The sequence below is a fragment of the Desulfobulbaceae bacterium genome (genome assembly GCA_013792005.1).
Classification (GTDB): Bacteria; Desulfobacterota; Desulfobulbia; order Desulfobulbales; family VMSU01; genus VMSU01.
Genome location: VMSU01000168.1, coordinates 1 through 40656 on the forward strand (window position 1 = coordinate 1; position 40656 = coordinate 40656).

The window sequence follows — 40656 nt, forward strand, 5'->3', positions numbered from 1 at the left end:
ATATCGCCCCCCATCAAAATGGCGAGCCGCGCTGAGATCGAAAGTCCAAGACCTGTGCCGCCATATTTCCTGCTAACGGAACCATCCGCCTGGGTAAACGATTCAAAAATGACCTTGATCTGTTCTGGCGGGATGCCGATACCGGTATCATGGACTGTAAAGTGGATTAAAAGCTGATCTTTTTTCATCGGTACCGGAAGTTCAATATCCTTGTCGCTCACAGATGTCCGGATCACCACCTCGCCTTGTTCGGTGAATTTGATCGCGTTCCCGATCAGGTTGACTAAGATCTGCCGGAGTCTGCCCGGATCACCGCAAGCCATCCTTGGTACTTCCGGAGCGATGTCCAGCACCAGCTCAAGGTTTTTTTCATGGGCCTTGACCGCCAACATTTTCATGGTGGTCTGGACCAGATTTTCCAGGTCAAAGGGGATGGTTTCCAGCTCGATTTTCTGTGCTTCTATTTTGGAAAAATCCAGGATATCGTTGATGAGTTCCATCAGTCGATTAGCGGAGTTCTGCACCAGCGCCAGGTAGTCATGCCGTTGGGCATGGTTATCATTTTTGAGCAGGATCTCGGTGAAGCCGATAATGGCATTCATCGGGGTGCGGATTTCATGGCTCATATTGGCCAGGAATTCGCTTTTTGCTCTATTGGCCGCTTCTGCTGCAGACTTGGCCTCCTCAAGCTTTGCCTCTGTCTGCTCTCGCTCAATGATTTCCTGTTGCAGGGTCTGATTGGCGCTGACCAGGTCGGTGGTTCGCCGGGCTACGATGTGCTCCAGGTTGTCATTGAGATTACGCAGCTTAACGATGGTGTGTTTGGAGAGATTTATGACCAGGAAAACAAAGAAAGCTCCACCCATGAAGACCGCGCCCACCAGAAGTTCTACCGGGAAGGGGATGTTGGTATGCTGAATGATGATGAAGCCGAGGTAGCCGATGAGAAAAAAACACATCAGGCCAGTCAAGGTCAGCCATTTGGCGTGTAAGCCTTTGGGGACCATGCTATAGACGCCTTTGCTGATCAGGATCGATACCAGCAGGAAGCCTGCCCCAAATCCAACCATGATTGATGACAACAGCGTGCTATCGATCATCTCTGCTCGCCTTGGTCATAATCAGTGTGTGATCCGTTTGTGTTGGAGTCATGAGGAGGAGTTATCCTTCATCGACCGAACTGTTGGTGGTCGATCTTCAGGCAACGATTCATGACCACGATTAGTCCCGCCGCTCTCGCTTTGGCTGCCGCTTCTTCATGGATTATTCCAAGTTGCATCCACACCGCCTTGGCCTTGATGGCGATGGCGGCCTCGACAAGGGCAGGGACCTCTTTCGCATTTCTGAAGATGTCGACGATGTCAACTGGGACCGGGATTGAGGCGAGGTCTGGGTACGTCTGGAGGCCAAGGATCTGAGTATGTCCCGGATTGACAGGGATAACGTGATAGCCTGCGGCCAGTAGGTACGCTGCGACCTGATTGCTGGGACGCTCATGCTTGGGGGAGAGACCGACGACCGCGATGGTATTTGCTTCGCGAAGTATTCGTACAAGATCTGTATCTTGACCCGATACAATTGGGATCATATGTTTTCCCCCTGAGATTTATTGTGGATAAGTGGCGGTTTCCCGTTAAGGTATTATTTAAGGAGTGGGTATTGTCTTTACCGGGAAGATGATAAACTCTGTACAATATTTAACTGGATATATACTAACAGTAGCGTTAACCGGTAACGGCTGTCAACTTTTTGTAAAGTTGATGTAATAATGGAGCCAACAAGGTAAAAGGCAAAGAGTATCCGCTGAGGTGACTTTGCGTTTTACCTGGAAGAAGATTTCTAACAATAATCAATAATAAGAATAACTGCTCAGGTTGTCGGTTTACGGTTGACAGTTGACGGTGATTGGGTCCTGCCAATGGCTGAGGACACACTGACATTGAGTATCATGCGATGATTTATGTCTAACCATGATTCTTTTAACCGTAAACCGATAACTGATTACCGTTAACCTGTGTAGTTAATAATATAAGGGATATTGCGCAATACAAACATGAGGAGAAAGCCATGTGTCAGATGAGTGTAATTTTGAAAACCAATGGAACTCAGGAGAAAATTATGGATGCGGTTGCCCGACTTGAGGTGTCGGCGGAAGGGGTTAGTATCAATGCTCTTTTTGATGCTCCGCGGCTGGTCCCAGGAGTGATGGTCAAGGAAATTGATTTTCTTGAGGGTGTGGTGGTGTTGACCAGTTGCTAATCACTCTTTGCGGGCAGTGTGGCGAGGGTGACGCTGATAATTAGCGAGAGACCCGGGATCAAAAAATCGGCAGAGCGGTGATTTCCATAAAGCTGTTGACGTGATAATCGGCTGCCAGTTCTGGATTCTTGAAGGCGATCATTCGCATTCCTACGGCTTGGGTGTGTTCCAGATCGACCTGCGAATCACCAATATAGATTGCATCATCGGGACGAAGGTTGAAGTGGGCAAAAATCTGGTGCAATGCCTCAGGATGGGGTTTAGAGTGGGTGACATCAAGGGCTGTTACCACCTTGTCAAAGTAGCTGTTCAAGCCAAAGATCTTAAGGACTGAGGCCATGGTGGTGGAACGGTTGGTGCTGATTGCCGTGTGGCGGGTAGGACGAAGAAAGGTGAGGAACTCCGGAAGGTCTGGTTCCATGCGCATGAACTTGAGATAGGGGGAGTAGTCGAGTGTCAGACGGTGGGCATCTGCCGCCGCATAGTCTGCCGGGTGGTTGCGAAAAATGTAGCGAATCGAATCCGCGACATGGCGGACATGGACGTAGCGAAGCTCGTCTTCATCCATGGGTGGGTGGCCAAAGTGGGCCAGGATGTCATTATAGTAGGCTTCGTTGGCGGCGATGGAGTCGAACATCACCCCGTCGCAGTCAAAGATTACCAGGTGTAAACGTGACATAGTCGGTTCCTTTATCGTAGTTTCAGTGGGAACTTGTCCTCAGACTCACTGTGGTCGTGAATGGAATCACCGTGATTGGTCATTAATGATCCAAAAACCAGAAAACACAAACAAAAAAATGACGACGAAGGAATTTGTTTCCGACTTTTTGATCATTGGCAGTGGCATTGCCGGGTTGTCTTTTGCCCTGAAGGCCGCGACTTTGGGGTCGGTGACTCTCGTTACCAAAAAGTCGCGGATCGACACCGCCACAAATCTGGCCCAAGGAGGTATCGCCGCCGTTCTCTCAGATGATGACAGTTTTGCCAGTCATGTCCAGGACACCCTTAAGGCAGGGGCTGGGATATGTAGTGAAGAGATTGTGCGGATGGTGGTTGAAAACGGGCCGGAGCGGATCAGGGAACTTATTGATCTTGGGGTGTCGTTTAATCGCAATGATCATGGTTCCCATCTTGATCTGACCCGTGAAGGCGGACATTCGGCCCGTCGGATTGCCCATGCGTACGATCTTACCGGGCATGAAATCGAGCGCTGTCTTCTGGCCTCTGCTGCCGGTTCTGCCAATATCACTATTCTTGAAAACCACTGCGCTGTTGATCTGCTCCTTGCCTCAAAGGCAGGTCTGATGAGTGAGTACGGCGGCGAACAGTGTTTGGGCGCCTACGTACTTGACAATATGAGTGGTGAGATCCATACCTTTCAGGCCAAGACAACGGTTCTGTGTACCGGTGGCTGCGGTAAGGTTTATCTGTACACCACCAATCCGGACATCGCGACCGGTGACGGAGTGGCTATGGCCTATCGGGCCGGAGCCAAGGTTGCGAACCTGGAATTTGTTCAGTTTCATCCAACCTGTCTCTTCGATCCCAAAGCCAAGAATTTCCTGATTTCCGAGGCGGTACGGGGAGAGGGCGGGCGACTGATCGACAAGGCAGGCATAACCTTCATGGACAAATACGACCCTCGTGGCGACCTTGCTACCAGAGATACCGTGGCTCGTGCCATTGATAGTGAGTTGAAGGCCAGTGGCGATGATTCGGTTTTTCTCGACATCACCCATCAGTCGGCTGATTTTGTCCGCACCCGATTTCCTAATATTTACCAGACGTGCCTCTCCTTCGGTATCGATATAACCAAGCAACCGATTCCGGTCGTGCCAGCGGCTCATTATATGTGCGGCGGCGTCCTGACCGATGCCCATGCCCGGACTTCAATTCCCGGTCTGTTTGCCTTTGGTGAAACCGCCTGCACCGGGCTGCATGGTGGGAACCGGTTGGCCAGTAATTCGTTGCTTGAGGCGGTGGTTTTCGCTCATCAGGCCTTTTGCCAATGTCAGATTGACTGGCCCGAGGTCGGAGGTCGTCGTTTTCAATCTCTGCCTGCCTGGTCTTCCGGCCGTGCGGCCCGAATCAAGGAGTGTGTCCTGATTACTCACAACTGGGATCAGATCCGACGTCTGATGTGGAATTACGTCGGGATTGTCCGCAGCGATAAACGTCTTAACTTGGTCCAAGCGCGACTGGCTCCTATTCTGGCGGAGGTTGATCAGCACTATCAAGATTATCTCCTGACGCCGGATCTGATCGAGTTGCGAAACATTGCCACCATGGCCCAGCTTATTGTCACTTCTGCCCGAATACGTAAGGAGTCGCGAGGGCTTCATTATAATGTGGACCACCCTTTTGCTAATGACCGGGAGTGGAGGAAATATACAGTTCTTTGCCAGCATCAGACGACGGAGTTTTTTCCGATTGGGCCATGAAATTAAGACGTAGCCAAGAGAAGAAGAAAAAATGAGTCTCCCTTCATTTTTCCGGTGATAGGATCTTGACAAATGGTTGGGGCTATAGTATCAAACAACATCTTACAAAATGGGAATTTTTGTAGCATGGAACTTTTATTAACATAAAGAGAGGAGGAGTAACATGGCCACAATAGAGCATAACGGCAAGTCCTACAACGTGGACGAAGATGGATTCTTGACCAAGGGTATGGAAGAGTGGGACCAGGGTTGGGTTGAGTACGTAAAGAGTGTTGAAGGTATTTCCGAGTTGACCGACGAGCACAACAAAGTCATCAACACCCTTCAGGACTACTACAAGAAGAACGGTATCGCTCCGATGGTACGTATCCTGTCCAAGACCACTGGATTCCCTTTGAAGAGAATCTACGAGTTGTTCCCGTCAGGACCTGGTAAGGGAGCTTGTAAGATGGCTGGCCTTCCGAAGCCGACTGGTTGCGTTTGATTTATCGCTTTATTCAGTAAAAAAAAGGGGTGGCCTTGTCGGTCACCCCTTTTTTTTACTCATTTTTTCACAGTTTCTTCAGATCTAAAAAATCCTACCATCCCAAGCCCTCCCGTATTATCTCGGCAACCTGTGGATCGGGGTCGTGTTGGAAGCGGGCCAAGGCATCCATTGCCTCCGAGCTTCTGATCGTCATCAGGAGATATGCGGCATCTCCGCGGACATAGGCGGCGGGATGCTCCATCGCTTTCAGTAGCGACGGGACTGCCAACGACATAACTTCTTTCGGCAGGGCGGTGGCCAGATCCTCGAACAACACGGCCATTCCCATCCTCACCTTGAAACGCTCATCTTGAATTAAGGCTCCGGTCAAGGTCAAACAGGTATGATCCTGTTTGAACATGGCGATAATATTGTCTACATGACCAATTTCCAGGAAATCGGTAATAACCATTGTAAGTTGTTCGGTGTTGCTTTTATCCATGTGCAATCCCTTTTAGGTGGTACGTTGTAAACTTCCAAGTCTTTAACGGGTTAGAAGCTTCAAAAAGGCTTCCTCTTCCAATGGGCGGTGAAAATAATAGCCTTGGATATAGTGGCAGCCGAGAGGTTGAAGGAATGCAACCTGATCTGCGGTCTCCACCCCTTCAACTACCACTTCAATTTCTAGTTTGTCGGCCATGGCGAAGATTGCCTCAACAATGGCTTGGTCTGTGGTGTTAGTGATGAGCTCTCTGATAAACGAGCGATCTATCTTGAGCCGGTCGATGGGAAAACGGGACAGGTAACTTAAGGAAGAATAGCCGGTACCGAAGTCATCAATGGCGAGAGAGAGTCCCTTGGCCTTGAATTGATCAAGGGTTTCGGTTACCAGATGCGGATCGTTCATCAAAGAGCTTTCCGTCAGCTCAAGCTCGAGAAAGTGGGTGTCAATGTTTGTCGAGTCGATAACTGAAATCAGGAAATCAAGGAAATTGTGTTGGGAAAATTGTCGGGCTGAAACGTTGATCGAGATTTTAACCGGCGGCAGATCCGCCTCTGACCAGGTCTTCAGGGCGTGACAGGCTTCCTTGATCACCCATTCGCCAATCGCGATGATCAGACCGCTCTCTTCCGCCAAGGGGATGAAATCACCTGGCATGATCAGTTTGCCGGAGGTGTCACGCCAGCGGATCAGGCATTCGGCGCTTGTCATCGTGTTGGTGGTAATGTTCATAACCGGCTGAAACACTAAAAAGAACTCATCATGAGTCAGGGCGTAGCGCATCTTGGCGTCCATTTCCATCCGTACATGGGCCTTGCTGTTCATTTCGGCAGTGAAAAAACAGTAGCTGCTGCGGCCCATTTCTTTGGCGGCATACATGGCGAGGTCAGCATTTTTAAGGAGCGTTTCACTGTCGCAGCCGTCAGAAGGGAAGGTGGCAATACCGATGCTGGTCCCTGAAAAGACCTTATGGTCTGCAATGATGAACGGCTTAGCAATTGCGTTGATCAGCTTTTTGGCCAGGTGAGTGATTCCTGCCCCTTCATCCGAGAAGGAGATGAGGACCACGAATTCGTCCCCACCTAATCGGGCGATGGAGTCTGATTTACGGAGTCCTTTCGAAAGTCGTTTTGCCACAGCAATGAGCAGTTGATCTCCAAGGGCATGCCCTAAGGTGTCATTGATGTGCTTGAAGCGGTCCAGATCAAGAAAGAGAAGAGCCACACCCTTGTTGTCACGCCGGCATTGGGCAAGGAGCTGTTCCAGCCGGTCTATCAGCAGAAAACGGTTGGGTAACTCAGTTAATTGGTCGTAGTAGGCAAGCGTATGGATCTGTTTTTCTGAAATTTTTCTGTCGGTTATGTCTTCGATGAGGATCGCAAAGGTTGTGGATGTAGGGGCAAAGAGATTGACATCGTAATACTTTTTTGCATCCTGGTCGGTCGCTTCAATGTGAAGTGTCGTGGCGTGGTTCATGGCAGAGGCGATATCGGTACAATAATTGAGCAGCGCCCCGTTTAGAAGGTGAGCGCCGCTGGTCCCGACGAGGGCATTTTTTTCTGCGCCGAGGATATGTTCAAGGGCAGGATTGACATCGAGAAAAAGAAAATCCTTTATTGTCTTATCCGCGCCATAGACAGGTTCGAAGAGGCCAAGTCCTTCCCGCATGGAATTATATAGGGAGCGGTAGCGGAGTTCGTTCTGCGAGAGCTGCCCATAGGCCCGCCTGACCGCTCGCATGGGAATAATGCGCAGGATAATAAATACGAGGAGCCCGAGGGTCAGAGATACTGCCGCGATGATCAAGGTCCGGATGGCAATTGGCTGTAGGGAGCGGATAAGCTCAATCCGAGCCACGACGGTACCTGCATCGTAGATGTCATGGGAATCGCTGATAGTCGGCCACGGTACGTCGCCGATGGATTCGGCTACCACTAAGCCCTTGGAGTCCAGGACTTGGCGACTTTCAAAGGTGTTTGGTCGGGCTCGGCGGGCTAAGATCTCTGAAATTCTGAGATCCTGGAAGGGCCAGGTTTTTGGGTTGGCAGTAACTATCCCGGTGATGGCGTTTGCTGTTAGTTCGTTGTCCGTCTTTATATTGCTTAGGACAGAGTTCCGGGAAACATAAAAATACCCAATGGGGGCCAGGAGGGTGATGGCGGTTGCAATAACCCCGGCAATCAGGGACGTGACCCGTGATACGGCTGAGAATTGAGCATTCACCAGGGTGATTTCTCCCCGGCGGTAACTTCTACCCCTGCGGCTTCGGCAATCGTTCTTCCTTTAGGCGAGTAGACAAAGGTCAAAAATTGTTTGGCAGCTTCAGACAGGGTGTGCAATGTAACAATATCCAGGGGTTTGCTTAAGGGAAAGCTGTGTGTGGTCAGAGCGTTCGGGGTAGGTTCCACTCCGTTCAGACGGATCACGTTTACAGGGAGCTGCTCGACGATAACTCCGGTCAGGCCGGAAGTTCCAATAGCCCCCGGCGTTTTGGCAATGGCGGCAATGGACTCTGGGTCAGTCACGGCGATGGTCATACCTGGTCGTAATTGCGCACTGATCATAGCGGTATTCATCTCGGGGGAGAGTTGGCTCAGAATTTTGGTGTCGGAGTCCTCTTGTGGGCGAAGGATGATTCGGATGGGATTGCCATCGGGCCAGTTCAGGGTCTTTCCAGCGTAGATATTCACCAGTTCCTGGGTGGTGAGTTCTGTTACAGTGACATCTTTGTGGGTAACAAGGGCCAGTGGTGTTTGACCATAGGGTGACACTCTGGCGCCAGCTTGAGCCTCTTTGGGTTTCAGCGGCCTGCTTGACACCGCAATATCCAGGACGTTGGCCAGCAGGGCCTTGATCGAGCCTGAGGAACCCAGCGCCTTATCCATCTCGAAGTGAGCCTCTGGGTGGGTCTTGTTGTAGGCCTCGAGCAGAGGTTTCATCATGTGGAGGCCGCTTCCTGTGCCATTGATACGGATCGGAGTGGTGGCACAAGCAGGGAGGGGCAGCATGAGATTTGCTATGAGGATAGCTCCGAGCACGAATCCTTTTGTTACACTGCGCAACATGGTGTCTACCTCCTGCGATGGAACGGGAATTAAACCGGATGAGACTCATTTTCGTAATGTTAGTGGATGAGCAATTGTACCTATATCCATGTCTTGTATAGACTATCGAATAGAGGGGTTGCCGTCAATCAAAGGATTGCTGATTTCTCAAAAAATAGTGCAACCGCATTTATACAGAAATATTTTACTGGTAGGGGCTCAAGGAATTTTTTAGGAGTGGCTGGTACTGTGGCATGGACCCGGAAACCACCGCAAATGTAGTTTTTGCCTTGACGGCCTTCATTTGCTCATGGTACCAAAGCGGCAGGGTCTCTGCCCTGCCCACTTGCTTTTTTTATCATACCGCGTTGAGGACAACCATGGCACGATTGAACGATAATTATCTGAAGCTTAAAGCTGGCTACCTGTTTCCGGAGATCGGCCGGCGGGTTAAGGCCTTTACCGATGCCAACCCGGAGGCCAAGGTTATTCGCCTTGGTATCGGTGACGTTACCCGTCCCCTTGCCCCAGCCGTACTCAACGCCTTTCATCAGGGAATTGACGATCTGGGTCGTGCCGAGACCTTCCACGGCTATGGCCCGGAGCAGGGATACGACTGGCTGATCAATACTATCATTGATAAGTCTTACCGCCCGTTGGGGGTTGAGCTTAAGGCCAGTGAGGTCTTTATTTCCGACGGCTCGAAATGCGATACCGCCAATATTCTTGATATCTTTGATCTGAGCAATCGGGTGGCGATCTGCGATCCGGTTTATCCGGTCTACAACGATACCAATGTGATGATCGGCAGAAGCGGCGAGGCCGATGAAAAAGGGTATTACCGTGGATTAGTCTATATGCCCTGTACAGCAGAAAATGATTTCGCTCCGGCCTTTCCTGCTGAAAAAGTCGATATCATCTACCTTTGCTATCCTAACAATCCTACCGGTGCCGTGGCCACCAAGGCGCAACTTCAGGCCTGGGTTGATTACGCGAAAGAGAATCAGGCGATTATCCTTTTTGATGCCGCTTACGAAGCGTTTATCACTGAGCCCGGTATTCCTCACTCGATTTATGAGTTGGATGGGGCCAAAGAGTGTGCCATCGAATTCCGTTCTTTTTCCAAGACCGCGGGGTTTACCGGGGTGCGCTGCGGCTTGACTGTGGTTCCAGAGGCCCTGATGGCCACCACTGCCGAGGGCGAAAAGATTGCTATCAACCGCTTGTGGAACCGTCGTCAATGCACCAAGTTTAACGGCGTTTCCTATCCGGTGCAGAAAGCGGCAGCAGCCGTCTACTCTGATGAGGGGTGGGCTGAGGTCAAGGAGACGGTTGATTTCTATATGGAGAATGCCCGCCTCATCCGCCAGGGACTGGAAGAGGCAGGAATCACTTGTTATGGCGGGGTCAACGCCCCCTATATCTGGCTTAAGACCCCAGATGGAATCAAGAGTTGGGATTTTTTCGACAAACTGCTCTTTGAGTGTCATGTGGTCGGTACCCCCGGCAGTGGATTTGGTCCCAGCGGCGAGGGGTATTTCCGGCTTTCAGCCTTTGGCGGAAGGGCGAACGTGATTGAGGCTATCAGCCGTATTCGGGTCAAGTGGGGAAAGTAGGAGTTATCAATAAGAAATTACGAGTTACGAATTGATCGGGAACTTTCACGCATTCGTAATTCGTAATTTAAAATACTCCATGGTCATGCAGTATCCGGATGCCGATGGCGATCAGCACCAGGCCTCCGGCAACCTCCACCTTGGCGCCTAGCCGGGAGGCTGAGCCTACCACTTGCCCGAGGTGCAGACCTGCGGCGGTCAGCACGCTGGCCACGATGCCAATCACCAGGGCTGGGAACCATACCGAAATCTTGAGCACGGCGAAGCTTAAGCCCACTGCCAGGGAATCAATGCTGGTGGCCAGGGAGAGAATGACCAGGGTTCGTCCTCTGGTCGGGTCCCTGCGGTCCTTCTCATCTTCTTTTTCAAGTTGCAGCGTCTCGATTATCATTCGCCCCCCGACAAAGGCCAGAAGCCCAAAGGCCAGCCAGTGATCGTAACGTTCGATGTAGGTCCGTATCGTCAACCCTGCCCCCCAGCCGATAATGTTCATCCCTGCCTGAAACAGTCCGAAGTGCCAGGCCAGCCGGAAGGTGTGGCGACGCCCAACCCACGGCAAAGAGATCCCGGCGGCAAGGGCCACGGCAAAGGCATCAACGGCCAGCGCTATCGCGATAACAAAGATGGTTGTCAGGTCCATAACAGTGAATGAGTGATGATGAAAATCAGGATAAGATGTGTCGTCTGACGCCCCGCGCCTTGACAATTGGGGTTTGATGATTAGTTTTCGCCCCAAATTGATATACGTTGTACCAGTACAATCATGCGTAGGATGGGCATCGCCCACCAAACCAACCGCGTGGTTACGATTCCCCCTTTAACAGAAATACAATGAGGTAGCAAATGACAACTGCAAGTACCGAAACCCTTGAGTTTCAATCCGAGACCAAAAAACTGCTCGATATCGTCATCCATTCCCTCTACACGGAGAAGGATATCTTCCTGCGGGAGTTGGTGTCGAACGCCGCCGATGCTTTGGAAAAGATGCGCCACTTCAATCTTACCGATCAGGAGATCTTTGATAAGGACGTACCCCTGGAGATCAACATTGCCGTCGATGAAAAGGAGAACACCATCACTCTGATCGACACCGGTATCGGCATGACCCGTGATGAACTGATCGCCAATCTCGGCACCATCGCCCATTCTGGTTCCAAGACCTTTCTTACCAGCCTGAGTGAGGGCGCTCAGAAGGACGTTAATATTATCGGTCAGTTCGGGGTCGGTTTCTATGCGGCCTTCATGGTCGCCAAGCAGGTTCGGGTACAGTCCCGCTCCTATCAGATCGGTGATCCTGGCCATGAATGGAGTTCCGACGGCACCGGCAGCTATACCGTCAGCCCGTGTCCTGGCCTTCATCGCGGCACGAAGCTGATCATTGAGTTGACCGAGGCAGCGAAGGATTACGCGAAAGATGAGACGATCAAACGGATTATCAAGCAGTACTCAAGTTTTGTGCCCTTCCCGATCAAGGTGGCCGGCGAGACGGTGAATACGGTCCAGGCCCTGTGGACCAAAGGGGCTTCCGAGATCAAGGACGAGGAGTATTCCGATTTTTATAAATTCGTCGGCAACGCCTATGATGAACCTCTTATGCGTCTCCACTTCTCGGCTGATGCGCCATTGGCCATCCATGCCTTACTCTTTGTGCCCAAGGAGAATTTTGAGAAGATGGGTTTTGGCCGGATGGACCCAGGTGTCAATCTGTACTGCCAGAAGGTCTTGATCGAACAGCACAGCGATAAGATCCTGCCGGAGTGGTTGCGATTCCTGCGCGGGGTTATCGACTCCGAAGACCTGCCCTTGAATATTTCCCGCCAAGCCTTGCAGGACAATACCTTGGTTCTTAAGATCAACAAGGTGGTGACCAAGAAGTTTTTGAAGTTTTTAGAGGAGCAGGCCAAAAACTCCCCCGAGACCTATCTCGAGTTTTGGAAGACCTTCGGCTTTTTTCTCAAGGAGGGTGCCACCACCGATTTTACTCACCGGGAATCAATCGCCAAGCTTCTGCGTTTTGAGTCGTCGACTTCGGAACCCGGAACCCTGACCTCCCTTGCCGATTACGTGGGGCGGATGAAGGAGGGCCAGCAGGAGATTTACTACATTAACGGGCCGAGCCGTTCGGCCATCGAGTCCGGTCCGTATCTGGATGCCTTTAAGAAGCAGCACATTGAGATCATCTACACTATGGAGCCGATTGATGACTTCGTGTTCAGCCACGTGGGCGAGTTTGACGGTAAGAAGCTGGTCTCCGCTGATCGTGCCGATTTAAAACTTCCTGAAGATAAAGAGGCGGCAGCAGAAGAGGCCAAGAACCACTTGGATACAGCTATCGCCACCTCACTCACCAAATGGATGAAGGAGGTTTTGGGCGAACGGGTGAAAGAGGTCAGTGAATCCAAGCGGCTGGTAGACAGCCCGGCCATCATCGTCAATCCCGACGGCTTCATGACCGCTTCCATGGAGCGGATCATGCGGGCATCGAGTCCGGACGGTCCCCGAGATTTCGGGGCCAAGAATCTTGAGATCAACACCGGTCACCAGTTGATCAAGGATCTCGCCGACCTGCGGGTTAAGGATGAGACCCTGGCCCGTCTGATCGTCGAACAGATCCACGATAATGCCATGGTGCAGGCCGGTTTGATGGTTGAACCGAGGACCATGGTGGATCGCAATTATCAGATCTTGGCCCGGGCGGTGAAAGGGTAGGGATGAATGACCGGGGGGGATCGCGTAACCCCCCCGGTCATTTAGGATCTCGCCGGCTTATACTTTTCTGAGGGGTGAGCCGGCGGGACTTTACAAAACAAGCCATGAACTTTCCGGTCTCCCATTTGACAATAAACTATCGGTTTGTCGTCGTTTGGAGTGGTTGACTTACAGTAATAAGATCAACTATTGAGGATTTCTGGAATATTTATGGTGGTGAGATGACATCTTTCATCTCTTCAGGAAAAAAGCCGATGACTAGGACTTGCTCTCCCTGCCATCGGCTTTGTCGTTTACCGACTACGAGTTAGTCAGTTTATGGTTTGAAACCTTGGATCATGTATGGCATTGAGTACAGTTTAGCTAGCTATCATGGGTTGGATTGCTACCGCTGCCACTGCTGTTTCAAGACATGTTGGTCCTTGTCGGGCAATCTGGTAGATGCCGGTTTTGTGCTGTCGGTTTGGCAGCAAGTTGCTGTTTTTCTTACCCCATTGTCATGACATGTATGTTGGCCTTAAGCAGGATGACAGGAGAGACAAAGCTTCTCGCGCTCCATCCTCAAAAATTTGCCAACCGTATTCTTCCCATGTGGCTCATGGCAAGTAATACATATAATTCTTTTCTGACTGTCAAGGGGAAGACTTTCAGGTGCTGTATTAGAGACAATGTCAAGTTTGTGATCTGTTATATTAGCCGCATGACAGCCAAGGCACAGGGAATTGACAGTCTCCCTGATATTCTCATCTGCTCCTCTTAGTTCATGACATGAGACACACTTTTTGTGCTCTGTTAAACAGTAGCCGCTACCTGCTGAAAAAAGGGTAATGAGTGTGATTATTATGGGTAAGGCTATTACCTTGATTGATCTCATTGTTCTCTTCCTCAAGTGTTATTCATTGGCCGGAGTAAACCAATTATACGTCTTGCCCTGAATGCTATGACAATTATATAAGCAATTTGTAGGACTGTTTCTGAGGCTGGAATAATTAGGTATATCCATGGTGCCATACTGGTCCTCTCCGACTGTATAACGATTGTATTGCATCTCGTCATAGACCCATCCTGATTGTGTATTCGAGCCATGCACGTTGTGACAAGCAATGCAGGTTATTCCTGAATTTTGAATCGAATCTCTGTATGCCCAAGTCCCAGCTTGTGCATGGAAGTAATGGAGATTAGAATATCCGGTCCAGAAGCCTCCATCATCGTAATTCTTTGCGCTTCCGTCATACCTATCTCTGAAATTCGTTTTAATATCTGTGATGTTATAAGGGGGTTGGCCATCGCCCCATGTATCGTAATGCCCACCACTCCTGTACCCCAAAACGGCCTCCTTGGTTATCCTCGGGTAGTTTTGATGGCAACTAAAGCACATCTCATAATGGCCTTCGTCCGTCAACGGATTGTAATAGGTACCTGGAGCGGGAAGAGTCAGGTTCTTACTTAGGAGCCCCACATTGTCAGAGCCATGGCCGTTTGAGTGGCAACCTGTAGTCGGATTTCCGTTCCCAAGACAGGTAAGACCCTGCTGCTTATGCCCGTAAGTCTTTTGCCAACTGGCCTTTACATCTTTGCTAGCCCTATAGGGAATAACACCGATTGTTGACCCGTCTGCAAAAGGACTCATATTGCCGTTTGCACCATTTGTATCATGACAGCTGAGGCAAAAATTCTCAGCGGTTGTCGGGTTGGCGGGATCATAGGCATATATTGCACCTGTGTCCGCATCCTTTAGCCTCACTGTACCCCCCATGTGCTGCAAGGTATCGTGACAGACCAGACAGGCGGTATTAGTGATCGGAGCGGTGCTGGAATTATACGTTACCCTGACCTGTATCCAATCCAAATGATTCGTGGTAGCCGGGGTAGAGGTAAAGTAATTCCGCACTCTCACCTTGAAGTTTGAGTTGCTCAATTTCGCGTTTTTCCATGTCGTACTCCATGTGAAATCTTTGAATTGGGTGGTTGCGGTATTTATTGGAAGATTAACAACCCCCTCGCCACTCCACGTTGTTCCCCCATCCCATGAAATCTGAATGATAAATTGCGAGGTTCTCGTTGTAGCAGCGGTATAAAATCCTGTAACGCCAATCTCTACTTTAGTTATAATCTGTGCATCACCAAGCAACGTAACGCCAAAGTTTTCATACAACTGGGTATTGCCATCACTAGTGCAAGTTGCATAAATGCTATCGAGAGCATAGGCATTGGCCGGGTCGGTAAAACCACCTGTACCGGCTGTAGTCGCCGTCGGGTTCTTCACCGTGACCTGTCCTGCAACAGGTGTTGTAATATGGTGGGTTGTCTTTTTGAAATCTCCTCCCGTGCCAGTCCCGTTTCCATTGCTGTCAACGATCTGTCTCCTGCTGTCCATGACACCCTTATGACAGGAAAGACATTCGTTATAGGCAATATGGGTAGGTGTCGGGCCTCCCCAGGTTGCATCATCGTGGCAGGCAATATTGCTACATGATCCACCGCCGGAGTTATAAGTGTAACTCAGAGTGCCAGCACTATTACCGATATCATACAGCTTATTTGCATGTTTCGTGGAATCCTTTATGGTATTGCCGGTCTCGGTCAAGGGCCAATGACACGCATTGCATTTAATATAAGAGTGAGCAGAGGCATTATGACTGTTGGCCTTTGGTGTGCCGTTTGGATATGATGGCCGTCCGGATGCATCTCCTCCGCCATGGCAACTGCCGCATGATGTAGCGCTTCCCCAGGCTGGTGAGGTGTTGGCAGCAATGCTTCTTGTCTCGCCAGTGTTTGTTGTGCCCCCTGTCCCATTGCTGTGACAATATACATTTGAGCAGCTACCATAAATATTGAGCATAATCGTGTCGCCGCTGTATACAGCATCGCTAAGCCAAGGATATGTCCCGGTGTCGAAGGTGAAATCAGCTTGGTTGTTTACATGGAGAGGCTCGTAACCGTAATGGCAGAATGTGCATGAAAGGGCCAGCCCTCCGTTGGCAGAGCCCGCATGCTTTAGGTGGCTGCCTAAAGTCGGAGGGTTATCCGCTGTCGTCCCATGGCATGTGCCGCAGGCAGCAGTAGAAGGATTGTCCCACACAGGAGTTGTATTGCTGCCTCCGTCAGGCGCCATGGTTGAACCATGGCAGTAGGCACTACATGTCTTAGTGCCTACTGTCGTTATCACTGTGCCACCACTACTGTCATAGGCCACACTGGACTGACCGTCATAACTTCCCCCACTGTATGCTCCATTGAAAATGGAAAATCCTAGTGTGATGTTACCGTTATTATGGGTCGCTCCACTGCCAGCGCTGTTCTGGTGACAGGTACTACAGCTATACTTGACCGCATGCAGTTCATGGGCCCCTGCTGTCAAAGAGCCGGTTATCTTGCCGTTTAGCCAGACTAGACCATCAGGCTGGGCAGCCGTGTTGTTTACAGGCGGAAAACCGTGACAGGCATCACATGTGACCTTAAACCCCTCTTTAGATAGGTGACATTGCGTGCAGCACGCCCCACTGTTGTGCGAAGCGCCGGTGCCGTCATTTTTATAGTATTTGGTCTCGGTGTGACACACCTGACAGATACCAGCCACAGCCATAGTGTCGTCTGTAAAGCCATTAGGATCAAAAAACTTCACCTCTCGGTCACCTTGAGATGTGGTAATCTTTTTCTTGATCAACTGACCATAGATAAGGCCAAAGGACTTGCCGGCATCAGTCGAATTGATGATACCCTTGACGGTGATAACGCTATCGTTGGCGCTGATAACCTGGTAGGTGTTTTCGGCCCTACCGGTATTGACCACTAAGATCAGACCTCGCTCAAAATCGGAGTTGGCATTTTTATTACCCCAACGGCTGCGGTCGGTCCAGTCGCCGGTCTGGTTGTCAGGCGGGACGTTGCTGTAGGCGATATTTGTGGTGTCGGTGAGAGTGCCAGCGGTGATCGTGCCAATAGTGCCGTTGACTAGATAGAGCTCGGCCGGATAGGTTTGCGTGCTAGGGTCAATCCATGCCAATTGGCCTTGATAATGGGGATCGTGACAATCAATACAATTGGATTCCCAAACGCCATGCAGCGATGAGCCGATAACCGTGCTGGAGTGGGTGCGCTGCAAGGGTATTTCTGCCCTCGAGCCGTCATGACAGTTACTACAGACATTGTTGGCTATGGTGTCTTTGCTCGGGTTTAGGCTCTGGTTGATTGGCGAATACCGCCACCACAGGGAATAACTATGACAGGAACTACAATGCACATCGCTGATGCTATTATGAGGGGCATCAAGGACAGAGGCTGCCGAAGCCATTGATGCAAAAAAGATCAGGGCCATGGATACGATAATACTTTTCTTAAACATTGTATTTCCCCTATCGTTGATGGTCTCACAAAAAGTCACGGGATGGCTAAGCAAAAGTGCGCTGCAACGCAGTAGGTCGGCCTTTTTGCGACGCCATCATCGTTAGTTCAATGCAACAATATCATATTTATATTTTCCTGTGGTGGACCAATCCATTACAGAAAGGCAACAGCCTAAGACCATACAATTTATGAATATAGTTGTGTGTGTGATGCGCAAGTGGGTATTGCGGGGTATTTTCTTTTGCTACCCATTTAGACCTCATATTAAGCAGCAATTATTGTTCCAATAAATTCCTTATTGTCATTATTTTTAATCCTATTTTCAACATCCTGATATTAAGGTGTTTTATTAGTGAAGGCGAAATAATTGACAGCATAATATTAACTACGTTTCTATTTACCGGGGCATTTTGCCATTGACCAAGAAGCCAAATAACCCAAAAAAATGAATTATCCCTCATTTCGGCACAAACGCAGACACAAACGGGATGCATAACAAGATTATTTTACTCACGGAGCGAGTGGACCGCTTCCCCTATTTAACCTTATCCACGGCAAATAGTGAGGAGCCAAACGATCCATCCCTATTATTACCACTTCCGCTTCTCCCCCCACAGTATCGCGCAAAGAGATTGACTTCCATAACGGCTCAGGCTACTTTTTCCCTTATTGAGTAAGGGGTGTGCTTGCTCCGATCGAATTGGATGGTGGCAGTGAATTCGTTGAAAAAGAGGTCTTGAAAAGTCTCCGTCTGCTGACCCAGAAGCTCTATCTGCGCAATCCGCAGGAATTCCGCAAGCAGGGACTGGAGACACCTCATGTAGCGACTGCGAAATTATTCAATCAGCTCGAGCACTGGTCGGATTCACCGATGAAAGATCTTGACTGGCAGGAAAATTTCAAGCTCAGTTTTGTCGAGGACTATCCGGGAGACCGTGTCCACACCTACATGAGCGCTCTCTTGACCATGATCATGGCCTCTTATGAGCATAAACAGACCTTTTTTTTCTGCGACGCCCTTGATGCACAGAAGCTCTACAACAGCGCTCGCAACATTGAGACGGCGGTGTGGAAGTTGTCCAATGCCAAGTTCCCGACTGGACAACAATATTTGCTTACCAACACCATGGATGATTTGGTAGATAACCTTAGCTTCGAGCGAGAGTTCGGTAAATTGATCGCCGATCAGGACCTGATGGCCTTAATTATTGAAGGTAAGAACAATCGGGTTATTAGCCGCATAGTTACCAGTGCGGCCAGTTTTATCTTCCTGCCGATTTAACCGTTCCTCAGTCTGACGTTTTCAGGAGACAGGCGTCAGGTCCGGCGAATGTCTTTGCTGTCCGTTCCGTCATCTTTATCACCTCGGCGATAACTCTTGGTAACGAAAAACCTAAAGCAGAACGGCATTGTTCATGACATCAGACTCAGAGCAGCAGAGAGGGGTTGCCGAATATATCCGGGCCTTGAAGGGTTCTTCCCGTTTTGGCCCTCAGGTGGTCCATCATGAGGAGCTTCCAGAGACGCCGGCCGTTTTCTCTGAGTTAGCCCGGCCGCTTCCCGCTGCCTTGGCTGAAGCCTTCGGGCAGGCAGGATACCGGAGTATTTTCAGCCACCAACAACAGGCGATTGACCTGATCCGGGATGGTCGGGACGTGATTGTCGCCACCCCCACGGCGAGCGGCAAGAGTCTCATCTATAACATCCCTGTGATGGAGCGGCTGCTCACCGATCCCAAGGCCCATGCCCTCTATCTCTTCCCGCTCAAGGCCCTGGCGCAAGACCAGCTGCGCTGGATCGACGAATTTGCCCACCGCTTGCCATCATTAGGGGAGCACCCGGCTTTGATCTGTGATGGTGATACCTCAAGTTACCGGCGTCGTAAGATCCGCCAACAGCCTCCCCGTATCCTGATCACCAATCCCGACATGCTCCATCTCTCCATGCTGGGGTATCATGAGAACTGGGCTGCTCTGTGGCAAGGTCTGACCCATATCATCATCGACGAGGTCCACACTTATCGGGGGGTCTTTGGCAGCCACATGGCTTGGGTGATGAGGCGGCTCTCCCGTATCTGCGATAGATTCGGAGCTCAGCCCCAATTCGTTCTCTCATCGGCCACCGTGGGCAACCCCGGCCAATTGGCCTATGACCTGTTGAGCCGGGAGGTCGAAGTGGTCAGCGAAAGCGGTGCGCCCCGAGGGACCCGGCACTTCATCTTTTTCAATCCGCTTGACTCTGCGGCCTTTGCCGCCAGCCAGCTCCTTGAGGCGGCGCTGAAGCGGGGGCTACGCACTATCGTTTATACTCAAGCCCGTAAGATGACCGAACTAATCTTCATCTGGACCCATGAGCGGCTGGGATACCTGAAGGAGAAGCTCACCTCGTATCGAGCCGGCTTTCTGCCCGAGGAACGGAGGGAGATCGAGGCCCGGTTGACCTCCGGTGATCTTTTGGGAGTGGTCTCCACCAGCGCCCTGGAACTCGGCATCGATATCGGCAGTCTCGACATTTGCATCTTGGTCGGCTATCCGGGGACGATCATGGCCACTTGGCAGCGCGGGGGCCGGGTGGGGCGGCGGCAACGGGACTCTTTGGTCGTGATGGTGGGGCAGGAAGACGCTTTGGATCAATACTTTATGCGTAACCCCCGCGATTTTTTTGACCGGGGGGTGGAGTCTGCGGTGTTGAACCCCGGAAACGTGGCGATTGCACGGCGGCATCTGCTCTGTGCCGCGGCCGAGATGCCGCTTAAGGCGGATGAGCCTATTTTAGCCGAGGCAGCGGCCCGGGAGGCGAGAGCGGAACTGGTGGTTGATGCCGAATTGTTGACGGGATCAGACGGCCGCACCTGGTACACTGGACGCAAGTACCCGCACCGCCATGTCGACATCAGGGGCAGCGGTCACTCCTTTGTTATTCGGCAGGCAGGTGGTGACGGTCGAGAACTGGGTCGCATTGATGGCCCCCGTTGTCTTAAGGAGTGTCACCCTGGCGCCATTTATCTGCACCGGGGCGAGACCTGGCTGATTACTAATCTCGATCTTGATGGGCATGAGGTGACGGCGCAACGCAAAAGTGTCAATTACTTCACTCGCACCATGGGCAGTAAGGAGACCGAGATCTTGAAAGTTACTGCGGTGGCGGAGCGGCAGTCGGTGGAGCCTGGCTTCGCCTGCCGGGTATCGCTTGGTCGGGTGAAAGTCACTGATCGGGTCAGCGGTTATCAGCGTCGTCTGGTCAGCGGCCACCAGGTGATTGCCACTGTTCCTCTTGACCTGCCGCCCACAGTCTTTGAGACCGAAGGTCTGTGGATTGAGATCCCTGAGGGGCTGCAACGGCGAGTCGAAGATGAGCGCTTCCACTTCATGGGCGGTATCCACGCCCTGGAGCACGCCGCCATTGGGATCTTTCCACTCTTGGTCCTTTGTGACCGTAACGACGTGGGCGGTATCGCCTATCCTTTTCATCCCCAGCTCGGCAAGCCCGCTGTCTTCATTTACGACGGTCATCCCGGTGGGGTGGGACTTTGTCGTGAGGCCTTTGGCAAAATCGGCGAACTGCTTGAGAAGACGCGGATGGTAATCACCTCCTGTCCTTGCGAAACCGGTTGTCCCTCCTGCGTCCATTCGCCCAAGTGCGGCTCGGGCAATCGGCCCATCGACAAGGCGTCAGCCCGGTGTCTGCTCGAAGGACTGCTTTCTGGTGGTCGGGAGTCAGATTTTTCCAAGATGAGAGTGGAGGTCGACGAACAGGATAAGAGTCTACCGTCGGTCCCTGAACCAGGGTCTGAAGGAGCACAGGATGAAGAGGCAAAGGCTTTGAGGATTACGGCGCATTACGGAGTCTTCGATCTCGAGACCCAGAAATCGGCTGCCGAGGTCGGGGGCTGGCACCTGGCCGAGCTGATGCTGGTGAGCGTGGCCGTGGTTTATGATTCCGGGCTTGATGATTATCTGGTCTTTCGAGAGGGGGAGGTGGAGAGGCTGATTGCCCATCTACGGACCTTCGATCTGGTGGTGGGCTTCAACAACAAGCGTTTTGACAATCAGGTGTTGTCCGGCTATGGCTGTAACGATCTGGCCAGTCTCCCCACTGTAGACATTTTGGAGCAGGTACAACGACGGCTTGGCTATCGGATCAGTCTGAACAGCCTGGCCGAACATCCCCTGGGAGTGAAAAAATCGGCCGACGGGCTCATGGCCCTGAAATGGTATAAGGAGGGTCGGATTGATAAGATCATCGATTATTGCCGCCAGGACGTCCAAGTGACTCGTGACCTCTTCCTCTTTGGTCTCAAGAATGGCTACCTGCTCTTCAAAAATAAGGCGGGCAGCACTGTTCGTTGCCCAGTGGATTTCTCCCTGAATCCGGGACGGAAGTGATGTATTGACGCCTTGGGAATAGATCACCCCAGCCCTCTGTCCTGGTGGTCTCCACCATCGTTCTCCCCCTGTCCCCTTAATTGATATTTTCTCATGGGACGCAGTTCTTACCGTAATTATGAATCCTAGCTAAATTTTTTTACATGGGTATTTTGACAGGAATGTGGGGGATATCTCGTCTCTGTGGGTTATATCGCCTCACCATCTTGCCAAGCAACTACAGTGAGTCCTCTACACCGTGTACCTGCCCTTCTCTGACCAGATAAAGCGGCTAACTATTAAAAACCTCTTATAGATATCTAGTAATTATACCTATGGTCCGCTGATTGCAATAGGTTGCTGGAAACAATCATGCCAAACCCGTTGTAAAATGGGGACGGAAAGCCACGGGTCCATCGGGATAGCCGGGTTGCCTACCAGAGAGATAGGAGCCCGGCTTTTTTTTATTAGCTTGTTCCCACAACGGTCTCTTTTAGTCTCGTATCCTTTTGTCTGCGGGAATTAGTCGAACAATGGATGCGCCCCCAAATGTGAAAAAAACCACTAAATGAATGCCAAGGAAATTGAATATGACTTAGCACGATAACCAAACCCAGAGAGTTGCCATGAAAAATTTTAGCCTTTGCCTGGTCTTTGTCTTGCTAGCGCGGATTGCCACAGCGGCAGTGGTTGATGCCCCTCACAACGATACGAATAATATGGGCTGTACGGGATGCCATAATTATTCACTGTGGTGGCAGTATTCTCCGATGGAAAATGATCCTGCCCTGAGGGCGGGACAGATAAACACCATCTGCCTTAACTGTCATGGGACCAATGGCCCAGAGATCGCCGGGGTCGCTCACTCCAGTCTGGCTATGGGTAGTTTGCATCGAGATTCTCTTGGCGACTGGTCCCGGTTATGCACCGACTGTCATGACCCTCATTTTCAAGCACAACTCGATTGGCTGGGCACCGTCCCGGACTCCCAGCTCTATCTTGTCTCCGGTGATCTGACACCCTCATCTCTTGCTGTTCTTGGCGATGGCACTCCCGCCTCTCCGTATTCCACCACCTTTCAATTCTCCAATCTCTTGGCCAAGGCCAATTGGGACAATGCCACGACACCCTGGGCTTCCAAAAACGGCACCACTGGTCGTGGATTGATTATGGTCATACCCTCGACCAACCCTGTGGCAAGCTTTGAAGTTACCGGCGTCAACAAGGCCAACAACTCAATCACTGTGAATGGCAAGGTCCCGAGCGCTTTTAATAGTGGAGGTCACTTCGGGATGATCTATGGTCAGTTGATCCGTAGCGAAATCGTTGGCCCCGCCGGCACTCATACGGTAAAATTCTTCGATCCCAACGGGGGGTTTGTCGGCACGGCGTCAAATGACGGCCTCTGCCAAGTCTGCCACACCGAGACCAATCACTACCGCTATGACGCCGTTGATGGGGCGACTGATCATCTTGATAAAATGGATGACAGGGGGGCCACAGGGGCTGCAAGCCGCTGCACCTATTGTCATAAACATGGACGAGGTTTTGCTCCGGGGAGTGATTCCGGCAAGCACCCCGATCATCTGGCCATGGGTGTTGCCTGCACGGTATGTCATATCCCAGGCGGCGGGGTCATGGATCCCCTTACAGCCGTCGGATGCAATACCTGTCACCACGATGGCCGAGGCGGTCCGCCCAACGATACTACCTACCGCCTGCATTGGAACGACCTCGATCCAACCTACTCACTTAACTGCAACTCCTGTCACAGCGGACGGCTCGTCCTTGCCGACGCGGCAAATACCTTAAACTACACCCATCAAGCTGCCGACACCACGTGTGACACCTGCCATGACGGACGGGTGACGATTCAAGATGTGGTCAATACCGTTAATTACACCCACCAGCCGGGGGATACTCTTTGCGGTCAGTGTCATGATGGGTCCGGCCCTGGTTCGCAGACCGACTTCCGGGTAGGACCGGTAGGCATGCAGACCAACGGCCACACTCGATTGGCCAGTTCCAAGTGGATTCGTCAGTACACCTGTTCCTACTGCCACTATGACACCGTCGATGCTGCCGGTAACTCAAAGGCCGCCCATCTCAATTATGCCATCGATGTCAAAATCGATCCCAATCAGTGGGCTATTGTCGGCATGCCTGCGCCCCAGTATGTCACCGCAACCAAGGTCTGTCGCAATGTCTATTGCCACAGCGACGGGACCACGGTCAATCCCGAAATGCGGGATTATGCCTGGACTGGCGGGCATCAGGAGTGTAACGCCTGTCATGGACATCAGCCTTCGTCTGGGGGGTGTAATGCCTCTGGCTGTCACAGTGACGGCCGGGACGGCACTTACTGGAACAAGTTCCCGGAGAAGCGCTGGCTTTCCGCTATGCCCATGTATCCTAACACCGGACCGCTCACTGACAAGGCCAATTCCCATTACCGACACCTCTTTACCGGGTTTTCCTGCGACGATTGTCATGTCGGCACCATCAGCGGTGGTAGCTGTTTGAACTGTCATGACTCCATTATCCCCTCCATTAATATGACCGAGGATCAGCACATCAACCCGGCCCGACACGTCAATCGGGTCAAGAATGTCAACTTCAAGGACGGCGGCACCTATGACGCCGCCACCAAGACCTGTAGCAACACGGTCTGTCATACCGGCTCTAACCCGCAGTGGGGCGGTTCGGTCCATGACGCGGTGGTCTGTCGAGATTGCCATGGCGCCACCAATGCCGATGTCGATGACTTTGGCAAGTTCAACAGCACCCGCGCTAAGATCAATCTTACCCAATGGGCTACTGCCGGTCATGGTCGACCGGGGGTGATTGATCCGGCTACCGGCAAGCCGGAACTCCAGACCAACCGCTATCCGTCCGGGAACCCCCCGGCTAACTTCCCAAGTAACGGGTGCTGGTACTGCCATGACTCTCAGGTTCTCCATCAGGATGAGGATCGCCCGTTCCGTCTGGTGGAGCACCAGCATTTCAAGCAGCGTTTCGAAAAGGAGTGTGTCTTCTGTCATATGCAGGGTCAGGACAGCGAGTGTCTGGGCTGCCATGACGCCGCAGAATCCCTGGCCCCGCAGCTCGGCGCCATCACCGGTTTGCCCGGAGTGGTCAATCCTCCCTATGTCATTGCTCGGCCGGATCATAGCAGCTTCAGCGGCGGGTGCTCAGCCTCAGACTGCCATGTCGATGATGCGGCGACCCACAAGACCGATGCCGGAGTCTGGACCGAGGAGAAGAAGGAGGATGTCAGAAACTCCTACCTGCAGATGGGGGTTTGTTTGATCTGTCATGACGACGACAACAGCGGCGAGTGTGCCGCTTGCCATGTCGGACCGCAGTATGCCTTGGGGTATGATCCAGCAAACAATGACTCCGGCCTGGTGGGCAAGACCGTTGGCAGGATCTCGGCTCAAAGGGCCAAGGCCTCGTCCTTCCATTTCGGTTACAAACACTATCAGGACTACGAAGAGAGTCTGGCCGATCTGTTAGAGAGCGGCACAGTGACTCAGTCCTCCGCTTCTACCCGGGAGGTTATCGACACCAGCAAGGACTGGGCAGCGGATGCCTTTACCGGGCGGCGGGTGATGATGACCGGCGGGGTCAATGCCGGCCTCTCCCGGCCGATTGTCAGAAATAGCGCCACTACCCTCATTGTGGCCCCGGCCTTTCCTGACGGCCAGCAACTGCACAGTGGAGACAGCTATCAGATCATGGATGTGGTGTGGAAGGGTGGCAAGTTTTGTTGGGACTGCCACGACCCTCATGGCGACAATAACATCTATATGATTCAAAACGAGGTGGCGACCCGAACCGATGGGGTTGTCGGCAAACCTATCGATCGTAAGCAGGTCTCTTTCATCCGCAAGAGCACGGGCCTCGATTACGTTCGGATCACCCCCAATCCGGCTACCGGTAAGTATGACGGGGTGTGCAATGTCTGCCATACCAATGCCGAGATGCACTACACTTCGACCAAAGGGGATAATCACAACTCGGGTCGGGTATGCACCGAGTGCCATGAACATCGCTTCACCGACAGTCATGCCTCTGGTCAGCCTTGTAACACCTGCCACTCCAACCGGCCGGTGCCCCGTCATACCGGCTTCAGTCAGGCCCGAGACTGTACCAAGTGTCATAAGGACGCCATCGGCGCCCGGATGAACATCATGAAGCAGTTTTCCGCCAAATCCCATCATGTGCAAGGCGATAAGGTCACTAACCGTCATTGTTATGCCTGCCACTGGGAGGCGACCCCGGAGGGGTTGATCGATCTGGAGCACCATGCCGGCTATAATTACAAAACTTATGGCTCGGAGAAGAATCAAGCGGTCGAACTGGTTATTTGGCAGGCAGGGGTGCGGCCTACGACCTTTGACAATGACGGGGTGAACAACGACGATACCGCCGTCTCCTTCATGGCGGCCAATGTCGATATCACCAAACCCGGCAAGACCATGGCGGGACAACGGATTGAGGTCAGCAAGGTTACTCCCCACTGTATTGGCTGTCATTCGGACCAGAACAACGAGACCAGGCCATTCAATGTGGTGGACCCGGAACACGGGGATTGTAAGACCCCCCGTCAATACGCCTGGGACCGTTCCAGCATCGAGTCCCGTTATTCCGACCCCGGGACCGCCACCCTGGGCAAATACAACACCCCTAACGCCGCCAAGAAGCTGGTCACCAAGGCCTTCTCGGCCCATGGCAATGCGGTGGCCAATCAGGGCGGTCAAGATCCGGTCACCGGTGTTGATGGTACCACTCCCAATAGCCGGGGAGGTCTCTATAATGTCCAGTGTTTTGACTGTCATGCCTCCCACGGCTCGATGGTAGGCGGGATTACCTCAAGCTACACGACCTTCAATGGCACCAAAAATGGTGGCAATCTTAAGGAGACCCAGGCCGGTAAGGGCGGTTACCCCATGAGCTACATGGCCACCGCCAATCCCAACCCTACCACGGTTAACCCGTATCAGGCCGGTGCCGGACAGTGCTTTGACTGTCATGAGACTGCGGTAAGCAACACGCAGCTCAGCCCGGTATCCAAGTCCCCCTGGGGTTACACGGAGACCTTCGGCGCCACCGCCCCGATTAAGGAGTATCGGGATAACCCCCGCTTTTCGGGCTCCTATTCCGGGGCGAGTCAGTTCTCCTCTTATCGGGCAGGAAAGCGCACCCTAGGTGGCCACTTCAAGGCCTCTCATAAGAACCCTGAGTCTCCTAATTACGATACCAGCGGGGCCTCGGAGGTGACCGTGATGGGCACTATCGACGGACTGTGCACTCCCTGTCACGACCCGCATGGGGTCAGCCCGGCCTTGGGTAACAAAAAGCCCTATGCTCTGCCGATTCTCAAAGGGACCTGGCTCTCCTCGCCCTATAAGGAGGATGGTCCGCCGCTGGCAACCCCTACTTCGTTTGGTGATTACGATGACGGCTGGTCGTCAGGGGGCAGGCCCTATCCACAAAAACCTAATCCGCAACCGGCCGGGGTGTGGCGCACCGACCGCAACACCTTTAATCTGGCTGATCTCAGTGTGGCGGGCAATTATCCGGTGGCTTACAGTCGAGTGAGCGAAGAGGCCGAGACCTTTGCCGGACTCTGCCTCAGCTGTCATGCCAAGGATACCCTGACCACTGAGGCCAGCGAGGTATCGACGGCCTCCATCCCTTGGGCGACTTCATCCCGCATTCATCGTTCAGTGAAGGGTTGGGGCTGGAACGATGGCGAGACCCCTCGTGAACACTCTTATACCTGTTCCAAGTGCCATAAACCCCACGCCTCGGGTTTGCCCCGCTTGATGCAGACCAACTGCCTAAATAGCACACACCGAGGGAAAGTGGTCTCGGGGGGGACCCCAGGGCGTGGCGACGCTGGTGAGTTTCCTCTTGGCTTTTATTATCCCAACTCCAATAACTGTCATGCTGCCCCCACGGCCAATGGTGCGGCTGGTTGGCCTAACAACCAGCGCTGGAACCTGGTTACTCCCTGGACAGGAGGGCAATGAGATGAGAGAGAACGCCCGTAACGGTCAAGGTGAGATATTGACAAGGAAGAGGAGAGAGGGGGCTGTTATGCGAATGGGAAGGCAACGAAATATCCTGGTCATGCTTTTTGGCCTGGCTCTGGTCTTGGTGGGCAGTGTCTCGTTCTCCCAGGCGGCAGGAGATCTCTTTATCTGGCAGTTCTCGCACAGTCAGCCCGGAATTCAGGAGGCTAAGGCCAGTGCAGTCGACTCGTTAGGTAATCTGGTTATCACCGGCTATACCAATAGTGGTGGTGATGACGATTGGTATACTATCAAGCTCAGCAGTGACGGCCAGAGCGTTTTGTGGACGGCTCGTTATGCTAACCCGCAGGGTGATGATCTTGCCGTTGCGGTGGCGGTTGATGGCAACGACGATGTGATTGTCACCGGGTACGTTTTTAACGGGGTCAATAAGGATATCGCGGTCATTAAGTATGATGGGGCTAACGGTAACCAGCAGGGGGAGCCGTTTATTATGAATGGCGTGGCCAATGGCGACGACCTGGCCCAGGCCCTGGCGGTTGATGCCTTAAATAATATCTATGTGGCCGGCTACTCCCATACCGGGACCAGCGCGGGGGATAACGCCCTCATCTTCCGGCTCGGCCCTGGTGGCCCCAATCCGGACGGCACGCCCATCTGGCAGGTCAATTATAACGGAGCTGCCAATGGCGATGACCGTTTTACCACGGTCATCGCCGGGGTGAGCGGCATTGCCGTGGCAGGTCACAGCAGAGTCATGCATAGTGGCGGTCGTGAGGACTTTGATTATCTGACTATGAAGATCGATGCTACCGGTACGACGCTATGGCAAAAGAATTATGATCACGGTTCTGAGAACGATCTGGCTTATTATGTCGGCATGGATCAGTTCGGCAACGTCATTGTCACCGGTGAGGTCCTGGCCGGGGGACAGCATGACATGCGAACGATCAAATACGCTGGGGGCGATGGCCAGCAGCTGTGGGCCAGGTCGTACAGCGGCGGCAGTCCCAATATCCCTCGGGGGTTGGTGGTCGATAGTGACGGCGAGGTCTATCTTGCCGGCAACACCTTTACCAACAACGGCAAGGATGACTTCTATACGGCGCGGTATGCCGGGGCCAGCGGGGTGGTGGTCTGGGAGAAGGTCTTTGATTCCGGGGCCAATAACTCCGATATCCCTCAGGCCTTAGCCGTGGATCAAACCGGCGGCCTCTATGTCACCGGCTATACCCACAAGGCGGTGGACGGGGACGATGATTTTCAGACCCTGAAGTACAATAAGGAAAATGGCAACCTGATCTGGCAGCAGGCTCAGGATGGACCGCCGGCTGGTGGCAATCAGCAGCCGGTGGGGGTGGCGGTGGCTCTTTCGATCACTGCCGACGGTAACGTTTACGTGGCCGGATGGTCCCAGATTGCGACCGAGGATCTGGATTACTATGCGGTCAAGTATAGTGCCGACCTCCTGAATTCGCCTACCGGCCTGATCTCAACCGTGGTGAGTCAAACCAGGGTAGATCTCGTTTGGCAGGATAACTCTAACCCGCCCAACAATGAAGACACCTTCTGCGTTGAGCGCTGCCAGGGATTTGGCTGCGGTGATTTTGTCGAGATCACCTGTAGTGTCCCTCAGGACCAGACGACCTACAGCGATACCAGTGTCATCCGTGATATTTGGTATACATATCGACTAAAAGGCAAGAGCGTGGCTTTGGGCTACTCGCTGCCTACTGCTCCCTCCTCAGTCCTGACCACGGTGATCGACTATCCGGCCCCGGAGTGGCTCTATACCCATGATGGTGAAGGTCTTGACGATATGGCCAACGCCATTGCCGTGGGCAGCGACGATAACCCGGTGGCTACCGGCATGAGCGCCTCCGCCTATTCTCAGTACGATTACTATACCGTCAAGCTCGACCGGACCAACGCCGCTATCCCCCTGTGGATTGACGATTACGATGGGCCGGACGGTCAGGGCGACATGGGGATCTGCCTGGCAGTGGACAGCCATGACGATGTGGTTGTTTCCGGATTTTCGTCGATTGATGCTGGCCAAGGTGTCAACACCAACGATATCTTCACTATCAAGTACGCTAAGACCGGGCCCGACCCCTACACCGGTTACCCGGTGTGGACCTCCCAGTACAATGGCCCCGGCAACGACGATGATCGTTCCACGGCAGTGGCGTCTGCGGCCGATAACACCGATTTTACCGTGGTTACCGGTTACGGTAAGAACACTGACGGCAATGACGATATTTATTTGATCAAGTATAAACCCAATTATGATACAGCGGGTCAGGAGGTGTGGTCGATTGCCCCCTTCGATGGCGGCTTTAATGATTACCCCTCTGCCACGGCCTTTACCTTGGCAGGAAATGTGGTGGTGGTGGGTACGACGTATAACGCGGCCGGCGACAGTGATATCTTTATTAGTCAGTACCGAGGCAGTGATGGCACCCTGATGCCTGGTTGGCCCTATGTCCACGACTTCGGTAACGGGGTCGACGGCATCAACGCCCTGGCGGTGGCGGAGGACGGGTCGATCTATGTGGCCGGCTACGCTAGAAATAGCGCCGGTAACGTCGATATTTACGTGAACAAGTTTGATCAGGGCGGCAGCCCGCAATGGGGGGGGGGGCAGATCATCGATGGCGCAGGCCACGGCTTTGACGAGGCCAGGGGGGTGATGATCGATCCCAATGATGGTGAGATTGTGGTTGGGGCAACCGTCACCTCGGCTTCTGGGAGTCTGGACTTCCTGGTGTTGCGCTTTACTGCGGACGGGACCCTTCGCTGGAGCAGAACGCTCGATTTGGTGGAGCATGATGAGATTTTGCAGGGGATGACCATGTCGCCTTCGGGGGAGGTCTGTCTGGTGGGTGAGACGGATGATGATGTCGATACCGATGTCCTGGCGGTGAAGTACGACCATCTCGGCAACCTGATCGGTTCAACCCGGTTTGATCATGGGTATGATGATTTTGCTACCGCCATCACCGTTAACCGGCGGGGAGAGTTTTATGTCGCTGGGTATTCGGCTACCGGCCCCTTGGCCCACGATGATTATGACTTTGTGGTCTTTCGTTTCAACGGACAGGAGTTGCAAGCGCCATCCCCCCTGACCACTCACGTCCAGCATACGACGGTTGATTTGCTCTGGACGGAGAATGATCCCACGGTCAGCGGTTATAAGGTGTACCGGATCAACGGAACCTGCGCGGTGGGTGGTTCAAGCTTCAGCCCGGCGGACCTGATCCAGACTACGACCATGGTGACGACGGCGATCCATGATAGCGGGCTCAACATCAACGCCACTTACTGCTATGGGGTGGAGTCGTACCGTAGCAGCACCGGCGAGGTGTCTCGAATGATTGAACGCCAGGTCACCACTACCGTGCCGGTCCCTCCGGATACTCTGGTGGCAACGATCAAGAATACCTCGGCGGTGGATGTCTGCTGGCATGATAACAGCAGTTCCGAGGAGGGATTCGAGGTGCAGCGCTGTACAGGGGTTGATTGCGATTTTTCTGCAGTTACCTCCTTTTTAGTCCCGGCCGAACTGGATGGGGCGGCCGCCGCCACATGTATGGTAGACACCACGGCGTGTGATGCCGGGCAGGGCAAAGTGTTCAGGTATCGGGTCCAGTCCTATCTGGCAAATGCCTGGAGGAGTGCGTTTTCTCTGGCGACTCCTAGCGATACCGTCACCGTGCCTGGGTTGATGGCGCCCTCCTCCTTGCAGACCACTCAGGTGGTCGAGACCATGGTTAACCTGCAATGGACCGATAATACGGTAGATGAGTCGGATTTTGTGGTTGAACGTTGCTTGGGCGCGGATTGCAGCAATTTTAGCCAGGTGGGCGTCACCAGCGCGGTTACCTTTGCCGATGCCACCGTGCTTGCCAACCAGACTTATAGCTATCGGATCAAGGCCCGCAAGCAGACTCCTTGCGGCGCTGACCTTTCTTCTCCTTCCCCTGCGATCATCGTGAACACCATTCCTCCTGTGCCTGCTTCCCTGGTGGCCACCGTGATCCGGCCCGGTGTTGTCTCTTTGGCTTGGACGCCGCAGACCACCACTCACTCCGGGTTCTCGGTTGAGCGTTGCGACGGGGCCGGCTGTACGGATTTTGCTCTCCTTGCCACTATTTCCAGCCCTACAGTCGCTAAATACACCGACACCACTGCCTGCTATGGCAGTGACGGCACTAACCGTTATCGGGTCACAGCCATTGGGGCGTGGGGTGCGTCAGCCCCCAGCGCCGCGGTTACTGCGGTAAGCGGCACCGGGGCGATCCCCATAAGCCTCAGCACAGTGACCACCGAGGCCAGCGTCAAGCTGAACTGGAGCTACACCGATGCCAATCGGGATGGTTTCATTATCGAGCGTTGCGCCGGTCCTGTAGCCACCTGTAATCAGAGTGACGCCAATTTTATTCAGGTCAGCGGTTCGCCCATTACCGGTGATGATGCTGCTCTGCAGGCCTTCTGGCACATGGATGAATTGTCCTGGTCCGGGGCCGTCGGCGAGGTGATCGATAGTTCCGGCAAAGGAAACCATGCTACGGCGAGGAATGGCGCGGTTGCAGACAATCCGGGCAAAGTCGGTTCCGGCGCCGCCCTCCTGTCCGGAGTCGATTATCTCAGCACCGATCTCCTGGTCGATCAGGGTAACACTACCCCTGGGGCCACTTTCATGGCTTGGGTCTACCCGACCCTGCAGAACAACACCTATCAATACCTTTTCAGTACCGACAATGGTGGCGCGGACTGGGGGTTGAGTCTCAGAAACGGCTACTGGTATGTCGATACCGGCAGCACTGCCAATTACTATGCTACCTCCGCCACTATGAACACCTGGCAGCACGTGGCCGTAGTCTTCAATCCGGTGGTGGGGGTGCAGGTCTATGTTAACGGCATCTTGCGCAGTACCATCGCCAATATCGGTTTCGAAGAGAGTTCAAACCCGATGAATATCGGTCGGCGTCCCACGACCGGCGACTATTTCACCGGTCGGGTGGATGAGGTGGCGCTCTTCAATCGGACCTTGACCAGCCAGGAGGTGACCCAGTATTACAATAATAGCCGTGTTTTCACCTTCATCGATAGTGATGGCATCACTACCGCTACCACCTACAACTACCGGATTAAACCCGTGATCAATACCACCTGCGGGGACTGGGAGCCAAGGGTGGGCTTTGGGGCGGTGAGCGCTACCACCCCGACCGTGCCGTTGGCCCCGCTCTCCTTGACCGTGACCCAAAAGGGCACCACTGAACTTGGGCTGGCCTGGACCCCCAAGACCTCGAGTGAGTCTGGGTTTGTTATCGACCGCTGTCAGGGAACGGGTTGCGATTTTTCAACCATGGTCAGCTTCCAGGTTGGGGCTGGGATGAGTGCTTATCAGGATATCTCTACGTGTCAAGGAACGACTTATCGTTATCGGGTGAAGGCGGTGAAAGGGAGCGCCGCCCCCTGGGAGTGGGAGAGCCCATACAGCACAGCGGCGGAAAAGGCCACGGTGGCTGCTAATTCCGTGGCGCTTTTACTGAATGTGGTCTCTGAATCGGAGGTCACCGCCTCGTGGAGCGATGTCAACCCGGATGAGGATAGTTACGAACTCTCCCGCTGCCTGGTAGTCTCCGGCATCACGGCCTGTGACCAGGATCATCACTTTACTGTCCTGGAGACTTTCCCGGGCACGGTATCCGGTGCCTTGCTCCATTATCGGATGGATGAGGCCCTGTGGAATGGTACCGCCAATGAGGTCAAGGATGTGGGCAACAGTAAACATGGCCGGGCCTATGGCGGGGCGACTACGGCAGCCGGAGGCCGTTTTGGCCGGGCCGGGTCCTTTAACGGCACCACCGGTTATGTATACACCCCGTTGACGTTGGATCAGAAGCGGAACTCGCCAGGGGTGACTATGGAGGCTTGGGTCTATCCGACCATGACCGATACCAACCCGCGTAATGTCTTTTCTACCGAGAACGGCGGTTATGATTGGGGGATTGTTGCCTTGAACGGCAAGTGGTATGTCAACACCGGCTTGTCGCAATACTACACCGGTTTGACGGTGGAGTTGAACACCTGGCAGCATATCACCGCCGTGTTCACCCCCTTGGTCGGCATCACCTTCTATAAGAACGAGCAGATGGTCTCTATTCCCGAGATCGATTACGACCTCTCGAGTGGGGCGTTTACTATCCGTCGCCAGGCCAATAGCAGTTCAGCGCTTTACTACTTCAAGGGGATGATCGACGAGGTCTTAGTCTATGGCCGACCATTGACTGCGGCCCAGGTAACGGACCACAACAGCTATCAGGAGCGGACCGCCTTCACTTATAGCGATACTGGGCTTGAGCAGGACAGTACCTATGTCTACCGGCTTAAGGCCAGCAAGGCGGCTGGCTGCGGGTGGAGCAAGGTGGCGACTGCCACTGCCGTTACCCCGGTGCTGCCACCTCCCACCAACTTGGCCATCACCTGTAACTCGACCAGGTGTACGCTCGGGTGGATGGATAACAACGGTTCTGAGACCGGCTACGTGGTTAGCCGTTGTGAGGGGGGGAGCGGAGATTGCGGCACACCTGCATTGTTTAATCTGGGGGCGAACAGTACCGCCATGATCGATGACACGGTCTGCCCGAATACGGCTTACACCTATCGAGTCTGGGCCATAGGGGCTTGGGGTCAGACCACCTTTGTCGAAATGGGGAAGAGCACCTCGATCCCGCCGGTACTCTCCAGTTTGAATGCCAATCGGGTATCTGAGGTGGCGGTCGATCTCTCCTGGAGCTTTCAGTCGGCCGATGAGACCGGGGTCAGGTTGGAACGCTGCCTCGGGGCAAGCTGCGTCGAGGTGGACCTTCCTCCGGCGACCAAAGCCTACGCCGATGCCACTTTGATGGCCGACACCGAGTACTGTTATCGGGTCAGTGCCTATAAAAACGCCTCCTGCGGTTGGCAGACCGCCTTGATCGGGCCGGTCTGCCGGACCACCAGCCTGGTGGTCGGTGATTTGACCGTTACCCCTCAAAACACCACCACGGCTGCGTTGGCCTGGAGTGATACTTTCCAGACCGAGACTGTTTCGGTCGTGGAGCGGTGTAATGGGGATCTGGCCACCTGCTGCAACAATAACCCCGCAGTCTGCAACGGCACTTTTGCCAATATCGCTGAAGTAACAGCGAACAAGGTCTCCTATACTGATACGGATCTCTGTGCCGGTACCCCTTACACCTACCGGGTCACCACCATGGATAAGGGCTTGAGCAGGGATAACAACGGCTGTTGGACCAGACGGGCACCGTTTACCTTTACTACCTTTCCGGCCAATACCGGGGTCGAGGTGGTAATTCCCTATAAGAGCGGGATGCGGTCCGACTTTGCCGATCTGCGGTTCTATGATACCACCGCCCATCGGGAGTTATCTTATCGGATCAAGCAGAAGGTCAACTCCTCCAGCGCCACCGTCTGGGTGAAGACCGGCAGCAAGGCTACGATCTCTCTCTATTACGGTAATCTCAATGCCGGGGATAGCAGTGATGTCGGGGCCGTATCCACTGCCCAGGCGGGAGTAGCCAGTGTTAATTTCGCCGGCACCGAGGGCGATGGCGTCACCTGTTTCACCTTCACCCACACTTGGGTTGCCCCTCCGACTTTGGCTGTTCAGGCCGATACCGCCGCGGCCATGGCTCCTACGGATTTGACCGCCACGGTGGGAGAAGGGAGTATCCTTCTCTCCTGGACCTCCGGGACCGGCGACGAGAGCGGGTTTCAGGTGGAACGGGATTGTGGCAGCGGTTATGTCCAGATCGGTCTCACCCCGGCGGGTGTCACTACCTTGAGCGATGAGACGTTCCCCAGTTCTGAGCTGTGCAGTTATCAGGTCAATGGGGCTAAACAGGGGGCATGCCCCTGGACCTCCGCCCCGAGTAACAGTGTTCAACTCCTGGCGCCGCCTGAGACGCCGCAGGTTACCGCTACCCCGGAGAATGCTTTCTTGATCCGTTTGGATTGGACGGATGCCAGCGATGAGGAGGGGTATGACGTGGAGGTCAAGGTCTTCGGCGGAGTTTGGGTGCCGGTGATCGCTCTTGCCGCCGACCAGGTGAGCTTTACCGACACCGAGGGCATCAACCCTAACAGCCAGTACCTCTATCGAGTTCGAGCCCGTCGAGGGGCGGTCCACTCCGCCTGGGGCCAGGCAGCAGCTATTACCCCGGTCTATACAACCGGGGCGGCGACCTGTCCGTTGCCCTAGGGTTTTACTTCGTGCGATCACCGTAGAGTTGCCTCTGGCCCACGGCCAGAGTCAACTCTACTCATACATAGGGCTGGCGGATCGATGCCACTTAACCGTCCGTTGTCTCGCCTCTGGTGGGGAGCGTTGGCTCCCTACCTTAATTGCGTGTTGCCATTATTTCGATCATGGTCCTGTGTGGCAACGTCTGTAACTTTCTTGGGTGTGCTCCTCAGGCGCATCCTGCCATCTACGGAAAAGCTTGTTCATTCCTTCCTCTTCTGACAACTGCCCCGATCATAGCTTGAATCCAACACCATTCTTGCCAATTTACTGGAAGTATTGTAAGCCATTCTTTATGTTCAACCATCTCACTCGAGCCATTCAGTATAACTGTGAAATCTCCGATGCCAGGTTCGGCGCGGGCTATTCGCTCTGTACCCTGATTCTGAAGTTACGCAACTGTTACAAGTGGGAGCAGGGTCTTGAGCCTTGGGAGGAGCCGGAATCTGCAGTGGTTCTCGATTGGATTGAGGCGAAGGAGGAGCAGTGGCAGGTAATAGGCGGGCAGGAGTATCTGGGGCTACCAGGGAATGGCGCTTCGATTGACCCATATGATCTGATAGCTGTTAACTCTCTGCTTAAAGGTCATAATCTTTACTACGGTGCCGGGTATGGCCGTTCACTGAAAGCGATCTTTTTTCTGGCTGAGGTGCGTGAGCGGCTTGAGGTGTCTGGTTCACCGGTTCTGATCCTGGGTCGGGAGCTGGCCAGGGAACTCTCGGCGCCTTTTGCTCTCCTCCAAGACGACCTGATCATTATCCGGCAACAGCCGCTCCGCTTCTTTTTCTGGGATCAAATTCAAGAACTCCGGGCTGTGACCCGCTTGCCGCTGCGTCATGCCCTCCAGTTTTACGGGGTGGTTGGCAACGACTTGACCCTTAACCAGCGAGCCTTACGGGATAAACTTGATACTATCGTGGAGAGTGAAATGCCGATCTTCATTCATCACGAGATCGGTGAACTCCGTGAGACAGGACTTGACAGCGCCACCTTGCACGCGATAATCGCCGCCTTTCCCGATTCCCCGATCGAACTGGTTGCCCGAGGGGTTAAGGATATCCTGGCTGATACCCATCCCGAGGGGATGCTGAGCTTTATCCTTCACCATCGGCGACAGGCGTCGCTCTCCTTTTATCTCGGTTTTCTGGACGGCATCCGGAAACTGCTCTTTCCCGAAATCGGGCCGGCTTACCGGCAATTCATGGAGGATTCCGATTGGTCTGGGATCAGCCGAGTCCGTGATCAGGCCCGAGAGGCAAATCTGGTGAGATCTGCCATCTTGAAGGCTGCGGCCCAGGATCTGGACATAATCGGCAGTGGACCGGTCGGGGAGCGGTTGCAGGAGGAACTTCTGACCCCGCTGGGTATGTAGCAACAGTCACTCCGCTGGTTTCCCCTCTCATTATGGCATGGTTCCAGTGCTTTTTTTATCTCACCTGTAGCAGGACCGGGGGCAAGGGAGCGTTGGGCATGGACTGTGTCTCCAGGCTGTATACCCAAATATCCACTCTGGCGCCACGTTCCATGGCGACGCCGGCTGAGGGTTTCTGTCGAAAAACAAGTCCGTTCTTGGGTCGTGCCGATGTCGACTCCTTGGTGGTCTGGCCGATGTTCAAACCGGCTCTTTCCAGCTCGTGCCGGGCCTTGTCGATGTGCATGCCCAAGAGATGCGGCACTTCCGTCATGGGTGGTGGTGGGCGTTCATATCGGTAAATCGTGAGTTGCGCCTCCGTGTTCGGTCTCATTTGACTCCCGGCCTTGGGCCATTGCCGCGCTACCCGGTTATCCTGGCGCTGATTATTGGTGATCAGCTCATCCCTCTGCCGATTGAGGGGAATCCCAGCTTCTTTGAGCATCTCACGCGCTCTCTGGAAAGGAAGATTGAGGAGCATGGGCATCTCCGGAATATCGACATGGTACCGATAGACATACAGATCTACCTCGGTCCCGGGTGGCGCCATTGTTCCCGGTTTGGGGGACTGGTTCGCTACCCGACCGTCGTCTGAACGTCGTTTGGCTGCTGTCTCTCGTATCTTGCCAAACTTCAGGCCGCTTCTGGAAAGAATGTCGCGGGCCTGGTCACGGTCGCTACCGATCAAGTCAGGCACAGGTACGCGGTTTATTCCCTGTGAATGCTCCTGGCACAGGCTTCGGTTCAGTCCGCAGGCCCAATCGATTTCATCCAGGAAATCATCCGCCGGGGTCGGCTCGGGGGCCGACTGGTTACGCCAGGTTTGACACTGGAAGCCGGCCGGAACGATCTTACTGTCCCCAACATTGCTGCGGATAGACATTTCGCCCTTGATGACGGTGAGTTTTGTCCATTGTGATGTAACCCGGAGATGAAACGTGGTTCCAATGGTATTGACTACTGCACCGGAGCCGGTTTCTGCTTCGGTCTGGCAAGGGGTGTCCACCAGCATGCTACCCACGTTGATCAGGATGCGGAGTTTACAGAAGGATGTTGAAAGCCATTCCAGTACCGGATCGGTGTCGGCATCGAATAATACCTCTCCTCCCCGTGCCAAAGTGAGAGTGGTGCGGGCGTCTCCCACTGTCCTGATGTGATCGCCGGACTGCATCACTGCCCCTTGGGAGACGATCCGATTGTTGATTTGCACCTCTCCTGGCCCGATGATACGGGTGATTCTGCCGATTTCACCTGTGCTGGAGGGGGCTGGTTTGCTGCCCTTCGGTGAGGAAGGTACGCAACCAGTCAGCAGGCAGGCCAGGGCCATCAGTAAGAAAAACAGCGGGTGTTGGATACGGGGCAGGATTTTCAATGGCGGCCTCCTAAGGAATGATGGCATTTGGCGGTGGGGAGGGCTCTGAAAACAGGGAGGCGTGATCGATTACCTCCAGAGTCGTGATTTCGGAGAATGGAACCACATATGACGCATCGTTACCGGCATGCCAGAGAATTATGGATTTTTCACTCTGGTGGATGAGAAAAAACGGGCCGTTGGGAATATGGACCTCGGAATTTTTCTTGGTGTAAATATTCACCTTGGGGAAAACATTGGGCATCACCAGCGCCCCGTAGGTCAGTGGCAAGACCATGCCGTAAATCATGAACAGGATCATGAGCGGCAGATAGATAATTCGGGTCGCAGCGCCTCTGAGCAAGTGACTACGAAAGGGTACTACCACCAGAAAAAGCCCAAAAACGAGGTTTACCAAGCCGGCATAATAGGCTTGGGGGAGCGCATGATCCTGACGGCGGATTTTGCAGGCCAGGCGTGCCGCCGGATTCTGGTTGGCCACGGTGTTGGGGGCCTCGGTGCATGTCATGTGGAGTACCCCGGTGATCTGAATTGGGATGAAGACATTCCGGTACTGGCTGCCTGCCCAGAGCAGCATCAACACTAAGAGACAACTCGAAAACAGTTGTGACGACAGGATGTTTCCGACTCCCTTGTGGGCCGCGATAAGCCATTCCTGAAGAAGAACTGTGGTGGTGGTGCGCCGAATTTTGGAGATGACAGCAGCTATAATGCCGACGAGGCCTAGGCTCAGGATAATCAATCCGGCCAGTATCGGCAGCAGGGCATGTCCCAAGTCGATGAGGCTCTCAAAGAGGATGATCAGTGTAATGTAAAAAAACTTCGCTCCGATCTCCACATAGTCGCCGACAGCAACTCCGGAGTATAGTTCGACCCCAAGCATGTTGAGGTGGGATTTGGCGCAGAGAAATCCCACGGCATACATCAGGGCCACCACCCCGGACATGGAGCCAGCGAGCCAGCCAATAGCACCGGCTGTGGATTTTAAGTCCGTACTCAGGCTGTGGAGGTATCCAGGGCGATTGTGGTCTTTAGTCTCGTTTATGGTCATGGTGTGCCATTGCGACTGAAGAGATTGGAACGATTTTTGTCCACGATTTAGGTTACCTAGAGATTGCTACGGAAGGCAATTACGCATTGTGGTGAAGGAGTGCGGAGAAATGTTTCTGCACTAAATGGTGGAACTATTTGATTTGTTAATGTTTTTCTTGGTATGTGTTGTCTGCAATTTTTCCCTGATATTTTCTTTGTGGGCGCGATTTTTTTTGTGAGAGAAGGGGAGGTTGGTCAACGCTGGTTCTTTGACCCTTGTACATGAGGGCGATATCACATTTCGTGTTCTTGACATCAGTAGATGATATTTTTTTACAAAAATACATTCCGTGGACCTTGCGTAACCGTCAAGGCGGTGCTACATTTGCCCCGTCTTCCTGTGTGAGTCAGGCGCATGGACGATGCCCGCCCCTTTCTTCTCTCAGGAACAAGCCCCTTGCTCTTAACACTCGTGTTTCTTTTAAACAAATTTAACAGCCCCAGCGCGCAGCCCTGGGAAGGCAATGACTATGATTGACGTCAAAGAACTCTGCAAAAACTATGATGATGTCGTGGCTTTGAGCGATGTTTCTTTTTCCATCGCGCCCGGCGAGGTCATAGGTCTGCTCGGCCCCAACGGCGCCGGTAAGACCACCCTCATGAAGATCCTCACCGGATTTCTCCAGCCCTCGTCAGGCACGGCGAGTGTCGGGGGGTTCGATGTCTTGAACGACACCG

22 protein-coding genes and 1 riboswitch are annotated in these 40656 nt (G+C 53.3%); of the genes, 11 read left to right on the plus strand and 11 right to left on the minus strand.

Annotation, left to right across the window (positions count from 1 at the left end; translation table 11 throughout):
• Together FP815_10625 and FP815_10630 are read right to left on the minus strand one after the other, a co-directional pair.
• A partial coding sequence (locus tag FP815_10625) for a hypothetical protein (GenBank protein MBA3015390.1) occupies window positions 1-1100 on the minus strand: 1100 nt, incomplete at its 3' end.
• Window positions 1101-1168: 68 nt separating this feature from the next.
• The gene (locus FP815_10630) at window positions 1169-1588 is read right to left on the minus strand and encodes a CoA-binding protein (protein MBA3015391.1); all 420 of its coding nucleotides are present in this window, start codon (window positions 1586-1588) and stop codon (window positions 1169-1171) included.
• Between the two features lie 479 nt (window positions 1589-2067).
• Between FP815_10630 and FP815_10635 the strand changes: the two genes are divergently transcribed.
• Window positions 2068-2259, plus strand: coding sequence for a CooT family nickel-binding protein (locus FP815_10635; GenBank protein MBA3015392.1), 192 nt, complete (start codon window positions 2068-2070; stop codon window positions 2257-2259).
• Window positions 2260-2317: 58 nt separating this feature from the next.
• Here the strand turns inward: FP815_10635 and FP815_10640 are convergent, their stop codons facing one another.
• Window positions 2318-2938, minus strand: a complete 621-nt coding sequence (locus tag FP815_10640; GenBank protein ID MBA3015393.1) for an HAD-IA family hydrolase — start codon at window positions 2936-2938, stop codon at window positions 2318-2320.
• A 118-nt stretch (window positions 2939-3056) separates the two neighbouring features.
• Here FP815_10640 and nadB point away from each other — a divergent pair, with 118 nt between their 5' ends.
• Both nadB and tusE read left to right on the plus strand, forming a co-directional pair.
• Window positions 3057-4700, plus strand: a complete 1644-nt coding sequence (gene nadB / locus FP815_10645; GenBank protein ID MBA3015394.1) for an L-aspartate oxidase — start codon at window positions 3057-3059, stop codon at window positions 4698-4700.
• A 163-nt stretch (window positions 4701-4863) separates the two neighbouring features.
• Window positions 4864-5184 carry a TusE/DsrC/DsvC family sulfur relay protein gene (gene tusE, locus FP815_10650; protein MBA3015395.1) on the plus strand — a complete coding sequence of 107 codons (321 nt, stop codon included), beginning with the start codon at window positions 4864-4866 and terminating at the stop codon, window positions 5182-5184.
• A gap of 94 nt (window positions 5185-5278) precedes the next feature.
• On the opposite strand, the gene FP815_10655 is transcribed toward tusE, so the two are convergent.
• The 3 genes from FP815_10655 to FP815_10665 are packed head-to-tail and all read right to left on the minus strand — an operon-like array spanning window position 5279 to window position 8733.
• On the minus strand, window positions 5279-5668 hold the full coding sequence (locus FP815_10655) for a HEAT repeat domain-containing protein (GenBank protein ID MBA3015396.1): 390 nt from the start codon (window positions 5666-5668) through the stop codon (window positions 5279-5281).
• Between the two features lie 42 nt (window positions 5669-5710).
• Window positions 5711-7891, minus strand: coding sequence for an EAL domain-containing protein (locus tag FP815_10660; protein ID MBA3015397.1), 2181 nt, complete (start codon window positions 7889-7891; stop codon window positions 5711-5713).
• Complete coding sequence (locus FP815_10665; protein MBA3015398.1) at window positions 7888-8733, minus strand: ABC transporter substrate-binding protein; 846 nt, start codon at window positions 8731-8733, stop codon at window positions 7888-7890. Before FP815_10665 ends, FP815_10660 begins: the two co-directional genes overlap by 4 nt.
• 359 nt (window positions 8734-9092) lie before the next feature.
• Between FP815_10665 and FP815_10670 the strand changes: the two genes are divergently transcribed.
• On the plus strand, window positions 9093-10328 hold the full coding sequence (locus tag FP815_10670) for an LL-diaminopimelate aminotransferase (GenBank protein ID MBA3015399.1): 1236 nt from the start codon (window positions 9093-9095) through the stop codon (window positions 10326-10328).
• Between the two features lie 67 nt (window positions 10329-10395).
• Here the strand turns inward: FP815_10670 and FP815_10675 are convergent, their stop codons facing one another.
• The gene (locus FP815_10675) at window positions 10396-10968 is read right to left on the minus strand and encodes a manganese efflux pump (GenBank protein ID MBA3015400.1); all 573 of its coding nucleotides are present in this window, start codon (window positions 10966-10968) and stop codon (window positions 10396-10398) included.
• 203 nt (window positions 10969-11171) lie between these two features.
• Here FP815_10675 and htpG point away from each other — a divergent pair, with 203 nt between their 5' ends.
• Complete coding sequence (gene htpG / locus FP815_10680; GenBank protein ID MBA3015401.1) at window positions 11172-13037, plus strand: molecular chaperone HtpG; 1866 nt, start codon at window positions 11172-11174, stop codon at window positions 13035-13037.
• Between the two features lie 517 nt (window positions 13038-13554).
• On the opposite strand, the gene FP815_10685 is transcribed toward htpG, so the two are convergent.
• Together FP815_10685 and FP815_10690 are read right to left on the minus strand one after the other, a co-directional pair.
• The gene (locus FP815_10685; GenBank protein MBA3015402.1) at window positions 13555-13911 is read right to left on the minus strand and encodes a hypothetical protein; all 357 of its coding nucleotides are present in this window, start codon (window positions 13909-13911) and stop codon (window positions 13555-13557) included.
• Between the two features lie 18 nt (window positions 13912-13929).
• Window positions 13930-17382: a CxxxxCH/CxxCH domain-containing protein gene (locus tag FP815_10690; GenBank protein MBA3015403.1), complete on the minus strand. Its 3453-nt coding sequence runs from the start codon at window positions 17380-17382 to the stop codon at window positions 13930-13932.
• A 684-nt stretch (window positions 17383-18066) separates the two neighbouring features.
• On the opposite strand from FP815_10690, the gene FP815_10695 reads away from it, so the two are divergent.
• The 5 genes from FP815_10695 to FP815_10715 all read left to right on the plus strand — a co-directional run bounded on the left by FP815_10695 (window position 18067) and on the right by FP815_10715 (window position 37475).
• Complete coding sequence (locus tag FP815_10695) at window positions 18067-18666, plus strand: hypothetical protein (GenBank protein ID MBA3015404.1); 600 nt, start codon at window positions 18067-18069, stop codon at window positions 18664-18666.
• Between the two features lie 133 nt (window positions 18667-18799).
• Complete coding sequence (locus FP815_10700) at window positions 18800-21769, plus strand: DEAD/DEAH box helicase (protein ID MBA3015405.1); 2970 nt, start codon at window positions 18800-18802, stop codon at window positions 21767-21769.
• A 343-nt stretch (window positions 21770-22112) separates the two neighbouring features.
• A riboswitch (cyclic di-GMP riboswitch) is annotated at window positions 22113-22186 on the plus strand.
• A 188-nt stretch (window positions 22187-22374) separates the two neighbouring features.
• Complete coding sequence (locus FP815_10705) at window positions 22375-27786, plus strand: CxxxxCH/CxxCH domain-containing protein (GenBank protein ID MBA3015406.1); 5412 nt, start codon at window positions 22375-22377, stop codon at window positions 27784-27786.
• On the plus strand, window positions 27668-36061 hold the full coding sequence (locus tag FP815_10710; protein ID MBA3015407.1) for a DUF2341 domain-containing protein: 8394 nt from the start codon (window positions 27668-27670) through the stop codon (window positions 36059-36061). Before FP815_10705 ends, FP815_10710 begins: the two co-directional genes overlap by 119 nt.
• 337 nt (window positions 36062-36398) lie before the next feature.
• The gene (locus tag FP815_10715; GenBank protein ID MBA3015408.1) at window positions 36399-37475 is read left to right on the plus strand and encodes a hypothetical protein; all 1077 of its coding nucleotides are present in this window, start codon (window positions 36399-36401) and stop codon (window positions 37473-37475) included.
• Window positions 37476-37530: 55 nt separating this feature from the next.
• Here the strand turns inward: FP815_10715 and FP815_10720 are convergent, their stop codons facing one another.
• Both FP815_10720 and FP815_10725 read right to left on the minus strand, forming a co-directional pair.
• Window positions 37531-38913 (minus strand): PASTA domain-containing protein, encoded by a 1383-nt coding sequence (locus tag FP815_10720; protein MBA3015409.1) that lies wholly within the window; start codon window positions 38911-38913, stop codon window positions 37531-37533.
• Window positions 38897-39937: a hypothetical protein gene (locus FP815_10725; GenBank protein ID MBA3015410.1), complete on the minus strand. Its 1041-nt coding sequence runs from the start codon at window positions 39935-39937 to the stop codon at window positions 38897-38899. Before FP815_10725 ends, FP815_10720 begins: the two co-directional genes overlap by 17 nt.
• A gap of 511 nt (window positions 39938-40448) precedes the next feature.
• Between FP815_10725 and FP815_10730 the strand changes: the two genes are divergently transcribed.
• On the plus strand, window positions 40449-40656 hold a 208-nt coding region (locus tag FP815_10730; GenBank protein ID MBA3015411.1), incomplete at its 3' end, for an ATP-binding cassette domain-containing protein.

Excerpts from the sequence above, each read along its gene's own strand:
- FP815_10630 (MBA3015391.1), bottom strand. The coding sequence starts at position 1,588 with ATGATCCCAATTGTATCGGGTCAAGATACAGATCTTGTACGAATACTT.
- FP815_10635 (MBA3015392.1), top strand. The coding sequence starts at position 2,068 with ATGTGTCAGATGAGTGTAATTTTGAAAACCAATGGAACTCAGGAGAAA.
- FP815_10640 (MBA3015393.1), bottom strand. The coding sequence starts at position 2,938 with ATGTCACGTTTACACCTGGTAATCTTTGACTGCGACGGGGTGATGTTC.
- nadB (MBA3015394.1), top strand. The coding sequence starts at position 3,057 with ATGACGACGAAGGAATTTGTTTCCGACTTTTTGATCATTGGCAGTGGC.
- tusE (MBA3015395.1), top strand. The coding sequence starts at position 4,864 with ATGGCCACAATAGAGCATAACGGCAAGTCCTACAACGTGGACGAAGAT.
- FP815_10655 (MBA3015396.1), bottom strand. The coding sequence starts at position 5,668 with ATGGATAAAAGCAACACCGAACAACTTACAATGGTTATTACCGATTTC.
- FP815_10665 (MBA3015398.1), bottom strand. The coding sequence starts at position 8,733 with ATGTTGCGCAGTGTAACAAAAGGATTCGTGCTCGGAGCTATCCTCATA.
- FP815_10670 (MBA3015399.1), top strand. The coding sequence starts at position 9,093 with ATGGCACGATTGAACGATAATTATCTGAAGCTTAAAGCTGGCTACCTG.
- FP815_10675 (MBA3015400.1), bottom strand. The coding sequence starts at position 10,968 with ATGGACCTGACAACCATCTTTGTTATCGCGATAGCGCTGGCCGTTGAT.
- htpG (MBA3015401.1), top strand. The coding sequence starts at position 11,172 with ATGACAACTGCAAGTACCGAAACCCTTGAGTTTCAATCCGAGACCAAA.
- FP815_10685 (MBA3015402.1), bottom strand. The coding sequence starts at position 13,911 with ATGAGATCAATCAAGGTAATAGCCTTACCCATAATAATCACACTCATT.
- FP815_10690 (MBA3015403.1), bottom strand. The coding sequence starts at position 17,382 with ATGTTTAAGAAAAGTATTATCGTATCCATGGCCCTGATCTTTTTTGCA.
- FP815_10700 (MBA3015405.1), top strand. The coding sequence starts at position 18,800 with ATGACATCAGACTCAGAGCAGCAGAGAGGGGTTGCCGAATATATCCGG.
- FP815_10705 (MBA3015406.1), top strand. The coding sequence starts at position 22,375 with ATGAAAAATTTTAGCCTTTGCCTGGTCTTTGTCTTGCTAGCGCGGATT.
- FP815_10715 (MBA3015408.1), top strand. The coding sequence starts at position 36,399 with ATGTTCAACCATCTCACTCGAGCCATTCAGTATAACTGTGAAATCTCC.
- FP815_10720 (MBA3015409.1), bottom strand. The coding sequence starts at position 38,913 with ATGCCATCATTCCTTAGGAGGCCGCCATTGAAAATCCTGCCCCGTATC.
- FP815_10725 (MBA3015410.1), bottom strand. The coding sequence starts at position 39,937 with ATGACCATAAACGAGACTAAAGACCACAATCGCCCTGGATACCTCCAC.